Genomic DNA, 55,807 nt, shown 5'->3' on the forward strand with positions numbered 1-55,807 from the left:
GGCCGTCTATCCGCCAGCGATTTATTACGACGGCATCATTCAAAAGGCCGGTTTAGCCACGTTTTTGTTGTGTTTGGTGATTGCGGCATGGGCCTATCTCCAAAGCGAAAAGCGTTGGTGGCACGCCATTTTGACGGGGGTGTCACTGGGGCTGTTGGTGCTGACCCGCGAGAACGCACTGCTTTGGACCCCGCTGATTCCGATCTGGATCCTGCTCGGAATCCAGGCGACGAATCGCCGCCGCTGGACGCTGGTGGGTTGTTACGTGGGCGGCATCGCCTTGATCCTGCTGCCCGTCGCGGCGCGAAACGCGTCGCTCGGAGGCGAGTGGTCGCCGACCACGTTCCAAGCAGGCCCCAATTTCTACATCGGCAACAACCTGCAAGCCAGCGGAATCTACATTCCCTTGGTTCCCGGGCACGGGACGCCGATGTACGAGCGTGCCGATGCGGAGCGTTTGGCCGAACAGGCCGTCGGCCATGAACTGTCCTCCCGCGAAGTCTCGCAGTTTTGGATGTCGCGAGCTTGGGATGAGATCCGCCAGTCGCCCGGTCGCTGGCTTCAATTGATGGTCGCCAAGACGTTCATGGTTTTCAACCGCTACGAGGTTCCCGACGTAGAGAGCCTGTACATCTTTCGCGAGTACTCCGTCCCGTTGCAGCTGAGCCGAATCTGGCACTTTGGCACGCTCTGCCCGCTGGGCATTTGGGGGCTGATCGCAACTTGGGGGGATCGGCGAAAACTGTGGCTGTATTACTTGCTCCTGGGATCGATGATCGCAGCCGTGGTGCTGTTCTTCATCTTGGGGCGGTATCGCAACCCGGTCGCAATCCTGCTCATTCCGTTTGCGGCCGCGGGCGTGATCGACTTGGTCGCGCGCATCCGAGAGGGAACTTGGCGATCGCTGCGGATTGCCGCGGTCCTGGTGCTGGCGGGATTGGTTTGCAACCTTCCCGTTCATGAAGAACAGTCCCTGCATGCCAGCTGTTACATGAACATGGGGATTGCTGCGTGTCAGGCGGGCGATCTTCCGGCGGGAATTCAGATGCTACAGAGGGCGATCGAGGCATTCCCCGAAATGGCCGAGGGGTACGTCAATCTGGGCCGGGCTTACATGTTGAATCGACAACCCGATCGCGCGGTGCCGTGTTTTCAGAACGCGCTGATTCTTGATCCACGCCTGCTGGGCGTCCATTACCAGCTCGGCGAAGCGTTGGAATACTCCGGTCAGCAGCAGCTTGCGATCGAGCAATATCAGCGTGCGTTGGCTGAAAACCCGCCCGATGTCCGCGCCGCCGAAGCTCTCGGTCGACTCCGCTAGTGGATCGGCATTCGCGACTGCAGGGTGGGGTTGACGCACCTCAAAAAATTGTGGATTCGCGACACAATTTTGAGTTTTTTTGTGGACCACCCTCCACTGCACAGCGGATAACGGGTATTCTGAATCCCTACCTTTAGGTGTTCTACTCTCTTTTCCATTTCGTTTTTCTTTCTTCAGGAGGCTCACATGCAAAGAGCTCATTCTCCGCGATCGGGTTTCACATTGGTGGAACTGTTGGTCGTGATCGCCATCATTGGCATTCTTGTTGGCTTGTTATTGCCAGCGGTTCAGGCAGCCCGCGAAGCAGCACGGCGGATGTCGTGTAGCAACAATTTCAAGCAGATCGGGCTGGGTATTCACAACTATCACAGCGCGTTTAAACAGTTGCCTACGAACGGGACGGGTACCGCTCGGACTGCGGCTACGCCCAACCCGACAAACGACTGCAACCGACTGTTTCTCAGCTGGCTTGTCCCAATCCTTCCTAACATTGAACAGCAAGGGCTCTGGGACCAGATCTCCAACCCCAGCCGGGTGACGGCGAACCCGAACGGAACGCCGGGAGCGACCGGCGGTGTCTGGAAACCGATGGGCCCTTGTCCATGGGTGACTTCGTACATCCCCTGGGTTACCCAGGTGCCATCCTACCGATGCCCCAGTGACCCTGGTCAAGCACTTGCCGCCGGCATGCTCGCGCGGACGAACTACGCGGCCAATATCGGCGATGCGGTCGACCAATCACACAACGGTGGTGTCAACGACTTCGGACAATTCGGTAACAACGATGCGGCCGCCTTCAATGAAAACTGGGCGGTTGAACGTGCTCGTGCCGCCCAGCGTGGTTTCTTCTGGAATCGCAATGAGATGAAGTTCCGCGACATTCTGGACGGACTCTCCAATACGATTGCCGCGGGTGAGGTTTGCACCTCGGGCGGCAAACGTGAAGTCAAAGCGGACTTTGCCCGAAACATCGCGATGCGAGCTCCCAGTGCCAACAACAACACCATCTTGACACCGGCTCGATGCAAGACAGGCACCCACATCGATCCCGATAAGCCTACTTTCTACGATGCCAGTGCAACCGTTAGTACCTCCATGTCTCAATCGAAGGCATGTCGTTGGGCAGATTTGCGGTCTTATTACACCGCGTTCACCACCATTCTTCCGCCCAACAATCCCAGCTGTGTGGAAAACGGTGGCGATGGAAATACTTCCGGTGTGATCTCCACTGCAGGCAGCCGCCACCCAGGTGGTGCTCACGTGTTGATGGGTGATGGTTCTGTCATCTTCATGACGGACAGTGTCGATTCCGGTGATCCGGAACTGCCCACCGTCTGTGTCCAACGTAGCGACGTTGTTGGTGTGGCGAGCATCCCCGGAACGGATAGCAACTACGGGTTGTGGGGTGCCCTGGGCACACGTGACTCGGGCGAAACCATTGATGAACAGCTAAACCAATAGGTTGAAGACTGCTTCTTGATCAACGCGACCTCGTCCGCACCATGCGGGCGAGGTTTTTTTCGTGAGGGCGGCCCCCCGCCCTCGAAGCGAAGCCTCGCGGTGTGCTGTCGTCAAAATGCCCTTTGAATTTCGACCGCTCTGATTTCGTCAATCTTGTCCATTCAATCCACTCATGAATTGCTCGGTCGCCGCTTCATCGACGCGGATGTAGTGATCGCGTAGCGGCGGAAAAACATCGCCCTCGACGCTCTTTAGACGCAGCTTTTCGGTCGGCCGCTGTGGCATGTGACAATCGACACAGTTTGCGGCAAAGTCGACGCCTGCCTGAGGAAAAAAGCCACAATCGCTTTCGCTCTCGTGACAATTCATGCAGCGACTGGAAAACAGTTTCCGATTTCCACGTTCGTTGTGGTGTGGATCATGACAATCGATGCAGGTCATCTGCGACTGCTCGAAACAGGCACTTTGTGCTAACCGATTCAACTGGTTGCTGGTGTGAACACTGTTCTTTGCGTCCAGTTCATCATCCGGGGGATCGTAGTGGTTTTCCAGTCGATCGCCGGGCTGAAAACTGAGTGCGTCGCCCTTCAACACTCTTGTTCCTCCGTGGCATTGTCCACAGATGTCCATTTGGACCTGGCGTTCCAGGTCGGCCGGATTGGTGATGCCGACCGCGTCGCGAGCGTCCTGGTTTTCACGGTGATATTCCACATGCTGCTTTGCCGGACCGTGACAGCGTTCACAGGTCACGCCCAGGATCAATGATCCCGGGGTGTAGCGGTTCTTTTCGCCGCGGTAATCGAAATAAGTCAGGTGACATTCCAGGCAGCGCTGCGGGATCGGGCGAGCGTAGGCGGCGTCGCCGTCGATGTATCCGGGGCTGTTGATCCATTGGTCGCCGTCGGTGATGTGCGTGACGTTGTGCTGGTAGAGACCGTCTTTGTGCCAATAAAGATACGTTTGAGCCATTTTGGACGATCCCATGATGATTTCCATCGGGACCTCAAAGCTCCAATTGAAGAAGTGGACGCGTTGAAGAAACTCATCACCTCGATGAACCATCTCAAACGACATGTGCGGGTCGGAGGTCTGAAACGTGTTGGAGCCGGGAGTAAAGCTTCCGTCGATCGTCGATTCATTGACCGGTCGGCTGGTCTTGTAGTGCGCCGTGGCGAGGAACGATTGATACTTTTCGCGATGGCATTCCTGGCACTGTTCCGGTCCGACGTAACCCGGATTGTCATGCAGGGGCGTGAGGTCAACGCTCTTTTCGGGGGACTCGCCGGGAGGAAAGGGGATTTCGATTCCCCCGCCGTCCTCATATTTGCCGACAAACCAAACTTTTCCGGGAGTCAAATTGACCACCATGTCGCCGGGCGGCTTGGAGGGAGTCGGCACCTTCATTTCCCGACTTTTTCGCTGTTGTTGCGCATTTCTCAGGTCACGCGCCCGGTCTTCGTCGCGTTTCTTTTCCATCGCGTCATAGCCGAACCAGCCGACGAGCATGACGAACACAAAGAGTGCGAACCAGCGTTTAAAATTCAAGGTCGTTGCTCCTGCGGCGAAGATCGTTCCGCTGATGTCAGCGGAACGAAACCGTAGCGGAAGTCGCCAAGACTTTCGGCGAATTCTGTGTGTGAACCGATTCAATCAACAAGCCGTTGGCAAGCCCTGTTCCCGCATCAATAATGCCTTGACGAAGCAACAAAAGCGAACCGGCTTTGAGTCGGAATCGGGTTTCCATCAGCTTACCCTAGTCGGGCGTCGGTCGGTATCAGCCCAAGCATCGCGAGGCGCCATTGACTTGGTCAACGTCCACTCGTCTCGGCAGCGACGACGCATCCATTTTGGTAGAATCGGGACATGAATGCTGCAGTCATTTGTTTGAGTGTCGTCATCTCGCTAATCTGCGGAGGACTCGTCTGGTGGATCAAGCGTTCGCTGCTCGCTGCGCTCGCCGTGCCTGTGATCGTGGTGGGGCTTGTGGTGTTCGCCTTGCCCCCCGCTGTCGTGCCGGTCGCGGCACCGCCAGGTGACGTCGAACCGGAGCCTGTGACACCCGAAGTACGGGACGACCGGCCGACATCAGCAAAATTGGCAGCGTTCCGTCCCATTGAGGTTTCCGATCACGGCTATGTCTCGTCGGACGCCTGTCGCGACTGCCATCCCCAAAAACACGCGACATGGTTCGCATCGTATCATCGAACGATGACCCAGGTGGCCGAGCCAGAAATCGTGCTGGGTGACTTCAATGATGTGAAACTGTCGGAAAATGGACGAGACTACCACCTCAGAGAAGCCGACGGTTTGTGTTGGGTGGAAATGCTCGATCCGGCGGCGATTCCGGGAACCGCTGCGGCATCCCAACGCGTTGAAAGACCCATCGTGATGTCGACCGGTTCGCATCACATGCAGGCCTATTGGTTTCCCATCGGCGCGCGTCGGACGTTGGCGATTTTGCCGTTTGTGTTTCTAAATGAAACACAAGAATGGATCCCAAGATCGGCTGCGTTCCTGAAGCCGACTCAAAACCGCGTTTCGCATGAAATCGGACGCTGGAACGCCAGTTGTAGCCGATGCCATTCCACGCACCCTCAAGAACGTGAAATGACAGACGTTTCGTGGGACACGCGTGTGGCTGAATTCGGAATCAGCTGTGAAGCCTGTCACGGCCCAGGACAAAAACACATCGAGTACCATCGGAATTTAGACGCAATCCGTTTGGACGCTAACAATGACGCGGCGGTTTCATTGCCAAGCGATCCCATCGTGAATCCCGAAAACTTGTCGCATGTCAGGTCGTCACAGGTCTGTGGTCAATGCCACTCGGTGATGACACTGAAAGGCGACCTGGACAAAATCAATGTCGACGGCGGCACATTTCGACCGGGAAACGATCTGCGTGAGTCACGAGATCTTTGGCAACTCCACAGCCCGGAAATGGAGGCTCTATTGAATAACGAAGCGATGCACGAACGCGTGGTGGGTACCAACCGGGGAACTTTTTACGCGGACGGTATCCTACGTGTAGCGGGACGAGAATACACATCGCTGGAACAATCGGCCTGCTTCCAACGCGGCGAAATGAGTTGCCTGTCCTGCCATCAACTTCATAAGACAGACGATGACACCCGCAGTGATAAAGAGTGGGCGAATGATCAATTGAAGCCCCTCGCGTATGGAAACGACGCTTGCGTTCAGTGCCATGATCAGCAGCAATACTCGACCTCGCACACTCATCACATGGCGGATTCGGCGGGGTCAAACTGCTACAACTGCCACATGCCGCACACGGCCTACGGTCTACTCAAAGCGATTCGTAACCACACCATCACCAGCCCGGATTTGAATCGCAGCATGGCCGCCGACCGACCCAATGCGTGCAACCAGTGCCACTTGGACAAGTCCCTGAAATGGACGGCGGACCATTTACAGCAGTGGTATTCGATCGAGGCACCCGAGTTGGATGCGGACCAATCGGATGTCGCCGCATCGATTTTGTGGCTGTTGAAAGGGAATGCGGCTAACCGGGCGCTTGCAGCCTGGACGATGGGCTGGGAAGATGCTCATGCTGCCGCGGGAAACGACTGGCAATCGATCTACCTGGCTCAGCTGATGAACGATCCCTATCTGGCGGTTCGGATGATCGCGCGACGTTCGTTGAAAACCCTGCCCGGACTGGCTGATTTGGACGTGGACCCGTTAGGATCGGATTCCGAACGCAACGAGGCAATTTTGTCGATCATCAGGCGCTGGGACCAGGATCCGCACGACGCCGACCCGGCCTTGTTGATCGGCCCGGACAACGTTGTCAAGACCAGCCGGATCGACGTGATCATGAATCAGCGCGACAACACCCCCATGAGCCTGGCCGAATAGGCGCCCTGAGGATTCGCTTGCCACATGCCTTGGAACGGCGATTGCCTAAGTGGCTGATTCGATCGTCGCAGAAGTCGCCATGAATTTCGCAAGCCGCGGGCCCTCTCTGGCCTGCCGCACAAGCGTTGCAATCGCGCCATCTTCATCCGGTTTCAGCTCTGCCGCAGCGTTGCCGAATCAATCAGTAACGGCTCGCGTCGTTCGACAGGTTCATGGTCAATTCGGTCTCTTCCCCCTCCCCGTTCCCAATGGCTGGACGATCAATGCGCGCCGCAGCAACGATTGTGCTGGTGGCGATTGTTTTGTCGGTCGCCAACGACGCCGCCGCAAACAGTCTTCGTGTCCTGGACGGGAAACGCGAATCGCTTCAGGTACGCTTCGATTTGATCCAACAGGCGCAGCACAGCATCGATTTGTCGTACTACTCGATCGACACCGGTGAAGTGCCCATCGCGATGATAGAACTGCTGCGGCAAGCCTCGCTGCGCGGCGTGCGGGTGCGGATCCTGGTTGACGGTCTCAAATCACGACTGCCGGCAAAGTTCGAGCAGTATCTGCAGCGGTATGGGATCCAGGTTCGGGTTTACCACCCACTGCATCAAGGCAGACCGAGTTGGTTGAATCGGCGATTGCATTCCAAGTTGATGGTCGTCGACGCCCACCGTGCCGTGATCGGCAGCAGCAACCTGGAGAACGGACACTTCGAACTGGAATCCGGCCGCGGATTCGTCGATTGCGATGCCTTGGTCGCCGGCCCGATCGCTGAAAAAGCGCACGCCTACTTTGATTGGTTGTGGGCGACACCCGATGTCCGGCCCGCACCGATCCGAGATTCGCTCGGGTTGGACGTTCTACGCTACCGGCCGTTCGGTCGCAGCGACTGGAAGAACGCGTGGCGCGATGCGAAAACCGCAAGTGATTACCAACGGTTGCTCGATCGTGCCTTGCAACACGTGGTTTGCCAAGGCGGCGTGCGATTAGATCCGCAGCGTGATTGGATGGCCGAAGCGTGCCACGGGGTCGAGATGCGATTGCTGCATGATTGCTCCTCTGACAAATCAGAGCATCATGTCAATCGGTGGATCGTTCAGATGATCGACCGCGCCCGATCGTCCGTGCTGATCGAATCACCCTACCCCGCGTTTGATCGCTCGATTCGATCCGCCATTTCACGTGCCAGGGAACGTGGAGTGTGCGTCACCATTTTGACCAACTCGCTGGACTCGACCGATCAACTGAACGTCTATGCCGCTTATCAAAACCACAAACGCGGGTTGCTGCGTGAAGGCGTTCAATTACGAGAGTATGCCGGCCGGGACACGTTGCATTCCAAAACTCTGTTGGTCGACCGGTCGTCGTGGATGCTGGGCAGCTACAACTTTGACGCCCGTTCCAATCACCTGAACCTAGAACTGTGCCTGGTGTCCAGTGATCCCGCCGGAGCCGCCCAGTTGTGGTTGGGCCTACAACCCCGGCTTGCCAGATCGACGTTGGTGCGTCCCGACACGCTGATCCTTCCGGTCGGACAAGACGCCGCGATTTCCAAACGAGCCCGATTGCTGATGAAACGTAGCGTGATCGAACTTTATCGCGGCTTGCTATAGCGACCGACGTGTTGCCAGTAGTATCGGTCCAAGCCCTTCAGCTTGGTATTGAATTGCTGGACCTTCCAGGCACAGAAGGCGTGTTGCGGATCCCAGCCGAACTGTTCGACACGGTAAATCGCCACTATCATTCCGGCCCGATCCAATCCCAAGTTGCAATGAAAGTAAACCGCCCCGTGTCCGCAACCGGTCAGCTGCGTCAGGATGGCCGGGACGTTGCCGGTTGCAGCGGGAAAGAACCCCATCGGAATCCGCTGGAAATGGATCCCATGCTCCGCAGCCCGTCGTCGCACCCGTGAGCTGGCGAAAGCCTTGAAGGTCCGCATGTCGACAATTCGCCGGACGCCCAACTGACGAAGCCGTTGAAAGTCGGCATCGGTTTTGGGGGCGGCCCCGTAGTAGATCTGTCCGTCGAGTTGTTTGACCACCAAGGTGTCACTCCGATCGTCGGCTGGCCGCAGAGTCCCTGCGCTGACCGCCGTTGAACTCGTGATCGCAAAAGCGAAAAAGAACACCAAAGGTTTTAACATGCCGAATCAGTCAACGCCGATGATGGGGTGGTTCCAAGAGTTGAAGTTACATGAAGTATGACACGCGGTTTGAGACCAAGCTTCGTTTTTCGATCCTTCATTCGCTTCCATTCGGCGATCAACGATATAGACCGGTAGCAGCTGAGCTGTGCAAATCGCCGGAGCATGCCGTAGATCGAATTCTACCGAATCGATTCAGCTTCCCACGGGCGGAACGTCCATAAAAGAAGCCGCTCATCCGGGTGGATGAGCGGCTTGATTTTCAAAGGTGGAGGTAGACGGACTTGAACCGACGACCTACGCGCTGCCAGCGCGTCGCTCTCCCAACTGAGCTATACCCCCTTTTACGGCCCCCGAATGAAATCTGACCAGCGAGATTCTGCACCATTTTGGTGCGAGGGGGAAGGGTGGTCGAAACCGGCGATGCCGGACGACCAACTGATCATGGGCGGTATTATCAGGGCGGCGAGCGATTCGTCAACCTGTGTTTGGGAAGCATTTTCGAGGTAGGTCGGCGCGGTGGCACGTCGCGCCTACAATCCGCCTCTGTTGAACCTGAAATCCCCTAAAAAATGCGTCAAATTCAATAACGCACTCCGAGATTCTGAATGTCCACCCGCCGTCGTGCCCGCGAAATTGTTTTGCAGTTACTTTACGAAGCCGATCTGAACGGCACGCGTGACGCCATTTCCGCGCGCCGGTTCATCAAGTCGCGTTTGCAAGGCCGATCGGCATTGACCGCTTTCGCAGAAAAATTGCTTGCCGGCACCCTGGAACATCGCCAGGAAGTGGATCGACATCTGGGGCGGTTGGCCAAGGGATGGGCACTGGGGCGGATGGCGGTCACCGATCGTAACGTGATGCGGATGGCGGCCTACGAAATCCTGTTCTCCGAGACGCCCGGACGAGTCGCGGTCAACGAGGCGGTGGTGCTGATCAAACGCTACGGCGACAAAAACAGCCCGCGGTTTGTCAACGGAATCCTGGACCGACTGCTGAAGGAACATGAATCCAACTCGCTCGGTGTTGCAGAAAAAGACGATGCCGGGCAGGACGACAACGGCTAGGCGATCGACCGATGTCTGACGTCGCATCCTGGCTGTTTCCCTGGTTGACCATCACGCTGGTGCTGTCGGTCGGGATCTTCGTCCAGGCCGCCGCCGGGTTCGCCGCCGGAATGTTGATCGTGCCGACGTTATTGTGGCTGGGTTACCTGATTCCCGAAGCCGGCATCGCATTGCTGGTCGCGACGATCCCGCAAAACATTGCCGGCGTCTATGCGCTGCGTGATTCGATCCAGGCGAAAACGATTCTGTGGCCGGGGATCGGGCGTGTCGCTTTTTTTCCACTCGGGATTCTGGCGTTGATCGCGATCGAAGAATCCTTTCCGCTGGTACGAATCCGCCAAATCGTCGGCGGTGTCGTGTTGGCGGCGACGCTGGCGACGATCCTTTATCACCCTGTGCCCAAAGCCAAACTCTCACCGATCTGGGCTTGGATCGCGTTTCCGATTTCCGGATTTCTGCAGGGGCTGGTCGGGATGGGGGGGCCGGCGATGGTGTTTTGGGTTTCCGCCCACGACTGGAATACCCGCCAGATTCGCGGATTCCTGTTCGCGATGTACCTGATCAGTCTGGCGCCGGGGATCGCGATGTTGTTCGCTTTTTTTGGCGATCGATTGGTCGTCCCGGCACTCCATGCGTGCGCGTCGATTCCCGTCCTGTTGTTGGCAACATCGCTGGGACTTAAATTCGGCAACTGGCTCGGACGAACTCGGCTGCGCGGCGTCACGTTGGGCCTGCTGTTCTTGATGGGCATTCTCGGATTGGCCGCTCCGTGGATCCGCCCCGGTTGATGCGACGGCAATTAAGGAATCACCATGATCGCGGAACTTGGATCACTGCTGACCGCCGACGCGATCATCGCGTTGCTGACGTTGACGATGATGGAGATCGTGCTGGGGATCGACAACATCGTGTTCATCGCGATCATCACCGGACGGTTGCCGGCGGAGAAACGATCCTTCGCACGGCGCTTCGGATTGGTGCTGGCCATGGGGATGCGGATCCTGTTGCTGCTGGGCATCGGCTACTTGATGCAGCTGGTCGACCCGCTGTTCCATTTGTCGGACGTGATTCCCATCCAGGCCTTGGCGGATCTGCTGCGCGAGAATGAAGAGGCCGATGTGATCAGCGGCAAGGACTTGATTCTGCTCGTCGGCGGGCTGTTCCTGCTGTGGACCGCGGTGCGTGAAATCCACCACAAGATCGAAGGCAAGGAGGAGGAGGCCGAGATCGGAAATCTGCCCGGGGACAGCGGCGGATCGGCCGACGGAATCGCCCCGATCACGCCGCAGACCCAGCCCGGCGTGACCGTCGGCGGCGTGCTATTTCGAATCGCGTTCATGGACGTCATTTTCTCTCTCGATTCGGTCATCACCGCGGTCGGGATGGCCAAAGAAATTTACGTCATGGTCGCCGCCGTCGTGATCAGCGTCCTGGTCATGATCGCCTTTGCCAACCAAATCAGCGAGTTCGTCCAGCAGCATCCGACAGTCAAAATGCTGGCCCTCTCGTTCCTGATCCTGATCAGCGTGGTCCTGATCAGCGAAGCCTCCGGAACGCCGATCCACAAAGGCTACGTCTACTTCGCGATGGCATTTTCGCTGGCCGTCGAATTCCTGAATCTGAGAATGAAGATGAAACGCGTCCGCCCCAGCCGCGGAGAAGGGGAAACCGGAAGCGTGCGTGGGTAGTTTCAGGTTTCCGGTTTCAGGGATTTCTTGTCACCCATTTTGTCTCGTCTTTCCCCACCCTCATTTTTCTGCCCACCATTTTTCTGTCCTCTTCTCCCCTCCCACCGCAACCTCCTCCATTCCGTCCTTCTCCCCAGCCCTTCGGCCCTGCGCATCGACTATCCTATTGGCCTTCTGATTCCCCCCTCCCCTTCTTTTTTCACGGAAACCATCCATGTCTACCAATCGTCGTCAATTTCTGAAAACCGCCGCCGCCGGATCGGCTGTCGCTGCAACGGCCACCGGGCTGTCCTTGGATGCACCGCTGATCGCGCAAGACAACGATGCAAAGTTGCGTCTCGCATCGATCGGCGTGGGGGGATCGCGGGGGCGGTACAACCGCGGCGGTTCGATCGCCCGCGCGGCGGCAAAGTTCGCCAACATGGTCGCGGTCTGTGACGTCGACGATCTTCATACCGAAGAGTTCAATCAAGCGTTCGGCGGCAAATTGGCGAAGTACCGTGACTATCGCGAGATGCTGGAAAAGGAACAGCCGCAAGTCGTCACGATCGGCACGCCGGACCACTGGCACGTTCCGATCGCCATCGCCGCACTCCGCAGCGGCGCCGATGTTTACTGTGAAAAGCCGCTCACGTTGACGATCGACGAAGGCAAACAGATCCGCGCGGTGGTTGAAGAAACCGGACGCGTCTTTCAGGTCGGCACGCAACAACGCAGCAGCAAGGACTTGTTCCTGACGGCGATCGCCATGGTCCACAGCGGCCGACTGGGCGACAACGTCAACGCCTACGTCGCGATCGGCGGCGCCCCCGGTGACGGACCGTTTGAATCCACCGAAGCCCCCGCCGACTTGGATTGGAACCTGTGGGTCGGGCCGGCTCCGGAGGCGGAATACTGTGAACAGCGACGACGAATGTTCCGCTGGTACTTCGAATACTCCGGCGGAAAAATGACCGACTGGGGCGCCCACCACATCGACATCGCACAATGGGCACTCGCGCCGGGCGAAGACGGACCGACGCGGATCAAGGGGACCGGCCAATTCCCCAGTTCTGTCCCCAGTGATCTGGATTGGGCCGCGTTCCTGGACGGCGACATCTCGTTGCCCAACGCCTACAACACCGCGACGAAATTCAGTATCGACCTGAAGTACGACAACGGTTCACTGATCAGCGTGAATGATCGCTACGTCCGTGAAAACGAAAACATCGATTTCCCCAACGGGATCTTGTTCGAAGGCGACAAGGGGCGGATCTTTGTCAACCGCGGAAAACTGCAAGGGTCGCCGGTCGACAAGTTGACCGAGAGCGACAAGGCTGAATTGAACGAGTACATCGTCGAGTTGTGCCACGGCAAGAAACCGGGCAACCACATGGGCAACTTCTTCGAGTGCATCGAAGATCGCGGGAAACCGATCTCCGACGTCTGGACCCATCACCGCACGATGACGTCCTGTCACCTCTGCAACATCGCCCTGATGACCGGTCGCGAACTGAACTGGGACCCCAAGCAGGAAATGTTTATCGGTGACGATGACGCTAACAAATTGCTGAGCCGAAAGTCACGCGACTTCGGCTGAGAGAAGGCGGCCGGGTAGAGCAGGGATGCGTTCCCTGCTAGCCACCCTACCTCTTTCTGAGGCCCTGCGTCTCAAGCTAAACGTGGAGTCACCGAACTCCTGAAGGCCCCCTCCCTGGCAGAGGCCGTGCAATTCTTAACCTCTGATTTAACAGGGGTTTACGACTTCACCCTCTCTCTGGGAGGGTCGCGGAGGAGTGAGCGCTCGGAGCGGGGAGGGTTCGCTGTGGCTCGCACACACTCAAACACCACGAATCGACCCTCCCCTCGCTGCGCTCGACCCTCCCTGCCAGGGAGGGTTAATTCCTAACTTGGTGCGTATACACCTCGCTACGCACAGCGCCCCCCTTCCAGGGAGACTTTCCGATCGCGTGCCGGACGCGTCAGTGACTGAAATCAATCCGCTTCGTTTCGGCGCCGACGCGTAACATGGCGTAGCTCCAATCGGCGGTCAGGGAGTTGCCGCAGTTGGCGAATTCGCGGATCACCCAACCGCGGCGGGCAGCGGGGGAATCCGCCGGCGGCCAATGGCGACGGTGGCGGATTCGTTCCGGGGCAATCAACGCCAGCGACGGGTTCGTTGCCGCCAAACGCTGAAAATATCCGTCGGGCGACAACTCATGGTATCGCAGGTCGGTCTTCTTTTTCTCCAGCCACTCGGCGTGCTCGCCGAGCTGGTCGATCATCCAACGCTTGCTCAACCAGTCCACCCGGCCGAGCGCTGGCGCGACGTTCCGTGAATCGCGCCGAAACGCCGACACGACGTTGACCAGGTCAGCCCAACGCTGGATCACCCGTTCGGCTTCCCCACGCTCCTGCGGCGACGTTTGGGCAACAAATCGCGTCGCCGCCTTCAAGTATCGGCGTTGGATTTCCAACGCACTCAACCGACCTCGACTTGTCATCACGCGGCGGACCAGATTCCAGTCCGCCGTGATCTCATGCAAGGCGGTGATGGGGCGCGAAAGAGTCACGAACTCCTTCGTCGCCCTCGATTCGATCATGTCCAAAACCAATGAGACCGATCCGAGTTTGACGTATTCGGCCAACTCGGACAGATTGGAGTCGGACAATCCGATTTGCAGTCGTTGACGGCGGGCAAACATCGCCTTGGTTGCCCCGAGCGATAGAAATGATCGCTCGCAAAAGTGCCCCAACCAATGGCCGTAAACGTAAATCGGTCGTTCACCGCGATAGCGTCCCATGTCGGCGACGACATCAATGGCCATCGCTTTCGCGCTCAACCGATAACGCCCGTCTTCATCCAAATCACCGCTGCCACAAAGCGCGGTGCGAGAAACCAACAACGCCGTCAGGTATTTCCGCTGCTTTCGGAATGCTACGTGACGGGCGACCATCCGCAACACCATCACCGTGGGAATGTGGATGCATCGGAGCAATCCTATGACCACCGCTTGGGCCCAAGGGGGCAGCGTTTCGAAAAGTTCAGCGGCTGACTGCCCTGCTCCTTCTCCTTCGACCGAATGCGGATCATCAGTCGCTTCGCCGAGGCGGTCGCGACGAGATCGAATCCAGATCATCGCGGCATAGGCAACCGCAAGCACGGGCAACGAGACCACCACGCTGACCAGCTGCATCATCCACAACAACAGGATACAGCCGCGATAAATCAACAACCAAACTCCGGTTGCGACCACCGCCTCGTAATTCTCCTGGCACCCGTAGACGTGTCCCAACGCATCGGCGCTGTTCTTCAACACCCGGACGTCAAACTCCTCGGTCACCGTTTCCGCCGCATCAGCCACCAACTCATCGATCGATCGCTGGCAAGCCAACAATTCATCCGGGCTGGTGACCTCCGGGGTGGCGATTTCGACCAGGCCCCCCGGCCGTGTTTCCATGGCGGGATGCGATTCATACGTCACCGCGCCGCCGCTGGCGAGGAACTGCTGATGCTGATCAAACACGCCGGGGACGGTCGGTTGATTGCGGCCGATTGCGGCACAGATTTGCGAATACACCTGGGAGAATCGTGGCAGATCGTCGGTCATCAATTCGGGCCGGTTCGCCACCAAGGTCGCGTACTCGGTCTCCATGCCCATCAGACGCGTCACCAGCGGCCGTGTTGCGGCACGCTGATGAGAAGAAGCCGATTCGTCCACCAATCACTCCCGGGAAAAGGCGGGAACACGGTCCAGGCAACCGCGTGCTGGACAGCGTCACTTTGGAAGGAATTCAATAGAGTACAAGCACGTAGCGTTAGCAAGTGTATCACTACGTAAGTCGCGCTCTCGCTAGCCTATTGAGTCGGTACGGGGCCAGAAAGGGAGGGCCGCCGCAAACGGTGCAAGCTAAGAGAGGCGCGAACGAAGCGAGGGGCAGAGACACCAAGATTGGGCGAAACCCACTTTGGAAGCACTAATGTCAACACAACATACAATGGCTCCCTTCTCCCCCGGCTTTGTGGGGGAGAAGGGCTGGGGATGAGGGGCCAACGCCGTGGAAACTGGCTGGGTGGACGGCCCCTCACCCCCAACCCCTCTCCCCAAAACAGATCGCGGTCATCATCCTTCCGCAATCAAATTCTGTTGACGCGATCTGTTTTAGGGAGAGGGGAGCCATGCCCTAAATTGCGGACCGATTGGTGTAGACACCAATGCACTGCCAGGGAGGGTGAAGTCCTTAACTGCGATGCGTATGGGGTTCGAGCGTCGCGAGGGCAGTAGCGACGACACACGCCACGCGCAGCCGGGCTTTACCAGCGCAGACCGAATCGCTCGCCACCGGTTTCGCGGTTGTTGCCACCCTTGAGCGGACCTTCGTGAGCGGGTTTGACGGCGACTTCACGCTGCGGCTCTTCGACCTCTTCTTCTTTCGGCTTCGCGTCCTCGGCAATGTTTTGCGCCGCCTTCATCGACAACCCGATCTTCTGGCTGTCGCGATCGAACGACATCACCTTCACGTCGACCTCTTGGCCTTCGCTGACAAAGGCATCGATTTTCGAGACACGGTGGTGAGCCAGTTCGCTGACGTGCACCAACCCTTCGACTCCGGCGGTCAAGCGGACGAAACAGCCGAACGATGCGATTCGGGTCACGGTGCCCTTGTGGACGGTTCCGATCGCGAAGTCGGCTTCGGCGGTGTCCCAGGGGTTTTCCAAGAGGTCGCGATAGGACAGTGAAATCTTGCCGGTGTCCTTGTCCACCGAATCCAGTTTCACCTTCACCTTTTGGCCGACCTCCAGCACTTCGCTGGGGTGTTTGATGCGTTCCCAGCTGAGCTTGCTGACATGGATCAAACCGTCCAGGGCACCTAGGTCGACGAAGGCCCCGAAATCTTTGACGCTGCGGACGACGCCTTCCATCACGTCACCGGGCTCGATCTTTTGCAGTTGCTCGGCACGCTTTTGTTCCCGCTCACGCTCAAGGATCGCACGTCGGCTGAGCACCAGGTTGCCGCGTCGCTCGTTGGCTTCGGTCACCAGGCAAACAAATTTCTGGTCGACGAACTCGCTGGCGTCCTCCACACGGTACTCGGCGATTTGGCTGATCGGCATGAATCCGCGTACCCCGCCGACCTTGCATTCCAGTCCGCCGCTATTGTGGCCGGTCACGACGGCCTCGACCACCGAGCCTTCTTCCAAGTCGCTCCAATCGGCGACATCGATGGTCGATCCGGGCAAGGAGCACATGTACAAGCCGTCGTCGCGATTGAACCCGCGCACCATGACTTCGACGGTGCTGCCCACGGCCGGTTCAGCCTCTTTGAATTGTTCGAACGGAATCACACCCTCGTCCGGGCCGCCGAGGGCGATGTAGACGCTGTCCTGGTGGATCTTCAGCACCTTTCCTGAGATTCGCGTTCCCTCGGCCAAGGCTTCTTTTCGATCCGACATGCCGGCCGGGCCGCTGAGCATGGATTCGACGTCCGCGGCAGCCAGTTCGGCCTGCAACTCCGCCTCCAAGTCATCGCTGAGCGCCCCGCGCACCGAGGGAACCGCCACGCGCTGGGGTTTGTTGGCCGCCGCCGGGGCCGCCGGGGCCGCTGCGGGCGTCTCTTTTTCGCCCTTCAATCGCGGCTTGGGATGTTTCTTTTTCTTGCCCGGCTTTTTCGCCTGCTTCTTCTCGGCCGCCTCAAGCTGCTCGGTCGACACGCTCGGCGAGGCGGGCTTGGCCACCCCCAGTCCTCGGGCGGCCAGGGGGCCCGAACCGCCGCGGCCGGCTTGGGGCTGACCTTCGGCAGTGCTTGGGGCAGCAGCGGTGCTTTCGGCGGACGCGGTGGCTGCGACGGGGGCAGGCGTCTCCGCGGCAGGCGTTTCCGGGGCGGCCGTTTCGGGGGACGCGGCCGATTGAGCCGTCGAGGGGGCGAGGTCGGTGGCTTGTTCGTCCGTCACGGGCTGTGGTTCGTTGCTCATCGAAACAATCGACGTGGGGAAAAGAGACAGGGGATCAATTCGGCAGTCTAGCACCCCGAAAACTTTGTCGGTAGTCTTCGCAGCAGGTTTGTCCGCTTCTGATGGAGAACAGCGCCAGATGCCCGAATTTTCCGATTTTGCTCAATCGCTCAGCCAGTCCTTCTCGACCGAACTTCTGTCCGCGATCCAGGCGGCGCCGTTGCCCCCGCTCGGGGACGGCACGCTGCAAAAACCCCTTCAAACGCTCTTGTCCAGCGGAATCGGAGATCATCTGATCGACGTCCCCGCCGCACGGCAGATGGAAGTGATGAGCGGGTTGTGGCTGGTCGCCGGCGATATCCATCGCAGTCATTCGATCAGCCAGGACCTCGGCAGCGCCGAAGGCAGCTTTCTGCACGGCATCATGCATCGACGCGAAGGCGATTACGGCAACTCGAAATACTGGTTCCGACGTGTCGGGGCCCATTGCGTGTTCGATCAAATCAACACCGAATCCGATGGGCATTACGCCGACCCCTTCGAGTTTGTCGATCAATGCCAACAAGCACTCGCAAGCCGATCGGAAGACGAAGTGCAACGCTGTGTCGATTCGCAGTGGATCGAATGGCAAGCGTTGATGATGTATCTGGTTCCATAGGATTGCGAGTCAAACGTAGCTACCTTCGCCAGAAGGTGGATCCGCGAATTCCTCCACGCTCTGGCGAGCGTGGCTACGTCAGAGTGATGTCGGCCGGCTACGGCTGGCCCGCGGTGATTTTTAAATCGCTGAGGGTTAGCGGGCGTTTCGGATCGGGCTTGGATGCGGTGACAAACACGGCCACCGCAGCTGACTCGGCCAACGACGTCACGCCGATCGTTCCGGTCCGAATGGTCTCGCCAGATTGCACGAACCAGCGGAACAGATCAGGTTCGCCGGCGTCGCGTTGAATCGACAGCGTCGTGGGATCGCGGGGCGTTTTGATTTTGTCCACCAGATCGCGGCGGACATCATCGCCGCGGTCTCGCGCGAACACTTCAATTACCTTCTTCGCCGAACGCAATCCGACCCGGATCCCATCGACCTGAAACCCGACTTGCGTCTCGCCCCGCATCCCCGCGGACAACGAAGTCGAGACCGCCATTGCCGACCCTGGAGTCAACGTGAACTGTTTGTCGTGAAGGATGAACGAGGTGTGTCCTTGGGTCGGTACCAGGCGGATCGCTTGATCGGTCACCTCGTACCACTGGAAACCCTGTTCGCATTCGAACCGATCGGCCAGCTGGCCGGGGAATTCCGCGACGGCGGTCAAGCTTGGCAGCGGCGGGCGAGGTTCCGAAAGTGTGGTCACCGGGCCGATCGACAAACCGCCCAGGGGACGAAATTCGCCGCGGCTTTGCGATGACGCGGCACCGGTCGGCATGCCCTCGTCGTCTTGCTCGGCGATATCCGAAAGCACGTCGGCGAACTTGTCGCCCAAGCCGGCCCCCAGCCCGCTGCCCGTGTCCCGCCGCTTGGCGATCGGCGAGCGACGTTGGGCCGGCGGTCGGTCGGGATGGGATGCCTGCGGACTTGCCTTTCGTCCCGTCGAACCCGTTGCATTCTGGCCGGCGCCCGAATCGCTGTCTGGGGCGGCACCCCGCTCGGCCCCGCCAGCCTGCAAGGACGAACCACGGACGTCGGCCCCCAACTGCTGTGGCCGGGCTTCGGCCGCGCGTCGGCCGCCGGGATTCCGATTGACCCAAAACACAATCGCGACAATCGTTAACAACACCGCCGCGCTGATGCCATGGTACTTCCAGTCGCCGGCCTTGCTCCTGCGTCGCGGCACCGCAGCCGTCTCGGTCGCCGTGCCCGATTCCACTGTTGTGCCCGATTCCACTGTTGTGCCCGATTCCATCGCCGCGCCCGATCGAACCTGCTCCTGATTGGCGGACGATGGCGGCGTTGATTGCGAATCGCCGGTCGATGATGCATCGAATCGCAACGATTGATCATACGCGGCTCGCGACTGGGCACTCATCAACGTGCGCCGGGCGATCGCGACCTGGCCCAGCATTTCCTGGACGATCTTCCGCTTCGGCCCCGCGGCGATCTGGTGCAAGTAGGCACTGCGCGACTTTGCCGCCGCTTCGATCGCCGCTTCATCGGACTCGAAATCGGCCAACCCTAACAACGCGTAATGGTTCGGCGGCAACCGTTCTGCCGGAATCTCCAACCACTCGCGGTACAACGTGTTCAACTCGGCAGGATCGGAAATCGGCATCGCAAAAAATCAAACAGACGAGGAGGTCATGGAGAACGCTTTTATACCACGACCGAACGCGTGTTCGACGTTCAATCGCCGCCACAACACCGCAATGCGAACAGAAAAATCAGCGACGTTCGGTCGTCGGTGGATCCGCAAGCTCCGCCTGGGATGCCACTCGCAATGCGTGCCGCGACCTGCGAGAAAGATCGCGCTGGCGCCGGTCGGCGACCAAGCGATCCTGCGGATCGATCGTTTCCAGCGTCTGCGCCAACGCGAACGCACCGGCGGCCTGCCAATAACACTTGGACGCCAGATCGGGGTTCGCCGATCGCCGGCCGAAGCCTTCCCAGGTCTCGGCCAGCCAAAACAGATCGGCGACCGAAAACTGTACACCGGTCGCGTCCAACTGGTTCACCGTTTCACTGAACATCGACAGCGTCTCCCGACCGAGCGTCGCCTCGGTTTCCAGTTGCCGTGCCTGCAAGTACACCGAACGCAGGAACGCCGACAGCTTTGGCGGCGTTTGAGCACTGCGGTGCGACGATTGAACCACCAGTTGAGGCGATGGGGCAGCAGTTGGGACGTCGTGAGGAATGTCTTGCAGAGCGGCCCCCAGCGTCCCGTCTGCAACATGTTCGCCCAAAGAGCCTCGGCTCGGGTCGGATGGCTGCGCCGGATCGCGTGCGTCGGAACCGCTGGGCTGGGCGCTCGGCTGAGCGCTGGGCTGGGCGCTGGGCTGGGCGCTCGGCTGAGCGCTGGGCTGGGCGCTCGGCTGAGCGCTGGGCTGGGCGGCGGGCTGGGCGCTGGGAATTGGCAACGGGCCGACCCGCCTGGGGGCCCGGGCAACGCCATCGGACGCAGCGATTCGGATCCCCAAGCGGTCTCGGTAAACGAATCCGATTGCGGTGGTCATCAACATGAACCCCGCGGCGACAACGATCAAGTTTCCTGACCAGCCGGATCGGCGGGGACGCTCCTGATGTCGGATCGCCGCGGACACGCGAGGCGATGCCGCAGCGCGATCGGCACGCTTTCCATGTCCCTCGGCCGCCGCAAGTCGGTCGGCAACCACGCCGGTTCCTGTGCGGTCGATGGTTCCTGTGCGGTCGATGGTTCCTGTACGGTCGATCGCCAGTGGTTGGTAGGGCATCAAGTCGCTGCAAAAGGCCGAGTCGAGTGCATCGACGTTATCTTGCATCACGAATACGAACCCGCACTCGCACTCCGCCGTCTGCCCCATCTCCCCCTTGGTCACTGAAAACTCGCGTTTGCAACCCGGACAGGAGACGACCGGCTCTGGTTCTAAGCCCGCGTCGTCGTCGACTAAATCTGATTCCGAAGCCTGTGGCTCCGATTCGCAGTCCGGGTAGCGGAACTCGCCAAGAGTTTCGCCTGCGGCCTGGTCTTCGTCGAAAGTCTTGGCGACTTCCGCTACCACCTCGGGAACCCGCAGCGAATACAACTCCGGCAGCGCCACGATCGGAAGTTGAATCACTACGTCGTCGACCGATTCCGACTCGGTAGCGTGTGGCTCCGATTCGCAGTCCGGGTAGCGGAACTCGCCAAGAGTTTCGCGCGGGGCTTGATCCTCGCCGAAAGTCTTGGCGACTTCCGCTACCACCTCGGGAACCCGCAGCGAATACAACTCCGGCAGCGCCACGATCGGAAGTTGAATCACTTCGTCGTCGACCGATTCCGACTCGGAAGCGTGTGGCTCCGATTCACAGTCCGGGTAGCGGAACTCGCCAAGAGTTTCGCCTGCGGCCTGGTCTTCGTCGAAAGTCTTGGCGACTTCCGCTACCACCTCGGGAACCCGCAGCGAATACAACTCCGGCAGCGCCACGATCGGAAGTTGAATCACTACGTCGTCGACCGATTCCGACTCGGAAGCGTGTGGCTCCGACTCGCAGTCCGGGTAGCGGAACTCGCCAAGAGTTTCGCCTGCGGCCTGGTCCTGGTCCTGGTCGAAAGTCTTGGCGACTTCCGCTACCACCTCGGGAACTTGCAGCGAATACAACTCCGGCAGCGCCACGATCGGAAGTTGAATCACTTCGTCGTCGACCGATTCCGACTCGGAAGCGTGTGGCTCCGATTCGCAGTCCGGGTAGCGGAACTCGCCAAGAGTTTCGCCTGCGGCCTGGTCCTCGTCGAAAGTCTTGGCGACTTCCGCTACGACCTCGGGAACTTGCAGCGAATACAACTCCGGCAGCGCCACGATCGGAAGCTGAATCGCTTCGTCGTCGACCTGGTCCGCTGCAACGCCCCTTGGAGTCGGCTGCTGGGTCGGGATTGACGCTCCATTCTCGGCGTCGTGCCCGAGATCGGCGGGGACCTGCTCGGGGTCCGGGTTGCCGTCGTCTTGGGCGACCGTGACTTGCACCAGGATGGCGGTCGGGATTTTGACGGTCGCCCCACAGCGGCACGGCAATTCTTCGCCGGCTGCGGATCGATCGACGACGTAGTTGCTGCCGCACGCGGTGCACTGGGCCGCGACCTCGGTGGCGGCATCCAGGTCCGTCGCGATCAACGTCGCGCTGCACGGACAGGTCACAACCGGCGTGTCCGCCGGCACCACGGCCCCCTCGCAATGCGCAGCGACCAACGACGCTTCGGTGAAAGCGAGCGTCGTACGGCAGACAGGGCATTGGCCCGACAGCGTCATCGCGGAGCTTTGATAGCAAGACGGCTAGGCGAAGTGGATCGCCGAGTCTAGCAATCTGCCGGGGTAGAGCCCAAGATTGGTTTCCGGTTCGGAGGCCCGAAACCGAGAGCAAACCGAAAGTTTACCGCCGCTAGAGCTCGAATGCCTCGTCGTCCAGGTCTTCCGGCTCCTCGTCATACGGATCATCGTCGTCGTCATCGCCCGTCCGCCGCATCAGCACCTCGGGCGGGTCGGAGCCGTCATCGGGGAACCAGCGGATGGTTTCCCGCGGCGGATCGGACAGACTTTCTTCGCACTCGATCGCGTTCCAGCTGATGTCGCCAGGTCCATCGGCCACATCCCCCTCCTCGAACTCCTCGTCGGTGCTCATCAGATACAGGGATGCGTTGCGCAAGAACCGCTCGACTTCGGCCGGTTCATAGCGATCGGTGTCGTAAACGGCCTCCATGTCGGGCATATCCAGTTGCCCCATGCCGACGGTGTCCATCAAGGCCCAGGATTCATCGACGCGGAACAGTCGCACGTTGGTCCACATGTCCAGCGGCGGCAATTCGTAATTCCAGGCGTAATTGAGACCTTGTCGCAACCCGTTCTGGTCCCGCAGCACTTCGCCGCCGGGGTTGAAATAGCAGATCGCCTGGGGCAATTCCAACAGTGCCGAAACGGCCTTGGTCAGAAACCGCAGTTCCGCGACCGGGTCATAATCATCGGGGATCAGCACGACGTCGTCGGAATCGTCGTCGTCCTGTTCGGATTCGTCGGCCCCCAGGACGTAGCTGATCAGCAGTCGGATGTGCGAGGTGTGTTGCTGGGGCACATCTTCGCCGTCTTCCCAGCCCCAAGACTGTTCCGCGGCCCGTTCCAGGCAGCCGGGGAAGGCCAGCGGCCCGAATTGGCCCAGTGACCAGGCGACGAACACATCGGGCGCGGTTTCGGGGTCGCCCATTTGATCGGGCCACTTTTCGGTCGAAGGCGTGACCAGCAGATGGCCCCCCACCTCCGGCCGGAAACTCATCACCAACGTCTCCGGCGACGCTCCATCAACGGCGGACTCCTGCACCCCGATCATGTCAAAGGCGGACAGTTTGTCCTGCAGCTCGGCCAGGGCGACCGGGCTTCGCAGCAACACACACATCCCTTGAGTAAACAAACCCTTTGCCATGATCGCCTGCAATCGCTCCTTTGCAAAAATAAAAATCGGCGGCAAAGATTCGCCGCCGAACTGTGATTTTTACCGCATTGGGCCGCGATGGACGAGTCCTAACGAGCGTCGAACGCCAATCCGTCATGTAAAGACGGGTTCTCGCTACAGCCCAAGATCGCCAAACAGCGGGGTGCTCAAATAGCGTTCGCCCAGGCTGCACATGATCGTGACGATCCGTTTGCCCTTCATCTCGGGGCGGGCGGCGACCTGAGCAGCAGCCCACATGTTGGCCCCGCTGCTGATCCCGCCGACGATCCCCTCTTCCTTGGCCAGCCGACGTCCCCACGCGAACGCGTCTTCGTCGTCGACCTGGACCACGTCATCGATGATGCTGGTGTCCAAGTTCTTGGGGATGAACCCGGCGCCGATGCCTTGAATGCGGTGCTTGCCGGGCGATCCCCCGCTGATCACCGGCGAATGAACCGGTTCGACCGCGATCGCTTTGAAGTCGGGGTTCTTTTGTTTCAGGTAGCGGGCCACACCGGTGATTGTGCCGCCCGTGCCGACACCCGCCACGATCGCATCGATCTGATGACCGCTGTCCTCCCAGATCTCCGGTCCGGTGGTCGCTTCGTGGATCGCCGGGTTGGCCGGGTTTTCGAATTGCTGGGGCATGAAGGCGCTGTCGTCTTGGGCGACCAGTTCGGCGGCTTTGTTGATCGCGCCTTTCATCCCGTCCCCGGCGGGCGTCAGCACCAGGTTGGCGCCCATCGCACGGAGCAACGCGCGTCGCTCGACGGACATCGATTCGGGCATCGTCAACGTCAGCTTGTAGCCTTTGGCGGCACACACGAACGCCAGCGCGATGCCGGTATTGCCACTGGTCGGCTCGATCACATGGGTCGCCGGAGTGATCGTGCCGTCTTTCTCGCCGGCTTCGATCATCGCGACGCCGATCCGATCTTTGACGCTGTTGAGCGGTTGAAAAAACTCGCACTTGGCGAACACGCTGGCCCCGCCCTCGGGCACCAGACGATTCACCTGGATCATCGGGGTTTCGCCGATCGCTTTCGTTGCGTCTGAGTAACTCTTACCACGTGGCATGTTCATTCCTCCCTGGAACAACCATTGATTGATGACATCGTCTGGAAACGGTTCAGTCCACGACCCAGGTATCCCCGGCGTGGAACAATTTATCTAAATCGCCTTCACCGCGGGTCTCCTTGGCAAGCTCGACCTGGGCGTTGATTTGTTCGTCATAGGTCGCGACGTTGTCGACGTCACGCAAAACTCCGATCGGCTCGGGCATTTCAGGATAACGCATCCGGGCCAACATCATCTGAATCGACGGGTTGGGATCTTTTTCGTCGTGGATCAGCAAGTCGTCGTCCGGCACTTCACTCCGCTCGACGATTTCCAGGTGCGTGCCGACCAACCGGATCGCTTTTTCGTTGTTCTTGCCGAACACCAGCGGCTTTCCGTGTTCCAATTCGACCACGTTGTCGGCGCGCTGTTTCTTTTCCTGGGCATAAGCCATCGCACCGTCGTTGAACACGTTGCAATTCTGGTACACCTCGACCAACGACGTCCCCTTGTGCTCGGAGGCGCGTTTCAGCACCGCACCCAAATGTTTGACGTGGGCGTCCAGAGAACGAGCCACAAAGGTGGCCTCGGCTGCCAAGGCCACCGACAGCGGACTGAGCGGATGGTCGATCGATCCCATCGGCGTGCTCTTGGTGACCTGGCCTTCGGTGCTGGTCGGGCTGTATTGCCCCTTGGTCAATCCATAGATCCGGTTGTTGAACAGCACGATGTTGATGTCCAGATTCCGTCGCAGGACGTGGATGAAGTGGTTTCCGCCGATCGACAACGCGTCGCCGTCGCCGGTGATCACCCACACCATCAAATCCGGACGCGTCGATTTCAAACCGGTCGCAAACGTCGGCGCACGCCCGTGAATGCTGTGCATCCCGTAGGTGTTCATGTAGTACGGAAAACGGCTGCTGCAGCCGATCCCGCTGACGAAAACAATCTTCTCCCGCGGCACGCCCAGCTCCGGCAGAACCTTCTTCATCTGCGCCAGGATCGAATAGTCGCCGCATCCGGGGCACCATCGGACGTCTTGGTCAGAAGCAAAATCAGCGGCTTTAAGAACTGGCAGGGACATAGCGGAAATGATTGGGAACGGTTGATTTGGTTGAGATGAATAAGCGGCGGTGGTGGTCCGCCAAACGCCGCGATCCGAGCCGATGAGCTGCCACCGGCAAAAGCCTAAACGGCCACCGGCAAAAGCCTAAACGGCCACCGGCGAGGGCACATGCGTTTCAATTTGCTGGATCAGTTCGCTGACCGCAAACGGTTTCCCTTGGACTTTGTTGTACCCGATGCAATCGACCAGGAACTCCGAACGCAACAACATTCGCAGCTGGCCCATGTTCAATTCCGGCACCAAGACGCGGTCGAACGACTTCAGTAGCTCGCCCAGGTTTCTCGGGAACGGATTCAGGTAACGCAAATGGGCATGGCTGACACGATGTCCGGCTTGCTGACAACGGCGGACCGCGGTCAGGCAGGCGCCATAGGTTCCGCCCCAGGAGACGACCAACAGATCGCCGCTGGGTTCGCCAAAGACTTCCTGCTCGGGAATCCGCTCGGCGATCTTGGCGACCTTGGCCGCCCGCGTTTCGGTCATCAATTGATGGTTGGCCGGGTCGTAGCTGACGTTGCCGGTTTCGTGTTCTTTTTCCAAACCGCCGACCCGGTGCATCAAGCCTTCGGTCCCCGGAATGGCCCAGGGACGCCCCAGGTTTTCATTCCGCAGGTAGGGCAGGAACGGTTCGCCGTCGTTGTTGTCGACCGGGTGCTTGATTTCGATTTTGGGCAACGTGTCAATGGTCGGGATCTTCCAAGGCTCGCTGCCGTTGGCGATGTAACCGTCCGAGAGCAACATCACCGGGACCATGCACTCGGTGGCGATCCGCCAGGCTTCGATCGCCGTGTTGAAGCAATCCGCCGGCGACTGGGGAGCGATGACGGGAATCGGGGATTCGCCATTGCGGCCGAACAGCGCCTGCAGCAAATCACTCTGCTCGGTCTTGGTCGGCAACCCGGTGCTCGGACCGCCACGCTGGACGTTGACGACGACCATCGGCAATTCCAGCATCATGCCCAGCCCCATCGCCTCGGCCTTGAGCGCGATCCCCGGGCCGCTGCTGGCGGTCACGGCCATCGTGCCCCCGAACGCCGCCCCGATCGTCGCGCACATCGCCGAGATCTCGTCTTCGGCCTGGAACGTGCGAACGCCGAAATTCTTGTGTTTGGTCAGCTCATGCAGAATGTCGCTGGCCGGCGTGATCGGATACGTCCCGTAGAACAACTCCTTTCCGCTCAACTTGCTGGCCGCGACCAGTCCCCAAGCCAACGCCTGGTTGCCCATCATGTTGCGATAGGTGCCGGGAGTCAGCTCGGCCGCTTCGACCTGATAGCTTTCGCCAAACGCCTCGGTTGTCTCTCCGAACGCCCAACCGGCACGCAGGGCAGCCACGTTGGCCGCGGCGACATCGGGTTTCTTGCCGAACTTGTTTTCGATGAACCGCAGCGTCGGATCCAGCGACCGGCCGAACAGCCAGTAGACCAGCCCCATGGCGAAAAAGTTTTTGCAACGATCGGCGATCTTGGGGCTCAACCCGTGCTCGGACACCGCGGCGCGGGTCAACTGGGTCATCGGCACCTTGATCAACCGATAACTGTCATTGATGACCGTCGCCTCCAGCGGATTGGCCTCGACCTTGGCCAGCTTGAAATCCTTTTCGGTGAACCCGTCTTCGTTGGCGATCAGGATGCCGCCCTTGCGAAGGTCCTGGACATTGGTCACCAGGGCCGCCGGATTCATCACCACCAGGGCGTCGAGAGTATCGCCGGGCGTGAAAATCTCTTCCTTGGCGAATTGGACCTGAAACCCGCTGACGCCGGCGCGGGTGCCGCGGGGGGCGCGGATTTCCGCCGGGAAATCGGGAAATGTCGCGACATCGTTGCCGGCCAAGGCACTGGTGTTGGTCAGCTGGGTCCCCAATAACTGCATCCCGTCACCCGAATCTCCGGCCAGTCGCACGGTGATGCCGGAGACGGATTTGACATGTTTTGTAGTCGTCATGAACTGAATCTTTCGCGTCGTCATAATGGCCGGGCCGCGTTCGTTTGCCGGCCTGGCGGTGGTTCGTAGCGGGCTTGTGGCGGCGATGCCGTGTCTTTGGGCGGCGATGCCGTGTCTTGTGACGGCAACGCCTTGGGGGGCACCGCGTGGTCGCCGCGGTGGTCCGTTGCCGGGCCTAAAAATTTAACCGCCCGGAGCGGACTGTAGGGGTTGTATCGAGTGTTCCAATTCGGAAACTTCGTCAAATTCTATAATTCGGCCATCAAAACGTAATGACCGGGAGTGTTGAAACAGGGATTTTGCACAAGAAACGCGCCTCCGGGCACCGTCTTGGCTTGCAAATCGGGTGTTTCCGTGCGGTTAAACCGCGACACGCTGTCCGGGAGCGTATCGCACCTCCATCATCTCAATTTTCTGGCGGGTCGCTTGAAGCACCTCAAAGGCGGCATCGCCGATCGTGAACGTGGCACCGGCCTCGGGGATTTCTCCCAGGTTGTTCAGCACCAGCCCGGCGATCGTTTCATAGTCGTCACTCTCGGGCAACGCCCAGTGCAGCCGGTCGTTCAGGTCGTCGATCATCACCCGTCCGCTGACGATCACCGTCGTATCGTCGACGATCTCGAATCGGGTTTCTTCGTCCTCGTCGGATTCGTCGACGATCTCGCCCACGATCTCCTCCAACGCATCCTCGATCGTCACCACTCCGGCGGTCTGCTGGAATTCGTCCAACACGATCGCCATGTGCGAACGGCTGTGCAAAAATTCTCGCAACAACGATTCGACGCTGCGATCCACCGGGACGGTCCAGGCATGGCGCATGATCTCCCCCAGCGACCGCGACGGCAGGTTCCCGTCGGAAATCTCCGGCAGCAGATCCTTGACGTACAACACCCCGACCACCTTGTCCAAGGTCCCGTCATAAACCGGCAACCGCGTCCGGCCGGAATCGATCACCTGCTGCATCACCGCCGGCCAGGTGTCACCCAACTCGACCGCGTCGATGTCGCCACGCACCGTCATGATGTGCCCGACCGTGTCGTCGCCCAGATCCATCACGTTTTGAATCATCTCGCGAATGCCGGGACCGAAGATGCCCTTGTTGGTCCCCGCGGCGATGATCGTTCGGATTTCATCTTCCAGCAATTCTTCGGATTCATCTTCGTTCTCGTCCTGTCCCGACAGCCGTCGGGTCAGCGCCGCGATCACTTCGCCGGGGATCGAGAACGGGTTCATCACCGACGTCAGCGAACGCCAAAACGGCCAGGTGTGGTACAGCACCGGCGCCGATGCGAAACGGGTGACCGCGGCCGGCAACCAAGCGTGGACGAACATCATCGAGAGCGTCGCCAACACGACCCACGCCACCAGCGGACCAACAAGGCCGGCCAACGCCAGCGAATCGCTGTCGTGCTTGGAGATCATCAACGCGGCCGTGCCCGCGATCAAAAACAACACCGTGCCGATCATCCGCAGGTATTCGCTGCTGCGAATCGCGGCGTCCTGATGCTCCAACACCGAACTGAATCGCTCGCGACGCTTCTTGACGCGGCAAAATGCTTCCAGGCTGCGGCCGGCAAAACAATCCAGCAATTCCGCGCCCAATCCGCCGATGCTGCTGAGTAAAAATCCGGCGGCAGAAACCATCAGGTGGGGCCACACGTTCTCCATCAGCTGTGCCCCTCGTGCTGCTCAGTGCCCTCGTGCTGCTCAGTGCCCTCGTGCTGCTCAGTGCCCTCGTGCGGCTCAGTGCCCTCGTGCGGCTCAGTGCCCTCGTGCTGCTCAGTGCCCTCGTGCTGCTCAGTGCCCTCGTGCGGTTCAGTGCCCTCGTGCTGAAGCGGTACTGAAATGCCCAGCCGCTTCAATGCCTGTCGTTCGGAGTGCCGCATCCTCGCGCGATCTTCGGCCCGGTGGTCCTCCATGCCGCCGATGTGCAGCACGCCGTGGATCACATACAGCAACACTTCGTTGGCCGTCGGCCAGCCCACGTCGGCGGCGTTCTGCTGAGCCGTTTCGACACTGGCGACCAATTCGCCTTCGATGTGTTTCGGGTCGTCCGAATAGGGAAAACTGATCACGTCGGTCGGGTAGTCATGCGATAAGTGCCTGACATTGATTTGGTGGATCGTCGGGTCGTCGGTGATCCGCACGCCGATGTGTCCGCGATCAAACCCACGCAACGCCGCGGCGGCCTGAACCGCCTGCGCGATCCGGGCGTCGTTCAGCTCCAGTCGCTGCTGCCACTGGGCAACGCTGTCATCCCACAAGATGTCCACCGCGACGGCATCGGGCCAGGCGTCACCGTCACCGTGACCGTGACCGAGGGAAGATTCGTTTGCGATTGCCCCTGAAGGCTCAGGATCCTCGCTTTCGGGGGCCGCCGGCGGACGATCCGGCTCCGGCTCAGGCTGGCTGTTGGCTGGGGTATTTGACACGTGCGTGATAGATAGCGGTAAGGGACTTCACCAAACTCTTGCGGACCAGATTCAATTGCCGGAACGTCAATCCGCACTCGTCGAATTGACCATCGGCCATTTTCTTTTGCGCGATCTGATCGACCAGACTTTGAATCCGCGCCGGCGTCGGGTCGACCAAGGTTCGACTGGCACTTTCAACGGTGTCTGCCAACATCATCACGGCCGCTTCAAGCGTTTGGGGCTTCGGTCCAGGATAACGAAAATCCTTGTCGCTGACTTCCTTTTCGTTCGGATTGTCTTCGCTGCGTTTGGCGGCTTCGTTGAAAAAGTATTCGACCAGCGTCGTGCCGTGGTGCTGCATGATCAAGTCGATCAGGGGTTGCGGCAGATGGTGGTTGCGTGCCAAATCCGCGCCGTCTTTGACGTGGGCGATGATCACCAGCGTGCTCATCGCCGGTTGCAAGGAATCGTGTTGATTGACGCCGCTTTGGTTCTCGATGAAGTATTCCGGTTTGAACATCTTGCCGATGTCGTGGAAATAGGCCCCGACGCGGACCAGCAATCCGTTGGCCCCGATCGCATCGGCCGCCGCCTCGGCGATCGACGCCACGTTGATGCTGTGATTGTATGTCCCCGGGGCGCGCTGTGCCAAACGACGCAGCAGCGGGTGGCTGGCATCGCTCAAGCTCAACAGGCTCAAATCGGTTTGAACGCCGAACGCTTTTTCGATCAACGGCAACATCGGGGTCAGTGCCGCGGCCGAAATCACAATGAACGCGCCCGCCCGCAGTCCTTCTTGGGCCAGACCGGCAAGCACTTCCAGGAACGTGACCGTCGTCGGCGCCGACCGCTCCACACCGGTCGGGATCGTCGTCGTGTCGCCGGTGACGATGCCGACCCCGACCACCGTCAAGAACGTGACCGCCGCGGCAACGCCGCCGACAAACAGCAAATGCCCTTGCGTCCGAATCCGGCCGGTCAACAGCGTCGACGTGGTGACGGCCGCCGCCAGCATCACCAGGTGCCCCAGGCTCTCGTGCAAGAACAGGGTCACGCTGATGATCGCCGCCGACATCAAGAGCAGCGATAAATCACGTCCATAAACGATCGCCGTGATGATCGATGCGATCACCAAGGGCGCCAGCTCGCTGCGGTACTTGTCGCTGGCGACCCAATAACTGATCCCGATCGTGCAAACGAACAGGAACAACAACTTGGAAAGTTTGACTCGGTCGAACACCAATGAACGATCGTCGACAAACAAAATGTACGAACCGCACAACAGATAAAGTGCCGCGATCATGCCTCCGTATGCCGCCACGCGGGCGATCCGGTCGATCGGGCCGCGATAATTGGTCCACTCGCGATGCTCCATCTGCAACAGTCGCAGCTCGTTTTCATCCAACGGTTCGCCGGCGTCGGCCAATTCCGATTGACCGGCATAGAACTTTTTCATCACCGGCGGAACACTGGCAGCGATCTCCGCCCGCGCCTTGCCGCTGGCCTCGTCGTCATACGACAGCGTTTCATATTCAGGCAACCGCGCATCGATCCAATTGCTGACCAACTGTGCGACCAGGCGATGTTGATCGTTTTCCACCTGGCTACCAAACATCGACCGAAACTCGTCGGCCAGCATCGATTCCACCTTGGGTTTCATCAATGCGATTTGAACGTCATCGACGGTCACTTCCACCGCATCGGACGGCTCGGTCGAATAGACGCGGATGAATCGTTGGCTGCCCTGTTCGGCTTGGTGCTTGATCGCTTGCAGCAATCCGTTGTCGAACACATCCTTTTGCAAGTTCTTGATCGCGGTGTCCAGTTTTTCCAACTCCGGATCATTGGCAAACACCAGCTTCATCGCGGCGAATTGCTGGTCGGCCGATGGTCGATCCGCGGTCGCCGATTCCGGCGTCACGGTCGAAACCGCCACAAACTCTTCGAACGCCTTGCGTTCTTCGTCGTTCATTTGCTTCAGCGACTGGGCGTCCAGAATCACGAACAATCGATTCTTCAGCCGTGCCCGCAACTGTTCCAACGGCGCTTTCCAGTTCCGATAGTAGACCGGAACTTCACGCACCTTTTGCAGCCGCAACGCCTCGGTCTCGATCTGGTTCTCGACCTCAAAATTGACGCGGGCGATGATGTCGCGTTCGGGAATCATGCCGGTGCGATAGGCGAACCGGGGTTCCCAGGTTTTACAGACCACCAACAACGCGACCGCCGCGGAGAACCCGATCAAAATGCGCACGGCCCAATCGGCTTTGTCACTGTCGATCCACCATTGAACCATCTTCGGCTTGGGAATCCCAAGCGATTCAATGCGTTCCTGACGCGTTCGAGTCTTGCTTTGGCCGTTCATCTCAGCGGATCCGATTCCTCTCCAGTGGGACTCTATCGATCCAGTGTTTCCTCGCCGCCGCTTCGCCCCGACAAATCACCCCCGATCACACGAACCCCACTGCGCCGCGAACGTGGCGTGGCGCCGGTGTTCTCCGTCTCTTCATAGGCCTCGACGATTCGCTGCACCAGACGGTGCCGCACGATGTCCTCGCCGGTCAATCGGATCATTCCGATCGCCTTGATCCGGTGCAGTCGACGGATCGCGTCTTTCAGGCCGCTGGTCACCCCGCGGGGCAGGTCCAACTGTGTCGCGTCCCCGCTGACCACCATTTTGCTGCGTTCCCCCATCCGCGTGAGAAACATTTTCATCTGCGCGATCGTCGTGTTCTGTGCTTCATCCAAAATGATGAAGGCATCGTTCAGAGTCCGCCCACGCATGTACGCCAGCGGAATCACCTCAATGACTTCCTGCTCCATTAACTCACGCGCCTGGTCATAGTCAACCATTTCCCCGAGCGCGTCCAACAACGGCCGCAGATACGGGTTCAGTTTCGCGCGCAGGTCGCCGGGCAGAAACCCCAGACTCTCGCCGGCCTCGACGGCGGGCCGGACAAGCACGATTTTGCGAATCTGGCCTGCTTTGAGCGCCTCGACCGCCGTCGCCACCGCCAAATACGTTTTCCCGCAGCCGGCCGGGCCGGTCGCGAACGTCAAATCGAACTCGCGGATCGCGTCGACGTACTTCGCCTGACCCTCGGTCCGCGGGCGGATTCGTCGTCCGGCATGCTGAATCGCGATGTCTTCGCCGCCGGACACCTTTAATTTGGCCTTTGCCTCGACGCTGGCACCCTCCTCGACGGCCGCCGTTTCGACGTCCTCACCGCCGATCGCCCCCCGTTTTTGGACTTGGTGCAACAGCTTTTCCAGCGTCCGCATCGCCCCGGAAACGCCTTCGTCCTCGCCCGCGATCCTCACACGCCCATTTCGATGCGTGATCGTGACATCGAACAACTGCCGCAGTTTTCGTAAATGTTGATCTCTCGGGCCGAAAAGCTGCAACAACTCGTCGGGCGCACTGACCGTTAATGTGGCTTCAGTCATTCGGAATTGGCCGACCCCTCGGCCAGATTTTTGGAATGATCCCGCCCGGCATTGCCTGCCGGCGGACTCGCGTCCGGGATCACGGAAGATTCAATCAATCGTATCGACTTCGCCGCAGGAAGACACCGCATTATGGGCCACCAACACCCGTGGCGAAGCAGAAAAATGCCGGCACGCTGGAGGCAACCAGGGAGTCGGTGACGTCCCAAACGCCCCCCAGTCCGGGGAGCAGGTTGCCGCTGTCCTTGACCCCCAAATCCCGCTTAAACAAGGATTCGGCCAAGTCGCCGACCATGCCGCAGATCGCCAGCACCGGCCCCAGCACGAGTGCTCCGACCCAGGGTTGGGCCAAAAGTGCGGATAATCCAGTTTTGACGACCGTTTCACTCATCGCCGTCGTAACGTCTGCCGATCCGTCGGCGGCCCCCGCAACAGCCTGGGACGCCGAAGGATCCAGCAAGGCCGGAAACAGGTACGCGAGCGCCAAATAGGCGACCAGCGTGGACGCCAAAACGCCGCCGATCGCTCCCTCGACCGTTTTCCCCGGCGACAGCCGGGGAATCAATTTATGCCGCCCCAGTGCCCGGCCCGAAAAATAGGCTCCCGCGTCGGCCACTTTGGTGACCAGGATCGTCGTGATCAGTGCGGCCAGCCCGAATCGGCCCGCGGTCGTCTCGGCGTGCAACCCGCGAAGTGCGATCAGCATCGCCATCGGCACCCCGACATACACCGAGACGAACACCGCCATCGAGGTTCGCCGCACCGCTTGCCCCGGGGCTGCCCTAGCCGATGTTTCCCCGGATGCCCCGTAATCTCGCATCTCGGCGATCAAGCTCAAAAAAACCGCCGCCGCCGCCGCCAGCACCCCCCAGCCCAACCGGCCGACAGGGCAGTCCTGCGGATAAACGCTGCCACCAATCGCCCACAGAAACGGGGTCGCCGCGGACGAAGCGACCAGGGTCGCGCCGGCCACCGCCACGCCCAACCGAATCGGCTGGTTGCCCGCTCGCGCCATCACCGCGATTTCCCACGCCGTGCCGATTGCAAAGAACAGCAGCAACGGCAACAGCCAAACGCCATCGGCTCCAGGAACGCGGACAAAATAGTCGAGTGCGAGCAGGCCAAGAACGATTGCAATCAAGACCGCGCTGGTTCTCAAACGATCACGCAGCATCAACTCTCACCGAACGTTGGTTGGACCGGCTGGCCGGAGAGCCCTCCGAACCGCCGGTCTCTGGATGCAAAACTCTCCAACGCCACATTGAATTCGTCGCGGTTGAAATCCGGCCAACAGGTTTGCGTGACCCACAATTCGGCATAGCTGAGCTGCCACAACAAGAAGTTGCTGACCCGCATTTCGCCTCCCGTGCGGATCATCAAATCGACGTCCGGCAATCCCGCCGTGTACAGCCGGCGATTGATCGCTTCCTCGTCGATCGAATCCATTTCCAACCGCCCGGCTTGAACGTCGCTGCAGATCGATCGCGCCGCCATCGCAATCTCATCGCGTCCGCCGTAGTCGATCGCCAAAACCAATTGCGTGCCCGGATTGTCCGCCGACACGTCGATGGTCTTGTCCATCTCCTTCAAAACGCTCGCGGGCAATCGATCGCGACGCCCGATCACCTTCAGCCGCAAGCCCTGCTTCATGATCAAGTCGCGTTCTTCGACCAGATACTGCTCCAGCAACTGCATCAGGAAGTCGAGTTCCGCTTTGGGGCGTTTCCAGTTTTCACTGGAAAGACAGTACAACGTGACCGCTTCGATCCCGAGTTCGGTGCAGGTCTCGCTGACCATCCTGACCGAATCGACGCCGCGACGGTGGCCTTCGATTCGTGGCATGCCGCGCGACTGCGCCCAGCGTCCGTTGCCGTCCATGATGATCGCCACATGATCCGGCAAACGCTCGTTTCCTGGCGCCGGTACCACGGCACCGTCGACCTTGCCGTGCATGGTGTTTGAGTCGGGACTCTCTGCGTTCATCGATCGCTCACGCTCCGACCGGTTGCAAATTCAACTCGTCGGATTGTTTCGTGAAAATGGTTTGGGCACGGTCCGGACCGACCGACAGCACGCCGACGGGGATTCCGACCAGGGCTTCGATCCGTCGCACGTACGCCAACGCCCCCTCGGGGAAATCCTCTTCGCGGCGGACGTCATCGACCGGTTGCTTCCACCCCGGGATGGTTTCATAGATCGGCTTGCAACGACGCAACTGGTCGGCGTGCCCGGGGAAACGAGTGATCCGCTGGCCGTCCAGCTCATAGGCGACACAAATCTTCAGCTCGTCCAGATGCGCCAACACGTCCATCATCATCAACGCCAGCCGCGTCACGCCGCTCAATCGCGCCGTGTAGCGAACGGCAACCGCGTCGAACCAGCCACAACGTCGCGGCCGACCGGTCGTCGTTCCGAATTCATTGCCCAGCTTTCGAATTTTGTCGCCCGTCTCGTCTTCCAGTTCCGTCACGAATGGACCGCCACCGACCCGCGTGCTGTAAGCCTTGCAAACGCCCAGCACCGTGTTGATCCAACGTGGCGGCACCCCGGCACCGGCACAGACGCCCACGCCGCTGCTGTTGCTGCTGGTAACGAACGGGTAGGTGCCGTGATCGATGTCCAACAGCGCCCCCTGGGCACCTTCGAACAACATCCGCTTGTCCTGTTCGGCGGCGTCCAGCAACGTGTCGGTCGTGTCGGCGATCATGCCTTCCAAACGATTCGCCCACCGCGTCGCCTGGGCGATGACCTTGTCGGCGGCGATCGATTCAAGCTCCTCCTCGGAAGCCCCCATGTTGCGCAAGATCGCCAGCTTCTGTTCGGCAACCGTCCGAATCCGCTCGTCACGGTCGGCCTGCACCAAGTCCGTCATGCGGATCGCGTGGGTGCGTCCGACCTTGTCGCGATAACACGGGCCGATCCCACGATTGGTGGTCCCGATCGATTCGCCACGCAACGCCGTCGCGTTGATCTGCCGGTCTTCGGCGATGTGCCACGGCATCACCAGGTGCGCCCGCTCGCTGATTTGCAAGTTTTCGTTGCAATCGACCCCTCGGGGGGCCAGCCCATCCATCTCGGCGATCATCGTTTCGGGATTGATCACCACTCCGGGCGTGATCAAGTTCTTGACCCCGCGATGCAGAATTCCGCTGGGAATGTGGTGCAATTTATAGACCTGGTCGCCGACGACCACCGTGTGGCCGGCGTTCGCACCGCCTTGATAGCGGACGACCATATCGAATTGTGAAGCCAGCAAATCAACCAATTTGCCTTTTGCTTCATCACCCCACTGCAAACCAATGACGCAAGTTCCCGACACCAGAATCACTCCGGAAAAATTGATGAGGCCGGGAAGGTGCTCGTGCCCCGGCGCAGAATCCCAGAGCCTAAGCCCGATCACCCCAAATGGCAACGGGAGGGGAGTTGGGAGTTGGGAGTTGGGGGATGGGGGTTGGGAGGGGGATTATCGGATCGCTCCTGAAACCTGAAACCTGAAACCTGAAACCCACTCTGAAAATCCGCACGCGGCATCTATACTGCCCCGCACTCCCCTGGCCGAGCGAACCTTGGCGGTCACTTACGTTTGATTCTCCACCCTTACGGCGTCCTGATGTCGGATTACAACCTGACCCACCTCAAACAACTGGAAGCAGAGAGCATCCATATTTTTCGTGAGGTGGCCGCAGAATTCCAAAATCCCGTGATGCTCTACAGCGTCGGCAAAGATTCCGCGGTGCTGCTGCACCTGGCTCGCAAAGCCTTTGCACCGGCCAAACCGCCGTTCCCCCTGCTGCACGTCGACACGACGTGGAAGTTCAAGGAGATGTACGATTTTCGCGACAATTATGTCGCCAAGGAATTAGGATTGGACCTGATCGTCCACATCAACGAGGAAGGGTTAAAGCTGGACATCAAGCCCTGGGAGGACAGCGAGCGGCACACCGAAATCATGAAGACCGACGCCCTGAAGGCGGCGTTGGACAAGTACGGTTTTGACGCCGCGTTCGGTGGGGCACGCCGCGACGAAGAAAAATCGCGGGCCAAGGAACGCGTCTTCAGCTTTCGCGACAAAGGCCACCGCTGGGATCCCAAGAACCAGCGACCCGAGCTCTGGAACCTGTACAACGCCCGGGTCAACAAAGGGGAATCGATCCGCGTGTTTCCGATGAGCAACTGGACCGAGCTGGACGTCTGGCAATACATCCACTTGGAAAAAATCCCGATCGTGCCGCTGTACCTGTCGACCAAACGCAAGGTGGTCGAGCGAGACGGGATCCTGATCATGCGCAACGACGACCGCATGCCGCTGTTGGAAGGCGAGGTCGAAGAGGAAAAGATGGTGCGGTTCCGGACATTGGGCTGCTACCCACTTTCGGGCGCGGTCGAATCCGAAGCGACGGATCTGGTGGACGTGATCCAAGAAATGTTGCTGACGACGACCAGCGAACGACAGGGTCGCGTGATCGACAAAGACGAAGGCGGCGTGGGAATGCAAAAGAAAAAGGAACGCGGCTACTTCTAGCCGCCGACGGCTCGTCATCGACCACGTTTTTCTTTCGCCCCGCTGCCTTGGACGACCCGGCCCCGGCCACCTTAAGCGACACCCCCATCCCCTTCACGTTCATCCATGTCTCACCAGTCCGACCTTATCGCAACCGACATCCACGCCTATCTCAAGCAACATGAGAACAAGCAACTGTTGCGGTTCATCACCTGTGGCAGCGTCGACGACGGAAAGAGCACGCTGATCGGGCGCCTGCTTTATGACTCCAAACTGGTTTACGAAGACGAATTGGCCAAGGTCCAATCGGATTCCGCCAAACAGGGGTCGACCGGCGGAAACTTTGATCCGTCGTTGTTCATGGACGGGCTAAAAGAAGAACGCGAACAGGGCATCACGATCGATGTCGCCTACCGTTACTTCAGCACCGCGAAGCGAAAGTTCATCATCGCCGACACCCCCGGCCACGAACAATACACGCGCAACATGGCGACCGGTGCGTCGACGGCCGACCTGGCGATCCTGATGATCGACGCGCGGCACGGCGTGCTGACCCAAACCCGACGGCACTCGTTCATCGTCTCCCTGCTTGGGATTCGACACGTCGTCGTCGCGATCAACAAGATGGACCTGATCGATTTCGACGAAGCGAAATACGAGGCGATCTGCAACGACTATCGTTCCTTCGCCACACGCTTGGACCTGCCCGATTTGCACTTCATCCCGATCAGCGCCCTCAACGGCGACAACGTTGTCGATCGCAGCGAATCGATGGGCTGGTACACCGGCACGACGCTGATGGGGTTCCTGGAATCGGTCTACATCGGCAGCGACCGCAACCTGCAAGACTTCCGCTTTCCCGTCCAGTTGGTCAATCGTCCGAACCTGGATTTCCGCGGCTTCTGCGGCACGATCGCCTCGGGGATCATTCGCCCCGGCGAAGAGATCATGGTGCTGCCGAGCAAGCGAAAATCCAAAGTGAAATCGATCGTGACTTACGAAGGCGAGCTGGAAGAAGCCTATGCGCCGCTTTCGGTCACGTTGACGTTGGAAGACGAGATCGATGCCTCGCGCGGGGACATGATCGTCCGCCCGGGAAACCTTCCCAAGTCACGTGATTCGATCCAGGCGATGTTGGTTTGGATGGGCGAAGAAGCGATGGTGCCCGGCAAAACGTACTTGTTCAAGCACACCACGCAAACCGTTCCCGGCACGATCGACACGCTCAACTACCGCGTCGACGTGAACACGCTGCACCGCAGTCCGGCCCCGGAACTGGAACTCAACGCCATCGGTCGCGTCGGTATCTCGCTGTCCGCCCCGATCCACTTTGACGCCTATCGCCGCAACCGGTCCACCGGCGCGTTCATCGTGATCGACCGCATCACCAACGCGACCGTCGCGGCCGGAATGATCTTGGACAAGTCGGGCGACGGTTCCTCCAAGTCGGTTTGGGATGATGAGGAAACCGCCGGCGGTGACGAAAACGCAGCCGTCTCGGCGGTGACCGACGAAGAACGGATCGCCCGCTTCGGCCAACAGCCCGCGACCGTCCTGCTGACCGGACTGACCGGATCGGGCAAGACCGCGATCGGCCAGGCGGTGGAACGAAAACTGTTCGAAAGCGGCCGCGCCGTCTCGGTCATCGATGGCGAACATGTCCGCAAAGGCCTGTCGCGCGACCTCGGATTCAGCGCCGCCGACCGCAGTGAAAACCTCCGCCGCAGTGCCCACCTGGCGCACACGCTCAATGAAGCCGGATTGATCTGCATCGCCTGCTTCGTCGCCCCCAGCGAAGACGTGCGTCAAAAGGTGGCTCGGGTGATCGGCCAGGACCGCTTCCTGGTCGTCCACGTTGCCACGCCCGTCGAAGTCTGCCGCCAGCGTGACGAGAAAGGCCAGTACGCCAAAGCCGACGCCGGCGAATTGCTGAACTTCCCCGGCGTCACCGCCCCCTACGACGTCCCGGCCAACCCGGACGTCACCCTCGATGCCTCCCAGCATACCATCGACCAGTGCGCCACCCAAATCATCGACGCACTGAAAGCGAAGGGCATCATCAAGTAGCGCGCTGGTGTTTAGCCTTTTGACGACTCCCCTCGCTGCCTGGGGCGTCGATTCTAATCCTGCGCGATTTGGCAACCAGCTTCAATTCTCTCCCTCTGAGAGAGATGGCGTTTGCGCAGCAAGCAAACGCCAGAGAGGGCCCGCACCTGCGAAAGTCTTGGCGACTTCCGCTACGATCCAATTCGTCACTTAGACAATCGACGTCCCCCGCAACGCTCCGGGTGGTATGATCGTGTGGTCCATCGGCCCCATCACGGCAACGCCAATCTGCCGCGCACCACATTCGCCAAGAGATTTCGATGAATCGCCTGTTTCGCGCCGCCGGCGTCGCCGCGCTTTCTTGCCTGCTTCTGGTCATCGCCACCGACACACTCTCTGCTGCGCCGCCCGACCTGGACGCCCCGGCGACGCGACAGCGGGTTCATTCCCTGGTCCAACCCTACCTGGACAACGAGCTGGTCGTCGGGCTTTCACTCGGCCTGATCGCGGGCGACCGATCCGCCACCTTTCATTTCGGCCAGACGTCTCAAGACGGTCCGGCGCCCGACGACCAAACGGTCTATGAAATCGGATCCGTCACGAAAGTCTTCACCGGGTTCCTGCTTGCCGACGCCGTCGTCCAAAACAAAGTGAAGCTCGATCAAGACGCCGCCGACTTGATGCCCGAGGGATCAAGGATGCCGGAGTCCGCTGGCAAGTCGATCACGCTTCTCGACCTGTCGATCCACCGCTCGGGGTTGCCGCGTTTGCCTAGCAACATGACGAACGTCGGCGGCGAAAACCCCTATGCCGACTACACCTCCGAACGCGCCTTGGAGTTCCTCGACGAGTATTCCTTGACGCGGGCCCCAGGGGATGCGATGGAGTATTCCAATCTGGCCGTTTCCTTCCTCGGCTACCTGCTCTGCCGACAAGCCGGGAAATCGTATGACGAACTGCTTGCCCAACGCGTGACCGGGCCGCTGGGCATGTCCGACACCACGGTCACCGACAACGCCGAAGTGCTCGGGCGGCTTGCGACCGGGCACGATGTTCTTGCCAAGCCACGTTCAACGTGGGAGTTTGCCGACATGCCCGGCGCCGGCGGGATCCGCAGCACCACCACGGACATGTTGCGGTTCGCCAAAGCCAACCTGGATCCGCCCGACAACGAGCTTGGCGAGGCGCTTCAACTGGCGTGGAAGCAGCACCGTGCCGGCGACGCCAAAGACTTTGCGATGGGGTTGGGGTGGCATCTTGCACGAGACGGATCGACGCGCTGGCACAACGGACAAACCGGCGGGTTCCACGCCATCCTGTTCGTCAATCGTCAGATCCCCGCAGCCGTCGTCCTGCTGACCAATACCGCGACCATGGAAGTCGACCGCTTGGCCGAAGACATGATCCGCATGTTGGCCGGCGCGCCGGTCGAGCCGCGGACGTTCCAGTCAACCGTCGAAGTGCCGGTCGAAAAAATGAAACGCTGTGAAGGCCGCTACCAACTCGCGCCCGGAGCCGTGTTCGACGTCAACGTGGTCAACGACCGGCTGATGGTGCAGCTGACCGGACAACCCGCACTGCAGGTCTTCCCAAAATCCGAGACGGAATGGTTTTACAAAGTCGTCCAGGCGACGCTGACGTTCAAAGACGAAAGCGAAGGACAATTCGACTCCGTGGAACTCTTTCAAAACGGCATTCGACTCGTTGCCAAACGCATCAAACAGTCCGACGGTGATTGAATCCCCCGTATCTCAGCCGGCGGTTTTGACGATTACCGGTCCTCGTCATTCTCCCCCATTGTTCTCCTCCCATCGTTTTGCCCCCATCGTTTTGCCCCCATCGTTTTGCCCCCATCGTTTTGCCCCCATCGTTTTGCCCCGTATCATTCTGCCCCCCTCTCCCAACGCCCACCAACAATTCACGCCACCGCGATGGACCTCCTCCCGCTGCCAGGTGCACCTCGGTCAAAAGCTGCTAAACTGCTACCCACCGGATACAACTTTGATTTCCCCCCCTCGCCCCCGTTTCCACGTCATGCGATCACTCTTCGCCTGTTGCCTGCTCGCGCTGTTGACCGTTTCCTCCCAAGCAGACGATCGCCCCAATGTTGTCGTCATGCTTTGCGACGACATCCGCTGGAATGCACTCTCCTGTGCCGGTCACCCGCACCTGAAGACCCCCAACATTGATCGACTGGCCGCCGAGGGGATCTATTTCGAGAACATGTTCTGCACGACCAGTCTGTGTTCCCCCAGCCGCGCGACGATCCTGAGCGGTTTGTACGCCCATGCCCATGGGGTCACCAACAACTTCACCGACTACCCCGCCGATCTGGACAGTTTTCCTCGACGGCTCCAGGAATCCGGGTACCAAACCGCCTACATCGGCAAATGGCACATGGGCGAAAAGAGTGACGAACCGCGTCCGGGATTCAATCACTTCGTCACCCACAAGGGGCAAGGCAGCTACTTCGACACCGAGTTCAATTTCAATGGGAAAGGCCGCCGCGTGGTGAAAGGCTATTACACCACCGTGGTGACCGACATGTCGATCGAGTGGATCGACCGGCATCGTTCACAGCACGGCGAGAAACCGTTCATGTTGATGATCGGTCAGAAGGCGCCCCACAGTTTTTATTTCCCCGAGCCGAAGTACGAACACACGTTTGACGACGTCGAAGTCAACTACCCGCACTCGTCGTTCAAACTCGATGACAAACCGGAATGGATCACCCAGCGGTTGGCGACCTGGCACGGGATCTATGGTCCGATCTTCGATTGGCGCAAAGAGTTTCCCAACGACAAGGCGAACGGCGTCGTTGATTTCGCCCGCATGGTACGGGCCTACTGGGGCACGATCCTGTCGGTCGACGATAGCGTCGGTCGTTTGGTCGACCATTTGAAAGCGACCGGCCAATTGGACAACACCATGTTCGTCTTCTTGGGCGACAACGGACTGCTGGAAGGCGAACACGGCATGGTCGACAAACGAACGGCACACGAAGCCAGCGCCCGCGTCCCGATGATCATTCGCTATCCCCGCTGGACGAAAGAATCCGGTCCGGTGCGGATCAAGCAGCAGGTGCTGACCACCGATGTCGCGCCCACCATCCTGGACGCGGCCGGCGCCGATCAGCTGACAAAGATCCACGGCAGCTCGATCAAGCCGTTGGTCTCCGGCGATGACAGCCGGTGGCGGACCGAATGGCTGTACTACTACAACTACGAAAAACAATTCCCCTACACGCCCAACGTGCGCTCGGTTCGCGGTGATCGTTTCAAATACATTCGCTACCCGCACGGCGACGGATCCCCCGATCGCCACATGGCCGAACTGTACGACATGCAAAACGATCCCGCCGAATCGACCAACCTGATCAACGATCCGTCGCACCAGCAAACGATCGCCGAAATGGAGCAGCGGTTGCTGCGGGCGATGAAGGCCGTCGGGCTCGACCCCAGCACCGACACGATGCCGATCGATGCCGGTATCGGCACTGCGCTGCCGGACAAAGCGATCCGCTAGTGGATCGTCGACCGCTCCCCCCATCATTCTGCCCCGAATCATTCTGCCAGTACTCGCTGTCTTGCCACCGACGTGTCAGGAAACCGTGACTCGGTGGAGAGGTAGGAAGATTTGCTCGTTCGAATGGATCTCGCGCCCGGCGGTTTATGCAGCCCAAGCAACACGTCGAAACAGGCCGGGCAGCACCGGGAGGGGGACGGAACCGGCCGCGGGACCGGCGAGCAACACTGCGGTCGGACGGAGATGCTAGGTTAGTGCCTCTTGTCTCCAGCCGCCGAGGAAGCGTCCGATGAAATTCTTGCAGCGTCTCTTGTCCAAATCCGCTCCTCCACGAGTGTTGGAAATCCGGTTGTTCGGACCGGGCACCTTTGACATCGAAGTGTCGCCGTTATCGACGAAAAGTTTAGATGCATTCTGGAAAGCGACCTCGAACGAATGGACTCGCAAGGATGAGGAACGCCACTTGTACCAGCGGCAGACCGATGCAGCGTTGGTGTCCGATACCGAACACCGCCTCCCCAACGCCATCCGCGTCGAAATTGCGGGTAAGGTCATCGGGCATCTCAGTCATAACGACGCCTTACGTCTGCACCGCCGGATATGCGAATTGGGTTACGACCGCATCCATTCGATCTGCCTGGCCAACGTGGTCGGACGCCCGGGCTTCTGGGACGTGACGCTCGACTTCGACCCCAATCTGGCCGACACAAAACCCGCATCGTCCGAGGCGGTTAGCTGAGCGCGTTCGTGATTTTCAGCGAGCAGGCGAGGTGCAGGGGTGAACGCCAGCGTTTCGTTCCCTCGCCGAGTCCCAAAATCTTCCTACCCAAAATCTCCCTACCCCTCTCGTCTCGCAGGCGTTCGCTGCTGCGGTTGCTCAGCACAACCCCCATACCCTATTCTCTTGGATTGACGCCGCGAGCGGCGGCAGAGCGCATCGAATCGCTTGCCGCTCACACGGTCTCCCCTTCACCGTCCCGGACAAAACCCGACAGACAAGGAACGCAGCGCATGGGTGGTTGGTACGTCTTGGGAATCGTCATCGTTTCCCTGCTCTTGTTGGCCGCGATCGCGGTTTACCTGCCCCGGCTGTTCGTCCGCGCCGTCTTCCGACCGATGCTGGCCCTGCTGTATCGCAAACGCGTGATCGGCGTGGACAACCTGCCCACGTCGGGCGGCTACCTGGTGGTCAGCAATCACGTGTCGTGGATCGACGGCATCGTGATCTTGTGGATGATGCCGCGAAACGTTCGCTTCGTCGTCGACGGATCCAATTTCGGATCCGGATTTGCGAAATGGCTCGCTGCAGCATTCGACACCATCCTGATGCTGGCCAATCCGAAATCGATCATGCGGGCGCTCAAAGCGGCCCGCGAGGCACTCAAAGCCGGTGATGTCGTCGGCCTGTTTCCCGAAGGCACGATCACGCGGACCGGTCAGCTACAAGCCTTCAAGCCGGGCATGGGCAAGATCCTTCAAGGCCACGACGCGCCGGTTGTTCCGATCTATCTGGACGGCATGTGGGGCAGCATCTTCAGCTTCAGCGGCGGCAAATTCTTCTTCAAATGGCCGGACAAATTCCGCCGTCGCTTGACACTCTACATCGGCAAGCCACTGCCCAACGACACGCCGATCGAACTGGTTCGCTCGCAAGTCAACCAGCTCCACGCCCGCGCCCAAACCGAGCATCGCAACGAATTCCCTTTGCTGGCCGCTGCGGTGATCCGCAGCTGGCGGCACCGCGGAAAACGGTTGCAGATCGCCGACTCGATGGGGACCGAGATGGGCGGCCGCGAGGCGTTGACGCGGGCCTTCGCGCTGCGCCGCGTGCTACGGCGCGAGGTGTTGTCCAAGGACGAAACCAACATCGGCGTTTTTCTGCCTCCCAGTGCCGGCGCGGTGATCGTCAACGTCGCCCTGGCACTCGACCGCCGCGTTTCGGCCAACCTGAACTACACCGTTTCCAGCCCGGTCATCAACCATTGCATCGAAGACATCGGCATCCGCCATGTCCTGACCAGCGAGCGGTTCCTCAGCAAGGTGAACATCGAGATCGATTCAGACATCGTGACGGCGGAATCCTTACGCGAAAAAGTCACTGCGACGGACAAGGCGATCGCGTTCATTCAGGCCAACCTGATTCCGGCCGCCCTGCTGCGACGCATGCTCGGTCTGCACCGCGTCAAGAGCGATGACTTGATGACCGTGATCTTCACCAGCGGATCGACCGGGATGCCCAAAGGCGTGATGCTCAGCCAAGCCAACATCAGCCACAACGTTGACGCGATCAAAAAAGCCATCCGCCTGAATGATGACGACGTCGTCCTGGGAATCCTGCCGTTCTTCCATTCCTTCGGCTACAGCGTCACGTTATGGGCGGCGCAAGTGCTGGGGCCTTGCGGCGTCTACCACTTCAACCCGCTCGATGCACGCCAGATCGGCAAGCTGGCCGAGAAGTATGGCGCGACCGTGCTGCTGGGAACACCGACGTTCCTGCGCAGCTACATCCGACGCATCAAACCGGAACAGTTCAAAACGCTCAACACGTGCATCGTCGGTGCCGAAAAAATGCCAGCCGATCTTTTCGATGCGTTCGAAGAAACGTTCGGCATTCGCCCGGTCGAAGGTTACGGGACGACCGAATTGAGCCCCCTGGTGTCGGTCAACATCCCGCCGAGTCGATCGCCGGCGGCATTCCAGATTGATCGCGTCGAAGGTTCCGTCGGCCGTCCGCTGCCGGGAGTTTGCGCCAAAGTCGTGTCCCAGGAATCAGGGGACGAGCTGCCCGCGGGCGAAGACGGCATGCTGCTGATCGCCGGCCCCAATGTGATGACCGGGTACGCGAATCAAAAGGAGTTGACCGAAAAGGCGATCCGGTCCGGTTGGTACACGACCGGTGACATCGCCAACATCGACGCACAAGGTTTCATTCACATCACCGGGCGACAGAGTCGGTTCTCAAAGATCGGCGGCGAAATGGTCCCGCACCTGAAGGTGGAAGAGGAGATCTCCAAGTCGATCCACCACGCCGCCTCGACCGAGCAATGTGGAGCGGCCGCAGCAAACGACGAAGAGAACGCGATGATGGTTTGCGTCACCGCCGTCCCCGACAGCAAGAAGGGCGAACGGTTGGTCGTGCTCCATCGCCACTTGGAGAAGCAGATCGACGAGATCTTGGCCGATCTCAAAGCAGCCGGTTTGCCGAACCTGTTCATCCCGTCACGCGATTCGTTCTTCGAAGTCGATCAGATCCCACTGCTGGGCACCGGCAAACTGGATCTCAAGGGCGCCAAAGACCTGGCGCTCAAGCTGACCGGTCGCTAGCGTTTTGCTTCCGCCTGGTCGTAGCTACGCTCGCCAGAGCGTGGGGAACACCGGCAATCCACCTCTTGGCGAAGGTAGCTACCTTTGACCAGAAGCCGGTGCTCCCCTGAACTTCCGCTCGTCAACACTACTTCAACTGCCACTCCGACGTGTCCGGTGCGTCGCCCTTCTCATTCACTTCCCGGATCGATCGCACCAATTGGATCGGCAACTGGACCAAACCCGCAACGATCAAGGCAACGTAGGCGACTAACAGGAACTGCCCCGGCGTGAACCCGACCTGCGGGACGAACCACAATCCTGCCGTCACGATCCCGATCAGACTGAGCAGCGTCTTGAACTCGGTCGGGCCAAATCTTGAAAGCGTGAACTCACCCACCAATTTCGCCTTGATATTGGTCAGCACCGCGATCGCGAACAGGCAAACGACCGCGACGATCGCCAAGTCCAACCGTCCGCAGCCGACACCGATGCCGATCAGGTAGTACGCGAAGGACAGCGGGTCGGTGAAGTGATCCAGCAATTCGCCCCCGTTGCGACACTGACCGGTTCGCCGGGCATGCGTGCCATCCACGCAATCGGCCAAGTGATTCCCCAAGATTCCCGCCGCGGCGATAATCCCGCACCACCAATAGGTCGTCGAAAACGCCAATCCGACCGCGCCGAGGATCGCCGACAGGTGCCCGATCAAAACGATCCCTTCGGGCGGGAACACCGCCGGGATCCGCAGATAGGGATACAGCGACTGCAATTTCGGAGAAACGATCGGGTCGATCAGGCTATGGGAAACACGTGCCGACATCGTTAGGACCTTCCAGTGGGAGTCATCTTCATTCGCCGAAACCGGCGAGCTAATTCGAAGGAGCCCCGGCGGGCGAAAAACTTGCGCACTGTTAAGACAAAACCCTCCCCGGAAGAGGTCGTGCGGTTTTTGGAAGAAACCCTCCTGGCAGGAGGGTCGAGCGCAGCGAGGGGAGGTCGAACGGTGAATCGCTGGACAAGCTTTTGTCCGCCGGTCGTGTCAAATCGCGGATCAACCCTCCCCGCGTCGTCGCTCACTCCTCCGCGACCCTCCCAAGGGGAGGGTGAAGTCGTAAACGCCTGTTAAATCAGAGGTTAAAAACCGCACGACCTCGGAAGGGAGGGTCGAGCGTAGCGAGGGGAGGGTCGATTCGTGATGCTTGCTTGCTTTCGAGCCACAAAGCCCCCTCCCTGGTCGCCCCGAATCCCAAGGACGCTTGATGCCCACCGATGGCAGCGCGAACCCACCGATGGGATGCGGTCGGCGATCCGTGGGTTCGCGCTGCTATCGGTGGGCTTTTTCGATTCCCCGATGACCACGCTGCCAAATGCCCCGCTCGTCAGCGCTGTGGTAAAGCATCCGCGCCAGCGAACCTGCCCCGTTGAGGTTTTTCCCGCACCCCGCTTGCTCGATGACTATCCGGCACCAACAGTCGGATAGGCAATTCAGACCGACACCGGAGCGTCGCCGAACAAGTGGCGAGAAACACGATGCGATGAACGGATCAACTTCCATTCACAAAATGCGAGTTGGTCTGACCGTCCTGGTCTCCACCTGTTTGATCGCAATCGTCGGCTATGTCTTGGCGGGATGGTCGTACATCGACGCGCTCTACATGGTCGTGATCACCATCTTCGGCGTCGGCTACGGGGAAGTGAACCCGGTGGACGACCCACGTCTAAAACTGTTCACGCTAGCGCTGATCATTTCGGGTTGCAGTTCAGCCATTTACGTGCTCGGCGGCTTCGTCCAAATGATCGCCGAAGGAGAAATTCAACGGGCCTTAGGAGCCAGACGAATGAGCCAAGAAATCAATGCCTTGTCGGGCCACGCGATCGTGTGTGGGTTTGGCCGCATGGGCCGAAACCTGATCCACGAACTCGACCACTTGGGCGTCAAGTTCGTCGTCATCGATTGCGATCCCGAACGTCTGGCCGATGCAGAACGGCACGGCACATTGGTGATTGCCGGAGACGCCGCACAGGAAGAGATCCTTCAGCAGGCCGGCATCGAGCGGGCCTCCGTGCTGGCGACCGTGTTGCCCAAAGACGCCGACAACGTCTTCGTCACCCTCACGGCGCGCGAGTTGTGTGAGAAGATTCAAATCATCGCGCGATGCGAGTGCCCGACGACCGAGCGAAAACTGATCCGCAGCGGAGCCGATGGAGTCGTTTCACCGACGATGATCGGCGCGACACGGATCGCCCACCAGATCGCTTGCCCGACGGTCGAATCGATCGTGGAAAACAAGCAAGCCTTTAACCGACTCAACCAGGACCTGGACGTGTTCGGGTTGCGAATGGTCGAAATCGAAATCCACCAGGAATCGATCTTCGTCGGCGCGACGATTCATGATCTGGAAACCAGCGGCGACGGAGCCACCGTGGTGGTCGCCGTCAAACGCGCCAACGGAGAAGTCATCAAAAACCCGAGGATGTGCGACGAAATCCACGGCAACGACAAGCTCGTCATGCTCTCTCACCAAGAAGACCTGGCGCCGCTGTGCGACGAACCCGTCTGTGCTCCGATCCAGGCCGCCGAACCGGCCGTCCCGTTGGCGGTCTAACCGGTGGCGTTCCCGTGCCGTAGCGACGCTCGCCAGAGCATGGCGATTCGGCGATCGAGAAAGCTTCAGTTCCGTACGTTCATCGACGGTTCAGCCGTCTGACGCCACCCCCATCGTCCTGCCCCGTATCATTCTGCCCCGTATCATTCTGCCATTCCTCTCCAGACTCCCACCGACACTGAAGAGCCGATCCGGAAGTCATGTGACGCAGTTTTTACACCCCAATGCAAAATCTTCCGCGTCGGGTGCGGCGGTGTGACAAGTTTCACGGCCCGTTTGCGAGTTTTTCATTCTACTGCAGCCCACTGAAGTCCCGCTCGATCGGCGCCAGCAAGCTCCATCGGGGAGCCATGTTTCACGGCAAATGCCACCGACCTACGATCCGGCACCGATCTTGCACTGCAGTCCGCAAAGAAACTAACACGCAATCAGACTCCCGGGTTTCGACACCCCCAAACATCGATGGTCCCATGTCACGCCAGCTCGTCACCACCGCCTTCGCAACGTTCTGCTTCGTTTTCCTTGATCAAGGCGTCAGCCAAGCCCAGTCCGGTTCCGCCATGACCCGGCTGCGGCCGATCGGATCGGCGAGTGCCGTGGACCGATTCCAAAACCAGAGTTCGGTGCCGACCACGAACGTCGCGATGCGTGCCCAGCAGCCGCGTCCGGCGGTGATTCGAAATGAGACCGCGTACTGGCAATCGGGACGTGAAGTGACCTCCGGCTCACCTTCGATTCGGCCAGTCTCCACCGGCCCGTCTCCGGTCCGCCAAACGGTGTGGATGCAATCCGGATTTGACGCGCCGCCGCTGGGCGATTCGGGGATGTCGTTGCCGGGGACCGCCCCCAACGCAGGCCTTCCCCAACCCGAACCACCGGGCCAGAGCGTTCAACCCGGCCAAGGCGCAGCGATTCCCAATTCGGCGCCCTATCCCGACGCGACCACGGCACCGCCGCGTGCCCTGCCCGCGCCCAGCAACACCTACGCGCCCTCGCCATCGGACCTGGACCAGATCCCGCAACCCTCATTGGAAACCAACGCGTTTGCCAGGATGGACAACTGTCGGCTGATCACGCCGCCGAGCACCTACATGGCGGCCAGTGCATTCGGCGGCGGCTGCGGGCAGTTGATGCCGGTGACGTATACATCATCCGGTTGCGGGGCGGTCACCCAGGTCCCGATGACCCAAGCGCCGATCATTCAATCCCCGGCCACCCTGCCAGCGGAAATCCCCTCGACGGCAACCATCCCGCCGGTTTCAGTGCTCCCGCCGACGACCACCCAGCCGCTGGCGCTACCGAGTTCGGCGGCCCCGGCGCGCTCGCTGATCACGTTGGGGCAACAGAATTACATGGTGCAAGTCGGCCAAGGGCTATGGGGCCAACCGGTCGCCTACGTCCCCGGCCAGGGCATCCGCAACTGGATCCGTTACCTGTTCCCCTAGTCAGACCGGAAAACTGGCAGCAAAGCCCACTCCCGGCTTGCACATTCCCAGTTCACTCGATAATCTACCCGCCGCTGAATGAGCGAACCTCGGCCGACCGAGACCGCTCATTCAGAATGAACCAAGCGGATGTGGCGGAACTGGCAGACGCGCTAGATTCAGGTTCTAGTCCTCGATAAGAGGGTGGAGGTTCAAATCCTCTCATCCGCACTGGATTTCCCAGGGCTTCAGCGAATAATTCGCTGAAGCCCTTTTTTTATGGCTTCCCAAATCGCGACCAGAACGCGACCAGCGTGGCGGTTGCATGTCACTTGCATGGGAGTCACTTCAATGGCCGGTCTTGAAGTCCGAAACGGTCGCTACAACCTCATCCTTCGCTTCGGCGGCAAACGGTTTGTCCGGTCGCTCAAGACGACTGACGAAGACACCGCATTGGCAAAGAAGCTGCGTGTCGAAAAGAACGTCAAGCTCGTCGAATCGGGTCGGTTGACCATCCCCGAAGGCTCGGACGTTGTCACCTTCCTGCTCTCCGACGGCAAGTTGAATCACAAGCCCGTTGCAACCGCCTCGCTGACCATCCCTCAGTTATTCGCCGCCTTCTGGGCTGCGATGCCGGACGGCAACCTCGAAGCCGGAACGGTCAAGATGATGAAGATCCACCAGCGGCATCTGGAACGCGTCCTCGGCAAGCGTCAAGTCGCACAGAACCTCTCCTCGTCCGACCTTCAGACGTACATTACCAAACGTTCGAAAGCGAAAACACGTCAGGGCGGAACCGTCGGAGGTGCGACCATCAAGAAAGAAATTGTCACTCTCAACTCCGTCTGGAAATGGGCGGTAAGTGCTGGGAAGCTCCACGGTCCCTTGCCCAAGAATGATCTCCGCTACCCGAAGTCGAAGGAGCTTCCGGTTTTCCAAACCTGGGACGAGATCGAGCGGCAGATCGCGTCCGGAGCTTCGGATGAACTTTGGGACGCACTGTACCTGGATCTCGCCCAAATCAAGGAGCTCCTGTCGTATGTCAAAAAGAACGCGGCCCACCCATTCGTCTACCCCGAGAGAAAACGAGCGCATCACCCGTTTTGACTTCAATTGAATGACGCCCATTTCGTGATGCGTCAACAACGTGTTCGAAAACGCCGCGGCCATCTGCGACAAAGATGACTCGGTCGGAGTAATCATGTGAGTGGAACGGCAGATCATGTGTATTCGCTTGGAAATGTAGTCGGAGTAAGGCGTCCTTGTCGTCCTCTTTCAAGATTTCCGATGCACGCCAAATTCCTCCGCTGATCGTTTCCACGTCCTCAAAGGGTGACTCCAGATTGAGTGGGTACTCGTTGCAGAGCGACTTGACCTGCTGTCGCAGGTCCCCAAGTTCAGCGTGACGAAAGTCGGAGCAGTGAGCACAGATTCCATCTGGATACCGGCCTGCCCTTATGTCAGCGTTCAGGCCATCAGTGATTTCTCGACACAAGCGAAACAAATTCATCAAAGCACCCTGCCAAGTGACCGGTGCTGAGACACGAGAAAGAACTCGGAAAACAGATGGGGCGATCATGTTGATTTGGGGGGTCGTGGATGCGATCGTGATCAAACGGGAAGGTGAATCTTGGAACCGAACAAGGAACAAACTCGCAGAAACCTGTCGCGGAGAGAGCGGATCGACGTCCTCTTCGCCGAATACGATTCGCTCAACCAGTTGCTGCGGTTTCGATTGACGGCGATGGATCGACGATTGCCGGTCGCTGTGACCTTCATGGCGGCCACGATCGCGGCAGTGCTGACTCTGCCGTTGAAACTGCAATTGGCTGTTTTGATCGCAACACCATCGGCCATTCTTTGGATTGGCCGGACGACCGTCCAACACGCCAGGGCGAAGGAAGACAACCTTCGTCGCATCAGTGAGATCGAACAGCACGTCAACGAGATTGCTGGCGAGGAGCTCCTCTTGTTCCAATCTCGACATCCAAATCGGGCCGCGACCGTCGGCGGAAGGACAGGAATGTCTGTCGTCTTTGCGACGACACTAAACTCACTCTTGATGTTGCTGGTTTGTGTAGCGCTATTCGGCGGGGAACACGGCCAAGTGGCCCAATTCCTGTACCTGGTATTTGTCGGAGCGATTGCTTGGGACCTGATCATGGGTGCAGTTCATCTGAACAGGTACGTGTACCAGAGGCGTCCGGTCATTCTGTTGGAAAACTGACGAAGTATTCACACTCATAGTGTGTAGCCAAAATAGCCACTTATAAGTGTGATGTAAAGGATGGCTGCAAAAGAAATCCTTTCAAAAGTTGGAAAACGCGTCCGCGACCTACGGGAAGCAAAGGGCTGGTCGCAAGAGGAGCTCGGGTTCCAAAGTGGCCTTCACCGAAACTACGTCGGAGGAGTCGAACGCGGTGAACGAAATCTCGCGTTGATAAACTTGGAGAAGTTGGCAACGGCACTCGGGGTTCGCGCTCGAGATCTTCTGCCCTAGCCCGAGCCATCCTGTCTCCGGAAGCTATCGCGACTCTCGGATCGAAAGGACTTCGCCGGTCCCATCCCCATGAATGATGTGGTCGAGAACCGTGATCCCGAGGAGTTTTCCCGCATCCGTCAGACGATCCGTGACTTCGACGTCCTCCCGGCTCGGCGTCGTATTTCCAGATGGATGGTTGTGTGAAAGGATCACTGCCGAAGAGCCTTCAATGATCGCTGGTTTGAAAACTTCTCTTGGGTGAACAAGTGAAGCATCAAGAGTCCCGACCGTCACCCGAACCACGCACTGTACGCGGTGCTTGGTGTCGAGACAGGCAACAACAAACTGCTCTTGATCCCAGGCCGGATTGTCCTTCCAGTATTGCCTGAAAAACTCTCTCGACTCGATGGTGCTCGTCAGACATGGTCGCCCGTTCAACGGTCTCTCATAGATGAGCGAGACCCGTTTTACGGAGCCGTACAGCGATGCGTCGACCTCGCTGCCAGGCGACAGTCCTGCCGTCGCAAGATCACGCTCACGGCTATCAAATTCTGCTGCCTCAAACTCGAAAAATTGCTGCATCAACATACTCACGGTCCATTTGAACCACGAGGATGTCACGAGGTAGACGTCTAATCAAAAATTCTTTGACCCCACCGATCTGCTCAAATCCGCAGCGACCTTCGAAACTTAAGTCGACTGCTCGGCTAGAATAGGACTGCGCTCAATTGCGTTCGGTCTCCACTATTTGCGAGGTGAAACTCCGAAATGAACGATCCTGAACCAGAATCGATCAAGCTCACTGCACTTCAGCCAGGTCCCATTCGGCACGAGTCGCTATCTTTAGAACTTCTCGACCAAGTTCAAGCTGTGTACGACCTGATCGGTCCATTCCTGGGCACAACACTTGAGCGGTTCGAGCTGAACCTCATGCGAGATTCTGACCCTGAGCAAGAGGTCGCGATTTGGTACAGCATCACTGCGGCATGGATTTCGTATCACGACAAATACCTTGGCGCTGCACTTTTAACCGACGACGAGGAAGAGAAACTGATTGCTGCGTTGATCGCGATTTCAACAGGAGCCAATGACATAAACCGCTTCGGCGTCCCTGAACCAGTTGGGCAGCTGTTACTCAACTGCTACGACCAACTCGGTGCGGAATGCCCGCAGATAGAGCAGATACGGAAACTTGGCATGCCTGGAGCTTGGGACAGAATACGGTACAGAAAAACACTCATTGGCAAACCTGAACGCAAATCATTGCCGAGCAAGCACTTGAAACGATGTGCCTCGAGTTCTTGCCACCGAAGCGAAATCTGAACAGGAAGGTGAATTTTTGCGAAACACCGCGATTTCCGCCATTTCCTAGAGGCAGAATTAAAGGAGAGCATCGGTCACCTGGATCGACAATCGCGTCAGGCCCTCGCGGCAACGAAAAAAGGGGTGACTCGCTAGAGCCACTCCTTGGATCTTTATGAGCGGTGTCGAAGACATCAGGCCGATTCTTTCAATCAGTCCCAAACATTTGCACTGCGTATCCGGCTCCGTTCCCTGGACAGACACCGACACCCATATAAGTGTGTGAAGAATTTAGGATGTTTGCACGGTGGCCAGGTGAGTCCATCCATCGACGCACATGTAGTTCAGCAGTCTGCATAACATTCAGGTTTTGGTATTGCCACTGATAGAGCATGTCGATGTTCTCAGCCCAACCGCGACGAGTTGAGTAGCCATTGGCTTGTAGCCTTTGTCCCGGAGTTCGCCCGTCGACATTGTGTCCATACCGACCAGTGTTGGCCATATACCGAGCAAATCCGCCAGCCGTCGACGCCAGAATTTGGTCCCTTCGGAATGGCGGAAGTCCATGCCTGCGTCGCTCGATATTCGTGAAATAATGAATGGCCTCTGGCAGAGACAAGTTTGGTTTCGAACGCCGATTGATGCGTTCCGGCGGCTGAATTCGACGCTCGACTTCTTTGAGTGGATTCCAGCCAGCCTGCACCGCATGTCCAGAACCAGCTACGATGATAAGAACAGCTGCAGCCGAAACGAATTCCATAGTAAAATTTCGCACCCGCGTCATTGAACGTACCTAAGGGTAAGTGGTGGCACCTCCGTGCTTTACAGAACCAAGTTGCAGGCAACTCCGACGCCTGACTGTTGACTTCCCGAACGACGGCTCCGATTTGCGGGGTCAATTCCGGGAGAATCCGGAAAGTTTTCCCGAGCGTCGCTTTCCGTAGTCTGCGGATCAGCAACGAGAAAAGGGGTGACTCGCTTGAGCCACCCCCCTTTGGTTCATTTTGTCCGTTCACGGTTCAGCCGCTCGTTAGCGGTAAACGACTTCGTTCCAGGGTCGCCAT

41 protein-coding genes and 2 tRNA genes are annotated in these 55,807 nt (G+C 59.3%); 22 read left to right on the forward strand and 21 right to left on the reverse strand.

Annotation, left to right across the window (positions count from 1 at the left end; all coding sequences use genetic code 11):
- On the forward strand, window positions 1–1,321 hold a 1,321-nt coding region (locus H1B37_RS28115; RefSeq protein WP_182870612.1), incomplete at its 5' end, for a tetratricopeptide repeat protein.
- Between the two features lie 186 nt (window positions 1,322–1,507).
- Window positions 1,508–2,782, forward strand: coding sequence for a DUF1559 domain-containing protein (locus tag H1B37_RS28120; RefSeq protein ID WP_182870613.1), 1,275 nt, complete (start codon window positions 1,508–1,510; stop codon window positions 2,780–2,782).
- Window positions 2,783–2,929: 147 nt separating this feature from the next.
- Here H1B37_RS28120 and H1B37_RS28125 read toward each other — a convergent pair whose 3' ends face one another.
- Window positions 2,930–4,327, reverse strand: coding sequence for a multiheme c-type cytochrome (locus H1B37_RS28125; RefSeq protein ID WP_182870614.1), 1,398 nt, complete (start codon window positions 4,325–4,327; stop codon window positions 2,930–2,932).
- Window positions 4,328–4,645: 318 nt separating this feature from the next.
- Here H1B37_RS28125 and H1B37_RS28130 point away from each other — a divergent pair, with 318 nt between their 5' ends.
- Complete coding sequence (locus H1B37_RS28130) at window positions 4,646–6,661, forward strand: multiheme c-type cytochrome (RefSeq protein WP_182870615.1); 2,016 nt, start codon at window positions 4,646–4,648, stop codon at window positions 6,659–6,661.
- 290 nt (window positions 6,662–6,951) lie between these two features.
- A complete protein-coding gene (locus tag H1B37_RS28135) occupies window positions 6,952–8,265 on the forward strand; it encodes a phospholipase D-like domain-containing protein (RefSeq protein WP_182870616.1) in 1,314 nt (437 codons plus the stop codon).
- Here the strand turns inward: H1B37_RS28135 and H1B37_RS28140 are convergent.
- Window positions 8,247–8,795, reverse strand: a complete 549-nt coding sequence (locus tag H1B37_RS28140) for a fused DSP-PTPase phosphatase/NAD kinase-like protein (protein WP_182870617.1) — start codon at window positions 8,793–8,795, stop codon at window positions 8,247–8,249. The genes H1B37_RS28135 and H1B37_RS28140 overlap by 19 nt on opposite strands.
- 269 nt (window positions 8,796–9,064) lie before the next feature.
- Window positions 9,065–9,137, reverse strand: a tRNA-Ala gene (locus H1B37_RS28145).
- 266 nt (window positions 9,138–9,403) lie between these two features.
- Here H1B37_RS28145 and nusB point away from each other — a divergent pair.
- The 4 genes from nusB to H1B37_RS28165 all read left to right on the forward strand — a co-directional run bounded on the left by nusB (window position 9,404) and on the right by H1B37_RS28165 (window position 13,129).
- The gene (nusB, locus tag H1B37_RS28150) at window positions 9,404–9,862 is read left to right on the forward strand and encodes a transcription antitermination factor NusB (protein ID WP_182870618.1); all 459 of its coding nucleotides are present in this window, start codon (window positions 9,404–9,406) and stop codon (window positions 9,860–9,862) included.
- An 11-nt stretch (window positions 9,863–9,873) separates the two neighbouring features.
- Complete coding sequence (locus H1B37_RS28155) at window positions 9,874–10,650, forward strand: sulfite exporter TauE/SafE family protein (protein WP_182870619.1); 777 nt, start codon at window positions 9,874–9,876, stop codon at window positions 10,648–10,650.
- Between the two features lie 24 nt (window positions 10,651–10,674).
- Complete coding sequence (locus H1B37_RS28160) at window positions 10,675–11,550, forward strand: TerC family protein (protein WP_182870620.1); 876 nt, start codon at window positions 10,675–10,677, stop codon at window positions 11,548–11,550.
- Between the two features lie 214 nt (window positions 11,551–11,764).
- Complete coding sequence (locus H1B37_RS28165) at window positions 11,765–13,129, forward strand: Gfo/Idh/MocA family protein (protein ID WP_182870621.1); 1,365 nt, start codon at window positions 11,765–11,767, stop codon at window positions 13,127–13,129.
- Between the two features lie 382 nt (window positions 13,130–13,511).
- On the opposite strand, the gene H1B37_RS28170 is transcribed toward H1B37_RS28165, so the two are convergent.
- Together H1B37_RS28170 and H1B37_RS28175 are read right to left on the reverse strand one after the other, a co-directional pair.
- On the reverse strand, window positions 13,512–15,251 hold the full coding sequence (locus H1B37_RS28170) for a proteasome accessory factor PafA2 family protein (protein WP_182870622.1): 1,740 nt from the start codon (window positions 15,249–15,251) through the stop codon (window positions 13,512–13,514).
- A gap of 593 nt (window positions 15,252–15,844) precedes the next feature.
- On the reverse strand, window positions 15,845–17,503 hold the full coding sequence (locus H1B37_RS28175; protein WP_182870623.1) for a 30S ribosomal protein S1: 1,659 nt from the start codon (window positions 17,501–17,503) through the stop codon (window positions 15,845–15,847).
- A 118-nt stretch (window positions 17,504–17,621) separates the two neighbouring features.
- On the opposite strand from H1B37_RS28175, the gene H1B37_RS28180 reads away from it, so the two are divergent.
- On the forward strand, window positions 17,622–18,140 hold the full coding sequence (locus H1B37_RS28180) for a hypothetical protein (RefSeq protein WP_182870624.1): 519 nt from the start codon (window positions 17,622–17,624) through the stop codon (window positions 18,138–18,140).
- Window positions 18,141–18,237: 97 nt separating this feature from the next.
- On the opposite strand, the gene H1B37_RS28185 is transcribed toward H1B37_RS28180, so the two are convergent.
- The 13 genes from H1B37_RS28185 to H1B37_RS28245 form a co-directional block, all read right to left on the reverse strand.
- Window positions 18,238–19,746, reverse strand: coding sequence for a hypothetical protein (locus H1B37_RS28185; RefSeq protein ID WP_182870625.1), 1,509 nt, complete (start codon window positions 19,744–19,746; stop codon window positions 18,238–18,240).
- 109 nt (window positions 19,747–19,855) lie between these two features.
- On the reverse strand, window positions 19,856–22,393 hold the full coding sequence (locus H1B37_RS28190) for a PT domain-containing protein (RefSeq protein ID WP_182870626.1): 2,538 nt from the start codon (window positions 22,391–22,393) through the stop codon (window positions 19,856–19,858).
- 130 nt (window positions 22,394–22,523) lie between these two features.
- Entirely contained in the window at window positions 22,524–23,555 is a 1,032-nt protein-coding gene (locus H1B37_RS28195; RefSeq protein WP_182870627.1) for a DUF4261 domain-containing protein, read from the reverse strand.
- A gap of 144 nt (window positions 23,556–23,699) precedes the next feature.
- Complete coding sequence (gene cysK / locus H1B37_RS28200) at window positions 23,700–24,647, reverse strand: cysteine synthase A (protein WP_436298959.1); 948 nt, start codon at window positions 24,645–24,647, stop codon at window positions 23,700–23,702.
- Window positions 24,648–24,693: 46 nt separating this feature from the next.
- Window positions 24,694–25,704, reverse strand: a complete 1,011-nt coding sequence (locus tag H1B37_RS28205; protein ID WP_182870629.1) for a 2-oxoacid:ferredoxin oxidoreductase subunit beta — start codon at window positions 25,702–25,704, stop codon at window positions 24,694–24,696.
- 126 nt (window positions 25,705–25,830) lie between these two features.
- Window positions 25,831–27,690 carry a 2-oxoacid:acceptor oxidoreductase subunit alpha gene (locus tag H1B37_RS28210; RefSeq protein ID WP_182870630.1) on the reverse strand — a complete coding sequence of 620 codons (1,860 nt, stop codon included), beginning with the start codon at window positions 27,688–27,690 and terminating at the stop codon, window positions 25,831–25,833.
- 360 nt (window positions 27,691–28,050) lie between these two features.
- On the reverse strand, window positions 28,051–29,358 hold the full coding sequence (locus H1B37_RS28215) for a hemolysin family protein (RefSeq protein WP_182870631.1): 1,308 nt from the start codon (window positions 29,356–29,358) through the stop codon (window positions 28,051–28,053).
- Window positions 29,358–29,963: an rRNA maturation RNase YbeY gene (gene ybeY, locus H1B37_RS28220; RefSeq protein WP_182870632.1), complete on the reverse strand. Its 606-nt coding sequence runs from the start codon at window positions 29,961–29,963 to the stop codon at window positions 29,358–29,360. Before ybeY ends, H1B37_RS28215 begins: the two co-directional genes overlap by 1 nt.
- 127 nt (window positions 29,964–30,090) lie before the next feature.
- Entirely contained in the window at window positions 30,091–32,469 is a 2,379-nt protein-coding gene (locus H1B37_RS28225) for an HD family phosphohydrolase (RefSeq protein WP_182870633.1), read from the reverse strand.
- A gap of 32 nt (window positions 32,470–32,501) precedes the next feature.
- Complete coding sequence (locus H1B37_RS28230) at window positions 32,502–33,551, reverse strand: PhoH family protein (RefSeq protein WP_182870634.1); 1,050 nt, start codon at window positions 33,549–33,551, stop codon at window positions 32,502–32,504.
- A 130-nt stretch (window positions 33,552–33,681) separates the two neighbouring features.
- Window positions 33,682–34,725, reverse strand: coding sequence for a phosphatidate cytidylyltransferase (locus H1B37_RS28235; RefSeq protein WP_182870635.1), 1,044 nt, complete (start codon window positions 34,723–34,725; stop codon window positions 33,682–33,684).
- Window positions 34,725–35,504 (reverse strand): undecaprenyl pyrophosphate synthase, encoded by a 780-nt coding sequence (gene uppS, locus H1B37_RS28240; protein ID WP_286178294.1) that lies wholly within the window; start codon window positions 35,502–35,504, stop codon window positions 34,725–34,727. The genes H1B37_RS28235 and uppS overlap by 1 nt, the downstream gene beginning before the upstream one ends.
- Before the next feature lie 37 nt (window positions 35,505–35,541).
- Window positions 35,542–36,870 (reverse strand): adenylosuccinate synthase, encoded by a 1,329-nt coding sequence (locus H1B37_RS28245; RefSeq protein WP_182870637.1) that lies wholly within the window; start codon window positions 36,868–36,870, stop codon window positions 35,542–35,544.
- Between the two features lie 291 nt (window positions 36,871–37,161).
- Here H1B37_RS28245 and cysD point away from each other — a divergent pair, with 291 nt between their 5' ends.
- The 6 genes from cysD to H1B37_RS28275 all read left to right on the forward strand — a co-directional run bounded on the left by cysD (window position 37,162) and on the right by H1B37_RS28275 (window position 46,947).
- Window positions 37,162–38,073, forward strand: coding sequence for a sulfate adenylyltransferase subunit CysD (gene cysD / locus H1B37_RS28250; RefSeq protein WP_182870638.1), 912 nt, complete (start codon window positions 37,162–37,164; stop codon window positions 38,071–38,073).
- Window positions 38,074–38,178: 105 nt separating this feature from the next.
- The gene (gene cysN, locus H1B37_RS28255; RefSeq protein WP_182870639.1) at window positions 38,179–40,119 is read left to right on the forward strand and encodes a sulfate adenylyltransferase subunit CysN; all 1,941 of its coding nucleotides are present in this window, start codon (window positions 38,179–38,181) and stop codon (window positions 40,117–40,119) included.
- 299 nt (window positions 40,120–40,418) lie between these two features.
- Window positions 40,419–41,837: a serine hydrolase gene (locus tag H1B37_RS28260; protein WP_182870640.1), complete on the forward strand. Its 1,419-nt coding sequence runs from the start codon at window positions 40,419–40,421 to the stop codon at window positions 41,835–41,837.
- 295 nt (window positions 41,838–42,132) lie between these two features.
- Window positions 42,133–43,623 carry a sulfatase family protein gene (locus H1B37_RS28265; RefSeq protein WP_182870641.1) on the forward strand — a complete coding sequence of 497 codons (1,491 nt, stop codon included), beginning with the start codon at window positions 42,133–42,135 and terminating at the stop codon, window positions 43,621–43,623.
- A 349-nt stretch (window positions 43,624–43,972) separates the two neighbouring features.
- Window positions 43,973–44,362: a hypothetical protein gene (locus tag H1B37_RS28270; RefSeq protein WP_220498409.1), complete on the forward strand. Its 390-nt coding sequence runs from the start codon at window positions 43,973–43,975 to the stop codon at window positions 44,360–44,362.
- A 272-nt stretch (window positions 44,363–44,634) separates the two neighbouring features.
- Window positions 44,635–46,947, forward strand: coding sequence for an AMP-binding protein (locus H1B37_RS28275; RefSeq protein WP_182870643.1), 2,313 nt, complete (start codon window positions 44,635–44,637; stop codon window positions 46,945–46,947).
- Window positions 46,948–47,074: 127 nt separating this feature from the next.
- Here H1B37_RS28275 and H1B37_RS28280 read toward each other — a convergent pair whose 3' ends face one another.
- Window positions 47,075–47,749 (reverse strand): CDP-alcohol phosphatidyltransferase family protein, encoded by a 675-nt coding sequence (locus tag H1B37_RS28280; RefSeq protein ID WP_182870644.1) that lies wholly within the window; start codon window positions 47,747–47,749, stop codon window positions 47,075–47,077.
- Window positions 47,750–48,491: 742 nt separating this feature from the next.
- Between H1B37_RS28280 and H1B37_RS28285 the strand changes: the two genes are divergently transcribed.
- The 6 genes from H1B37_RS28285 to H1B37_RS28310 all read left to right on the forward strand — a co-directional run bounded on the left by H1B37_RS28285 (window position 48,492) and on the right by H1B37_RS28310 (window position 53,459).
- On the forward strand, window positions 48,492–49,535 hold the full coding sequence (locus tag H1B37_RS28285; protein WP_220498410.1) for a potassium channel family protein: 1,044 nt from the start codon (window positions 48,492–48,494) through the stop codon (window positions 49,533–49,535).
- A 470-nt stretch (window positions 49,536–50,005) separates the two neighbouring features.
- Window positions 50,006–50,980 (forward strand): hypothetical protein, encoded by a 975-nt coding sequence (locus tag H1B37_RS28290; protein ID WP_182870646.1) that lies wholly within the window; start codon window positions 50,006–50,008, stop codon window positions 50,978–50,980.
- A gap of 125 nt (window positions 50,981–51,105) precedes the next feature.
- Window positions 51,106–51,190 (forward strand) — tRNA-Leu (locus tag H1B37_RS28295).
- Window positions 51,191–51,310: 120 nt separating this feature from the next.
- Window positions 51,311–52,066, forward strand: a complete 756-nt coding sequence (locus H1B37_RS28300; protein ID WP_182870647.1) for a site-specific integrase — start codon at window positions 51,311–51,313, stop codon at window positions 52,064–52,066.
- A gap of 523 nt (window positions 52,067–52,589) precedes the next feature.
- Window positions 52,590–53,186 carry a hypothetical protein gene (locus tag H1B37_RS28305; protein WP_182870648.1) on the forward strand — a complete coding sequence of 199 codons (597 nt, stop codon included), beginning with the start codon at window positions 52,590–52,592 and terminating at the stop codon, window positions 53,184–53,186.
- 60 nt (window positions 53,187–53,246) lie between these two features.
- Window positions 53,247–53,459 (forward strand): helix-turn-helix domain-containing protein, encoded by a 213-nt coding sequence (locus H1B37_RS28310; RefSeq protein WP_182870649.1) that lies wholly within the window; start codon window positions 53,247–53,249, stop codon window positions 53,457–53,459.
- Between the two features lie 24 nt (window positions 53,460–53,483).
- On the opposite strand, the gene H1B37_RS28315 is transcribed toward H1B37_RS28310, so the two are convergent.
- Window positions 53,484–54,029, reverse strand: coding sequence for a JAB domain-containing protein (locus H1B37_RS28315; protein WP_182870650.1), 546 nt, complete (start codon window positions 54,027–54,029; stop codon window positions 53,484–53,486).
- Window positions 54,030–54,209: 180 nt separating this feature from the next.
- On the opposite strand from H1B37_RS28315, the gene H1B37_RS28320 reads away from it, so the two are divergent.
- Window positions 54,210–54,764, forward strand: a complete 555-nt coding sequence (locus H1B37_RS28320; RefSeq protein WP_182870651.1) for a hypothetical protein — start codon at window positions 54,210–54,212, stop codon at window positions 54,762–54,764.
- Window positions 54,765–54,951: 187 nt separating this feature from the next.
- Here the strand turns inward: H1B37_RS28320 and H1B37_RS34600 are convergent, their stop codons facing one another.
- Window positions 54,952–55,527: a CAP domain-containing protein gene (locus tag H1B37_RS34600; RefSeq protein WP_353620943.1), complete on the reverse strand. Its 576-nt coding sequence runs from the start codon at window positions 55,525–55,527 to the stop codon at window positions 54,952–54,954.
- Window positions 55,528–55,807 lie beyond the last annotated feature (280 nt).

It is taken from the genome of Stieleria mannarensis, assembly GCF_014154935.1.
Classification (GTDB): domain Bacteria; phylum Planctomycetota; class Planctomycetia; order Pirellulales; family Pirellulaceae; genus Stieleria; species Stieleria mannarensis.

Bases quoted from the DNA above. Each gene is read 5' to 3' on its own strand.
- H1B37_RS28155 (WP_182870619.1), top strand. From the start codon at position 9,874: ATGTCTGACGTCGCATCCTGGCTGTTTCCCTGGTTGACCATCACGCTG.
- H1B37_RS28160 (WP_182870620.1), top strand. From the start codon at position 10,675: ATGATCGCGGAACTTGGATCACTGCTGACCGCCGACGCGATCATCGCG.
- H1B37_RS28225 (WP_182870633.1), bottom strand. From the start codon at position 32,469: ATGAACGGCCAAAGCAAGACTCGAACGCGTCAGGAACGCATTGAATCG.
- H1B37_RS28265 (WP_182870641.1), top strand. From the start codon at position 42,133: ATGCGATCACTCTTCGCCTGTTGCCTGCTCGCGCTGTTGACCGTTTCC.
- H1B37_RS28215 (WP_182870631.1), bottom strand. From the start codon at position 29,358: ATGGAGAACGTGTGGCCCCACCTGATGGTTTCTGCCGCCGGATTTTTA.
- H1B37_RS28190 (WP_182870626.1), bottom strand. From the start codon at position 22,393: ATGACGCTGTCGGGCCAATGCCCTGTCTGCCGTACGACGCTCGCTTTC.
- H1B37_RS28205 (WP_182870629.1), bottom strand. From the start codon at position 25,704: ATGTCCCTGCCAGTTCTTAAAGCCGCTGATTTTGCTTCTGACCAAGAC.
- cysN (WP_182870639.1), top strand. From the start codon at position 38,179: ATGTCTCACCAGTCCGACCTTATCGCAACCGACATCCACGCCTATCTC.
- H1B37_RS34600 (WP_353620943.1), bottom strand. From the start codon at position 55,527: ATGACGCGGGTGCGAAATTTTACTATGGAATTCGTTTCGGCTGCAGCT.
- H1B37_RS28280 (WP_182870644.1), bottom strand. From the start codon at position 47,749: ATGTCGGCACGTGTTTCCCATAGCCTGATCGACCCGATCGTTTCTCCG.
- H1B37_RS28185 (WP_182870625.1), bottom strand. From the start codon at position 19,746: ATGCCGATTTCCGATCCTGCCGAGTTGAACACGTTGTACCGCGAGTGG.
- H1B37_RS28275 (WP_182870643.1), top strand. From the start codon at position 44,635: ATGGGTGGTTGGTACGTCTTGGGAATCGTCATCGTTTCCCTGCTCTTG.
- cysK (WP_436298959.1), bottom strand. From the start codon at position 24,647: ATGAACATGCCACGTGGTAAGAGTTACTCAGACGCAACGAAAGCGATC.
- H1B37_RS28290 (WP_182870646.1), top strand. From the start codon at position 50,006: ATGTCACGCCAGCTCGTCACCACCGCCTTCGCAACGTTCTGCTTCGTT.
- H1B37_RS28195 (WP_182870627.1), bottom strand. From the start codon at position 23,555: ATGGCAAAGGGTTTGTTTACTCAAGGGATGTGTGTGTTGCTGCGAAGC.
- H1B37_RS28235 (WP_182870635.1), bottom strand. From the start codon at position 34,725: ATGCTGCGTGATCGTTTGAGAACCAGCGCGGTCTTGATTGCAATCGTT.
- H1B37_RS28130 (WP_182870615.1), top strand. From the start codon at position 4,646: ATGAATGCTGCAGTCATTTGTTTGAGTGTCGTCATCTCGCTAATCTGC.
- H1B37_RS28300 (WP_182870647.1), top strand. From the start codon at position 51,311: ATGGCCGGTCTTGAAGTCCGAAACGGTCGCTACAACCTCATCCTTCGC.
- H1B37_RS28260 (WP_182870640.1), top strand. From the start codon at position 40,419: ATGAATCGCCTGTTTCGCGCCGCCGGCGTCGCCGCGCTTTCTTGCCTG.
- H1B37_RS28165 (WP_182870621.1), top strand. From the start codon at position 11,765: ATGTCTACCAATCGTCGTCAATTTCTGAAAACCGCCGCCGCCGGATCG.
- cysD (WP_182870638.1), top strand. From the start codon at position 37,162: ATGTCGGATTACAACCTGACCCACCTCAAACAACTGGAAGCAGAGAGC.
- H1B37_RS28285 (WP_220498410.1), top strand. From the start codon at position 48,492: ATGCGAGTTGGTCTGACCGTCCTGGTCTCCACCTGTTTGATCGCAATC.
- H1B37_RS28230 (WP_182870634.1), bottom strand. From the start codon at position 33,551: ATGACTGAAGCCACATTAACGGTCAGTGCGCCCGACGAGTTGTTGCAG.
- H1B37_RS28120 (WP_182870613.1), top strand. From the start codon at position 1,508: ATGCAAAGAGCTCATTCTCCGCGATCGGGTTTCACATTGGTGGAACTG.
- H1B37_RS28175 (WP_182870623.1), bottom strand. From the start codon at position 17,503: ATGAGCAACGAACCACAGCCCGTGACGGACGAACAAGCCACCGACCTC.
- H1B37_RS28315 (WP_182870650.1), bottom strand. From the start codon at position 54,029: ATGTTGATGCAGCAATTTTTCGAGTTTGAGGCAGCAGAATTTGATAGC.
- nusB (WP_182870618.1), top strand. From the start codon at position 9,404: ATGTCCACCCGCCGTCGTGCCCGCGAAATTGTTTTGCAGTTACTTTAC.
- H1B37_RS28310 (WP_182870649.1), top strand. From the start codon at position 53,247: ATGGCTGCAAAAGAAATCCTTTCAAAAGTTGGAAAACGCGTCCGCGAC.
- H1B37_RS28210 (WP_182870630.1), bottom strand. From the start codon at position 27,690: ATGACGACTACAAAACATGTCAAATCCGTCTCCGGCATCACCGTGCGA.
- uppS (WP_286178294.1), bottom strand. From the start codon at position 35,504: ATGCACGGCAAGGTCGACGGTGCCGTGGTACCGGCGCCAGGAAACGAG.
- H1B37_RS28140 (WP_182870617.1), bottom strand. From the start codon at position 8,795: ATGTTAAAACCTTTGGTGTTCTTTTTCGCTTTTGCGATCACGAGTTCA.
- H1B37_RS28320 (WP_182870651.1), top strand. From the start codon at position 54,210: ATGAACGATCCTGAACCAGAATCGATCAAGCTCACTGCACTTCAGCCA.
- H1B37_RS28180 (WP_182870624.1), top strand. From the start codon at position 17,622: ATGCCCGAATTTTCCGATTTTGCTCAATCGCTCAGCCAGTCCTTCTCG.